Raw genomic sequence first — 57671 nt, 5'->3', positions numbered from 1 at the left:
TTGGTCAACGACAAATTGAATGCAACGGTGCCGCTTTGCACCATCGTGCCAGCCTCAATAGCTCTTGTGAGCACAATGCCGTCACTGACCGCCACCAGCACGGCATCGGCAACTGCCAGTTGGGCGCTAGCAAGACTCGCACGTGCCTGCGCCAATAAGGCATCCGACTCAGCAATTTCTTCTTTGCGATAGCCGCGCTGCATCTCCAGCGCCTGCTGTTGCGTCGCCTTCAACTGTGCGCTTGCCTGATCGCGCGCTGAACGGACATCATCCAGCAAATGCTGAGTGGTTGCCTGCTCTGCTACAAGGGCGGCTTGTCTGGTTAATTGTTTTTCGGCATTCGCCAAAGCAGCCTCAGCAGCGAGCACCTTGGCCTTTGCCTGCTCGATATCCTCCTGCCGAAAACCCTGATGCATCATGGTATTGCGCGCAACCAAGGCAGCCACATTGGCTGTAGCGCTCTGTAAATTATTGTTTAGTGGCTCTGTATCTAACCTAGCGAGGATATCGCCTTTTTTGACAATCGTGCCTTCATCTACCTTAACCTCCGCAACGCGGCCACCAGTACGAAACCCCAGCGTTGCCTCTCGAATATCGACATTGCCATAAATAGTGGTGTCGCTATCCGTTTTATTTTTTGCAAAAAAACCAAAATACACCACAGCAGCTGCACCCGCTACGACCACAACACCTATTAATTTTTTATTCATAGAGATCCTTTGTCACCCTGGAATTACTACTACGTTGAATACCGATCAGCGCCCACGCTAATCGTTGTTTTGCGGCAGCTGGGTCACGCATCAAATCGCGTATCTTTTGCACATCCATTGGTAACCATGTGCATCCTTGCATCACTTCCCCAGCTAATAGCATGGGCATACCCACCGCCGTCATGATAAAAATCATCAAATGCAGAACAGAACCTTCTACAATACTGTTTTCAGTCTGCGCGTCTTGCAGCAAATGATAAATAATTTGTGGATGGCGATACGGCAAATTGAGCAAAAATTGTTGGGCGGCAACTTCACCTGCAAAGGCGTCTGCAAATAAATGACTAATAAACGCAGCATTTACGCTGACAAAGTCGATCAGATTTCCTAGGGCCGCCTGCAGACGAATTAAAGCAGAGGCCTCACCGGTGGCTTCGCTTGTTTCGCGCAATTGGTCATAAATCGGCTGATACCAAATCTCGACCAGCTCTGCCAGAAACGCATCACGATTCCGGAAGTGATAAACAAAACTCCCTAAATTCACTTGCGCATGTGCTGCCAGCTCGCGTACCGTGAGCCCGCGCAAACCCTTTAACGCAACCAGCGCCAAACCACTTTGCAATAGCGTGTCACGGGTACTTATTGACGTATTTTGAACTTTCATAAAATGAGTTTATACACATGTATAAATGAGTGCAAGGCAAATTCCAAATTTAACCAACGTCGCGCCATATCATTATCAAAGACTGATGACTGAAATCTGCGCAGCGTTTCTTTTGCCTCCTTATCTTGTCGCACAAAATATAGAAGCGATATTGACCGGTTAAAAGCGGCAACGATTACCGCAAACAGTCACACCACAGTCATACATTAATTGCAAGTTTCAGTTAATATCTATCTTCGATTTGATCGAAAATTTTGGATAGACAGCTATCCTGCACTCCCCCGAAAGGACAGCATGACGTATCAAAATACAGTTCTTATTTTGCAAGGTGGCGGCGCTCTTGGCGCTTATCAGGCAGGTGTCTACCAAGAATTGCATGAACATCACACACCCATTGAATGGGTAATCGGCACCTCGATCGGCGCGATCAACGCCGCCCTGATTGCAGGCAATCCACCAGAAAAACGACTAACTCAACTCCGCGCCTTTTGGAATAGTTTGGCACCTAACGCCACACATCGGGCCAGTTTCTGGCCCTCTTTTACACCTTGGGTTGACGTCAGCAGTACGATGAACACCGTGGGAACCATGATCAATGGTGTTGAGGGTTTTTTCAAACCACGACCAGGTGCTGCGCTCAATATCAACGCCAAGGTTCCCTTAAATCAGGTTGGTTTTTATGACACATCACCGCTAAAAAACACACTTGAGAAATATGTCGATTTTGATTATCTCAATAAGGGCGACGTACGCTTAAGTGTGTGCGCTGTCGATTTGGATAACGGCCAAAGTACCGTATTCGATAGTAGTAAAGAGGTCATACGTCCCGAGCACATTATGGCTAGCGGCGCCTTACCACCAGGCTTTCCGCCGGTAGAAATTGATGGTCACGCGTATTGGGATGGTGGTGTCTATTCAAATTCGCCGCTAGAAATTTTCTTGGAAGAAGGAAACAAGAAGGACGCACTTTGTTTCATGATCGACCTCTGGGACCCTACAGAGACCAGACCTGAATCAATCTCCGAAGCCATGGCGCGCTACAAAAACATCCAGTACGCAAGTCGCTCCAGAGAGCAGTTATTGGCACACCAAAAAATTCACGATTTGCAAAGAGCGATCAGAACTTTATCTGAACAACTACCTGCAGCCAAACGCAACGACAAAACCTTAACACCTCTGCTCGCTCTCGGTTGTGATCACACCATCAATGTCGTCAATCTGATCATGAAAGCATTACCAGGCGATCACTACTTTAAAGACGTCGATTTTAGTGCAAGTACGATACAGACACGCTGGGAATCGGGGGTCCACGACTGTAAGCGCGCGCTGCGGCATAAATCCTGGTTACAGCCATTGCCGCCCCACGCCGGCCTCATCATTCACGAACTACCACAGGAGTAGAGTGACCATGACTGAAGAAGAAATTCGTGCCAACGCATTTGCCATGCCTTACCACAACCCAGCATTTCCGCCGGGCCCCTATCGTTTTACTGACCGCGAATATCTCATTATTAGCTACCGCACTGATCCAGAATTGCTGGAAAAAATTATCCCAGCACCACTAAAACTCGCAGAGCCTATCGTTAAATATGAGTTCATTAACATGCCTGACTCAACGGGTTTTGGGCATTATTGTGAATCAGGTCAAGTGATTCCAGTCACACTTGATGGTGTACATGGATCATATGTTCATAGCATGTACCTCAACGACCATCCACCAATCGCCGGTGGACGTGAAATATGGGGTTTTCCTAAGAAATTAGGCGAGCCTGAATTGCGAGTGCATAAAGACACATTGATCGGCACGCTCGATTACAGCGATACCAGAGTAGCAACGGGGACTATGGGATTCAAACATACCCAACTCGATCACGCCGCTATCAAAGCATCGATGGAAGCGCCGAATTTCTTACTCAAAGTAATCCCACATGTTGATGGTACGCCGCGCATCTGCGAATTAGTACAAGTCAATCTGACAGACATTGAGATCAAAGGTGCATGGGGTGGCCCTGGTGCTTTACAACTCTATGCGCACGCGCTAGCGCCGGTAGCACAATTACCGGTCTTGGAAATACTTTCTGCAGTCCACATTTTAGCCGATCTGACCCTGCCTTATGGTAGGGTTGTACACGATTACCTCGTCCCAACCAAGTAAAGGAATGCTTATGTTACTCAAAGATAAAGTCGCTCTGATCACTGGTGCAGCCAGTGGCATTGGCAAAGAAATTGCGATTGAATATGCAAAACAAGGCGCAAAGATTGTTATTGCTGATATGGCATTGGAGGCTGCGCAAGCCACAGCCAAAGAAATTGAACAGTCAGGCGGCACCGCAATGGCGGTTGCGATGAATGTCACTGACGAGACACAGGTTGACAAGGGCGTTGCTGACGCCGTTGCTGCTTATGGCACTATTGATATTTTAATTAGTAACGCGGGCATCCAAATCATCAGTCCTATCGTCGAACTGAGCTTGGATAATTGGAAAAAAATGCTCGCGATCCACCTCGATGGTGCATTCCTGACGACGCGGGCCTGCATGCGGGCAATGATCGCTAGCGGCAAAGGCGGCACCGTCATTTATATGGGCTCAGTGCACTCCCACGAAGCTTCCCCACTGAAAGCGCCGTATGTCGCAGCCAAGCATGGATTAATTGGACTCGCAAAAGTCGTTGCCAAAGAAGGTGCAAAAAACAATATCCGTTCCAATGTCATTTGTCCTGGTTTTGTTCGCACACCGCTCGTGGACAAGCAAATCCCTGAACAAGCAAAAGAATTTGGCATCTCTGAAGCAGACGTCATCAAAAACATCATGCTCAAAGAAACCGTTGATGGTGAATTTACGACGGTGCAAGACGTGGCACAGACTGCATTGTTCTTGGCCGCTTTTGGCACCAACGCACTAACTGGTCAATCCATCACTGTCAGCCATGGATGGCACATGCAATAACTTTTGGCAAGATATTGCTTCTTTTTAAAAACCGCAGCAAATCAGGCTGCGGTTTTTTCAGCGTGTTTGATCAGAAACCTCACGCATACAGGTTGTATGCAATGACCGTGATATCCGGTGAGAAGCAACGTCTGAAGGTGCTACCTGAAGAGAACTGAGCTTACTTGCATCAGTACGCATCAAAAGACACTATCTTATTTTGCAAATTTCATGGCCAGCTGATTCAATTTTTCTGCCCGCTTCTTCGCGTTTTCAGCCTCTTCTGCCTCGGCCTTCTTTTGACGTTCAAACGCTGCTTGCTCCTTGATCCGTGCCGCATTTTTCTGCGCTCGCTCTTTGAGCATCGTCACTGCATAAGCGCGGTGTGTATCATTGAGTGGATCTGTGGCACCACCTTCGAGGTCGAAACGTGTCTCCGCTTTCGCCAGCTTTTGCAGATAACGCGACGATTTCGTGTGGTAAGAGAGCGTCATGCGCAACACTTTCCGGTCTACGTCTGGCATCTTGGCAATAATTTGCTTATCAATGCCGATAGACAAAGGTTCGCTATTCAAAAATACCGGGAACGATTCTTTTAAAGTTTTCAACAACGCTTGTGCTGCTGTGACCGGAATAGACTTACTTGTAGTTTGCATGAATATAAAAGTAAAATTTTACAAAGTCCTCTAGCATAACATACACGCCGCCAGGCACCTGTAAATCATGTGTGTCGCTTGTTGTAACGCTACGCCACTCTTCTCGTTAAAGAAATAAGAATACAACCTAGGCAAATAAGGCGAGTAAAAAATTTACTTTAAAGCAATTTAATTTCAAATATTACTCGCCTGCCTATTTTTTAACACCTGCGTGGAGAGTGATGCTGGCTCTCATTTTTACTAAAGTTATCCACAAAAACAGTGGATAATATTTAGGTTAAATTATCAACAAAACTTATCAAAAGAATACCCTCATGTGGCCAAGCAGAAAAATTCCGTACAAACAAGGAAATAAAAAGCAACCTTGACAATAACATCACGCGGTAACGTCAATCACATTACCCAACATTGAATTACGGGCCTTCGTCATCGTTGTATTAGTTACACTCTGCGCATCATTCGTGCTTGATACAGAAGCTGCCGATATAGAACTAGCGCCATTCGTCGCTCCAGCAACGGATGAATCAGACGAACCATGTGAGGAGTTACTTGAAGAAGAACCGGACGATGCGTTAGACGATGAGCTTGCATTATTCAATTGCGCTATCTGCGCCTCAATCGTCGCGATCTGCGAATTCAGCGTTTGGGTCGCACTAGTTGATGAACTTCCTGACGATTGTGCTTCTTGTTCTTTTAACTTTTTTTGATATTTCTCCAGTTGCGCTTCAAGTGACGCTATCTGCGCAGCAGAACTTGCCTTGCCAGAAGACGATGAATAGGGGGAAGAACTGACCGACCCAACAGACGTAACCATGTCGCACACCTTTCGATAGTGATTGTACGAAATTCACTATGTAAATAGTGGTGAATGAGCGACTAGGTCACGACTTAACTTAATTCAAATTGAGTCCTGCCTATCGATTGCCAAGATTGACAACATTCACCACCCTAAAACCAGATTCGCACATCTGGACACCTATGTAGATAACGGAACAACATCGCGAAACTAGACGTCGCTCCATGTAAATCCAGGTAAAGATCCGTTAAGATCGGCAGCCTTTTTTAACTCGAACAGCTAACAATCAATGCATAGGCGAGTTAGGGGCAGCACACTTTTCATGCTGACCCATTGCTGCCTTAGCCTGCGCACGCTGCTCAGGCGTCAGCACTGCAGATAACTGATGCCCTGTTGAGGTATGCACCACCATGATTTGTGCCACTGCGCGTGCATACGTGTCGGCCAGTGCTTTGATTTTGACTTCATCATACGGCGCTGTGCCATCAGACATGTCGCGGATGGCATCAGCACTTTTTTTAGCCAGCTTATGTTGTTCATGCAGAACAGGCTCATTCGCATGCCTGATCGCAAAAATCTTATCTTCCTGTGCTTCGCTGAGTTTTAGGTCATGAAAAAATGGTGGCATACCTACATTTCGCATCGGCATATCATGCATTGGTGGCGGACCATCCATTCGCATTGGCCCACCATGTTGACCATGCTCCATCCCGATCGGCGGCATGGGATGAGCACCGACACCACCTGGCCCACTGACCCCACATGGCATCTGACCATGTTCGAACGACTCGTTCACTTGCGCAACAGCTGGCAATCCAGCAGCAATACCGACAACGAATAAGGCATTGGTAAGGAAAAAATTGATTAATTTCATTTATTACTCCATTCGTTCATCATTAAGGTGTTAATACGGGCTAATGTTCAAACCTTGTAGCAAACCGTATAGACAGATTGTCAGCGAATGGCATGTTAATTGCAGTTAATCCAAGGTAAAGTTAAGTAAAAATGCCATCGATCAATGTATCGCAACACCAAAACTTGTTACAGTAGCGGCCAAGTTTAAGCTCTACCTTATATTCATCCTCAGTACAGACTTCAACGAACGATTGATGCAGACCAACAATGGAAACAAACAAACGAATGAATCAGATACTTCTCATTGATGACGATGCTGAATTACTGGGAATGCTAAAAGAATATCTGGAACAAGAAGGCTTTGGCGTAACAGGTGTCAACGATGGTGAGTCCGGCACCAGAGAAGCCTTAAGTGGTGCGTACGATATTGCCATACTTGATGTCATGATGCCGCGTCTCAACGGACTTGAAACATTGCGTCGTATCCGCACCAAGAGTCAGCTTCCAGTTTTACTACTGACGGCACGTGGCGACGATACTGACAGAATCATCGGCCTCGAATTGGGTGCTGATGATTACGTTCCTAAGCCCTGTACTCCACGCGAATTAACCGCCAGAATCCGTGCCATTCTGCGCCGCACCCGCAACACAACCACTGAAGCAAGTAGCAACTCTCCTATGGTGGTCAATTCGCTGAGTATCTGGCCAGAAAGGCGCTTAGCAACATGGGACGATGTGCCACTAGAGCTGACCAGCACCGAGTTTAATTTGCTCGAAGTGCTGGTAAGACATGCTGGCCAACCAGTGAGCAAAGCAGAGTTATCCTTACAAGGACTTGGCAGAAGTCTCAACAGATTCGATCGCAATATTGATGTTCATCTCAGTAGCCTGCGCCAAAAACTAGGCACCTTGGCCGATGGCCGTTCGTGCATCCAGACCGTATACCGGCTTGGCTATCAATATATTAAGGAGTAACACGTGAGTCGTCTGTTCTGGAAAATTTTTATCTTTACGATTCTCGTCCAGATCATCGCCACTCTTGGTATTGGTGGCACACTCTGGCTCAAGCATTTCAGCCATCACACAACATCTGCGCAACTAGATCAAAGCCCCCCTGCCGCTTTCAGAATCAAAGCAGCAGCAGCCACACTACAATTTGGCGGGAGTGCAGCACTACAAACACTACTCAGCGACGGCGAACCGCATCATCCTATTTTTGCCGTTAGTGATGATGACAAAGAAATTCTTCACCGCAACATCAGTAGCGAGGTATTGCATCAGGCTCGCCTTCTAACAACGTCAGATCAAGAAACAACAGCACGGGAAGTCATCTCAAAGGAAGGGGCGCATTATCTTTTATTTTCTGCTGTATTCGACGCCGATGCATCCCCTTTGCCGCGAGAAATCAATCTCCAAGGAGAGTCCCCATCTCATGCAGGGCAACATCCAGGGCCGCCCCCAAACGATTTTTTCCGTCCTTATCTTCCGATTGGTTCAGCAATATTTTGCAGCCTGCTTTCTGCCGCATTACTCGCATGGTATTTTTCAACACCAATCAACCAACTACGGAATGCGTTTGAAGAAGTGGCAAATGGCAACCTGACGACCAATCTTAGCTCTACCATGGGTACCCGTCGAGATGAACTCAATGACCTTGGGCGCGACTTTGATGCGATGGTAAAACGCTTAGAGATCTTACTAGATGGGCAGAGGCGGCTACTTCATGATGTATCACATGAATTACGCTCACCTCTTGCACGACTGCAGGTCGCGATCGGTTTGGTGCGCCAACAGCCAGAAAAAATTGACACTTCATTGACGCGCATAGAACAAGAATGCGCTCGCATGGACAAGCTCGTTGAAGAATTACTGACACTGTCCAAACTCGAAGCTGGCGCGCAGACCCCGCGTGAAGAAATCGTCGATATCGATGAATTAATGGCAGATGTGATCGAAGACGCACGCTTCGAAGCCCACGCCACCGATCAAACCATCACTTTTATAGGCAATTGTAATGGCGTCGTCACTGGCGACACCGAACTATTACACCGAGCACTCGAGAACGTGATCCGGAACGCGCTCAAACATAGCAAGAACAACCATCCGGTGAACATCACATCAGCAGAAGACACGCTGACACACTGCTGGCAAGTCACCGTGTGCGACCGCGGACCAGGCATCCCCGAGGCAGAACTGGAAACTATCTTCGAGCCTTTTTTCCGCTGCACACAAACAAATCAAAACACGGGTCACGGCCTAGGGCTAGCCATCACCCGTCGCATTATCGAGGCACATCACGGATCAATCACAGCCACCAACCGTCCAGATGGTGGCTTGATGGTTGAAATAAAGCTGCCACTCTCCCTAAAAAAATCAGACAAAAACATTGCATAACCTAGCAGCATTACTCCACATAGCTACATACCCGCTTCAACATCAATGATTATTAGCAGCAACACACGTTAAACTTCTCAACAACGTGTTGCAAACCACACGCGCAGATCACAACAACCTTGATCTGCTTCAATCAAAATCCGCTCTGCTCTTATACAATGAAACAATTGACGTAAGGCATTGATTCGCCTCGCAATACCATATCATTAGAGAATCACCTGTCAGCCACCACTCTGAAGGATGTCCATGTTACCAGCCTATATTTCTCACGATGACTGCACAAAACACGAAATGGGCACCCAACATCCAGAATGTCCCGAACGTATTGGCGCTGTCCGGGACCAGTTACTCGTGACTGGTTTGCTCAATTTCATGGAGACATTCGATGCGCCGCTGGCAACTGAAGAGCAATTAGCACGAGCACATGACTTAACATATATTCATCGACTAGCGTTACAGACACCGAGCGAGGGCTATGTACATGTTGATCCTGATACCCAAATGAACCCCTACACCTATCGCGCAGCCTTACGCGCGGCGGGTGCTGCTGTCATGGCGACGGATCTTGTCTTGAGCGAGAACGCCAAAGTTGCCTTTTGTAATATCCGGCCACCCGGTCATCATGCCGAACACAATGCGGCAGGTGGTTTTTGTTTTTTTAATAATGTTGCTGTTGCGATTCGTCATGCATTAGACATCTATGGATTGAAACGGGTTGCGCTGATTGACTTCGATGTCCACCACGGTAACGGCAGCGAGGATATTTTATGCAACGATCCGCGAGTCTTGATGTGTTCTAGTTTCGAAAAAAACATCTACCCATTTTCAGGCGATATTCCCAAAGGGCCCAATATGATCAATATTGGGCTACCGGCCAGAGTCGGCGGAAAAGAGTTTCGTTTAGCCATCGAACAGCATTGGCTACCAGCACTTGAGGATTTCAAACCCGAAATGATTTTTATCTCAGCAGGTTTCGATGGACATAGAGAAGATGACATGGGCAACCTAGGCCTCATCGAATCGGACTTTGCGTGGGTTACACAACAAATTGTCGCTGTGGCAAAGCGTCATGCACATGGACGGATTGTTTCTTGCCTCGAAGGAGGTTATGTTATGTCACCGCTGGCGCGGAGCGTCGCCGCCCACGTCAGAGTCCTCATTGGTGCAGATTAACCTTCATTGTTCGTCGGAGTTCTCATGGATAAGCACTACCTCAGCCCACTCTTCTCACCCCAATCCATCGTCATTTTTGCTGGCTGCGATGCCCATTCAGAACCAGCTACTGTGCACGCACAGCGATTGATTGAGAACTTTAAAAGTAGCGGATTTAGCGGACCACTGACCTATCTTGATATCAACACCAGCGGAACGCTCAGCGACTTGGTGAAATCACGCGTCGATCTGGCGATCATTGCCCTACCTAATGAGCAACTCAGTGCGGCGCTCGAAGTGGCGGGTAGCATCCATTGCAAAGCGGCGATTATTATCTCCAGCGGCGTGAACGCGGATGCAGCCAAACGATTGCATGAAATTGCCTCTGGCTATGGCATGTATCTCTTAGGCCCGAATTGTATGGGGTTCCAACGCCCTAACCAAAATCTCAATGCCAGCACACTCGGCAAGACAACCCAAAAAGGTGCGACCGCTTTAGTATCGCAGTCAGGGTCGGTCACCACGTCCATCCTCGATTGGGCAAGTTCTAATGGCGTAGGGTTTTCAGCAGTGATCTCCGTTGGGCCCCATACTGCGGTAGACATCGCGCAAGTGTTAGATTTTCTAGCCGAAGACAACACCACGCACAGTATCGTTGTCTATCTTGAGGGCGTCAAAAACGCGCGTAGCTTTATGAGCGCATTGCGCGCTGCGGCTGTCGCTAAACCCGTGATTATTCTCAAAGCCGGACGCCATCCTACTACCTCACATGCAACGGTAACACATAGCGGCGCACTGATTGCCAGTGACGACGTGTTTGATGTGGCATTAAAGCGTGCGGGTGCGGTACGGGTACAAACTTTTGTGCAGCTCTTTTCTGCCGTTAAATGCCTTTCTGCCCGTTATCTGCCCGTCGGTGGACGGTTGGCGATCATCTCCAACGGAGGCGGCCCCGCCATCATGGCAGCAGACTGGGTGAGTGAACTTAAGCTCGATGTAGGACAGTTATCAACCGAAGCGGCAGCCGCGCTATTACCGCAACTGTCTCCGCTTGCAAGTGTGGATAACATTCTGGACCTTGATGAGACTGCAAACGCAGACCACTACCGGCATGCCGTGAGCGCCTGCGCTGCCAGCCGTCAGATTGATGGCATTCTAGTGTTACTCTCACCGAAGCCACACTTAGACATCGACGGCATTTCTCAAGCGCTAGCTGACTTGCAGCCCACAATTAACAAGCCCTTGATTACGTGCTGGATGGGTGACGAACTGGTCGCATCGGGGCGAAGCATTCTCAATAGCGCCTCCATCCCGACTTATCGAACACCAGAAGCGGCTGTTGATGCTTTCAGCAACATCGCCTCTTTTTACCAGAACCAGCAACTTTTGCACCAGGTGCCCTCCTCCTTATCCGAGCTTGCCAAGCCAGATATCGAGGGCGCACATATCCTGATTGAAAATATCCTCACCGAGCGCCGCAACGTTTTAACTGAGATGGAGTCCAAAGCCTTACTGTCCTCATTCCACATCCCAGTCACTAAAACGATTCTGGCGCGTACTGCGAATGAAGCAATTCTGGTGGCTAATCAACTAGGCTATCCCGTTGCCCTGAAAATCGATTCATCAGATATCGTCCACAAATCCGAAGTCCGCGGTGTCGTTCTTAACATCAACAATGCGACAGGTGTGCGTGACACGTGGCTCGAGATGATGGCGACAGTCACTCGTTTAAAGCCAGAGGCTAAGATTAATGGTGTGACAGTACAGAATATGTCTGGCAAACCTGATGGACGCGAACTATATATTGGCGTCAGAACCGATGAGCAATTTGGCCCTGTCATTTCATTTGGTGCAGGCGGAACAATGATCGAAGTCATTGCAGATCGGGCACTCGAATTACCACCCTTGAATCAGTTTTTAGCCCATCGCCTGATTGATCGTGTGCGGTCTGCGGAAATGCTTGGCGCATGGCGTGGCGCGCCAGCGACCGACCGCGATGCACTGGAAAGAATCCTGCTACGTGTATCCGAAATGGTATGCGCGCTACCGCAATTGCGTGAGATGGATATCAATCCTTTAATACTAGATGAATCTGGTGCACTCGTCGTTGATGCACGCATTGTAATTGAGCCACATGCGCCAACAAGTCACTATGAGCATCTGGCGATTCTCCCCTACCCATCCGATCAGGAATCCGAATGGCCGATGCGTGATGGTAGTCGCTATACAGTCAGGCCGCTACACCCCCATGATGCGGAGATGCTACAAACATTGGTACGCAACCTGTCACCAGAAAGCCGTTATTTCCGTTTTATTTCAACCATGCGGGAATTACCTGAACGTATGTTAGCCCGGTTCACGCTGATCGACTACGACAGAGAAATGGCAATGGTCGCGATTTATCGTGAGCGCACATCGAATGCGGAAGGCAGCTTTGACGTCACAGAAAGAATCATTGCGGTGTCGCGTTACGTCACCAACCCCGACAAAAGCAGCTGCGAATTTTCATTGCTGGTTGCCGATGAATTTAATGGTCAGGGTCTCGGTTCACGCATGATGCTCTCCATCATTGAGGTCGCGCGGAGCAAAGGACTAGCAACGATGGAAGGACTGGTCCTAGCAAAAAATACCGGCATGCTCAAACTCATGCGCAGCCTTGACTTCAAAATTCATATCTATGAAGAAGACCCTGATTTGAAATTGTGCGTGCGGCAGTTATAGCAGATAACCAAAAAAATAACGCATCCTTGCTCATAATGCGTTATTTTCTTAGTTGAAAACAATAGCTCACCGATTAGTGACCCACGCACGATAACGCTTTGATTTCACCAGATCACCTATTTGCTGCACAATAAATGCGCACAAAGGTGAGACATCGGGCTTCGTTAACTGACCACGACTCAGGCGGTTCAACTGAAACTTCACCACAGCCATCGTCGCCAGTGAAGCGAGCGGTTTATTTTTCCAGGTAATCGGTGGCAAGGCCGGAACCCCTTGCTCACCTCGCATCCACTGCGCAGGCAACTGCGGATCGATCGCCAAGGCAGTCGCAATTCCCACCATGGCGACACCTGAGGCGATCACCTGCTCTGCAACGTGGGGGCTACGAATTCCACCAGTGACCATCAATGGCATGCGTGCGGTGGACAACATCTCTTTGGCAAACTCTAAGAAATACGCTTCACGCGCTAAGGTTCGGCCATCTCTGGCAGCACCCTGCATAGCAGGTGCCTCATAACTACCACCCGAAAGTTCAACCAAATCAACCTGGCAATCATTGAGCCATTGAATTACTTGTCGCGCATCTTCAGTGGCAAAGCCACCCCGCTGAAAATCAGCAGAGTTCAGTTTCACCGCAACCACAAATCCCGCCGACACGTTGGCCCGAACTTCGCGCACGATATCGAGCAATAAGTGGGCGCGATTTTCTAAAGCACCGCCCCACTGATCTTGTCGTTGATTACTGAGTGGCGATAAAAATTGACTCAACAAATATCCATGTGCCGCATGTATCTGCACACCATTAAAACCTGACAACTCCGCCAGTTTTGCCGCCGCCACAAAACGACGCCGCACATCAGCAATATCCGCCTCAGTCATCTCGCGTGGTACAGAAAAATGCTTTGAAAGCTGACCTAAATCTAAAGCCACTGCTGATGGCGCGATAGTCGTTTGGTGTAATGCACCTGGCATCTGTCGACCCGGGTGATTAATCTGCATCCACACTTGCGCCCCGTGCGCTCGAGCTGTTTGCGACCACGATTTGAACCGATCCAGATGACGAGCATCTTCCAACACAACCCCACCAGGACCCGTCATCGCCCGAGCATCGATCATGACATTGCCGGTAATGATCAGCCCCACTTTGCCAGCGGCCCACTGTCCGTACAAGCGAATCAACGCTGCTGAGGGTGCATGATCTGCATCGGCCATATTTTCCTCCATCGCCGCTTTGGCAATCCGGTTAGGAATCGACGCTCCATTGGGCAATACTAAGGGTTCAGCAAAGTTCATCAGACACTCCATCGTTGACATTACCCGTAGCTTAAGCTTAAAGTTAAGTTGAATGTCAACAACTAACATTGCCCATGAAAATCAGTGATCTTGCCAAATTAGCAGGTGTCGCCTCGTCGCGTATCCGCTTTTATGAAGCCGAGGGACTACTCACGACTGTCTCACGAACGGCAAATGGCTATCGCGATTATCCTCCTGAAGCACTGACGATTCTGAACGTCATCACTTGTGCCCAGCAGACTGGTTTTTCACTCAAAGAAATCAAATCCATGCTACCGCAAGAATTTTCAAGCTGGAGACATGACGAATTACTACTGATATTGCGTAAAAAAATCGATGATATCGACGAAATGCAAATCCGACTCACCCAAAATAAAAGTGACCTTGCATCACTCATTCAATTCATTGAATCCAAACCGGATCATGTCAGTTGCACAGAGAATGCCGAAGGTGCGTTGGCCTCATTGGCAGAAAAAAAACGTGTCTGATAAATCTGGACATGAAAAATGCGTTTAAAAAATAAAACCATGCACGCTTTTTTCTCATAGTTAAATTTCTCTCCCGCCGTCGTATGTCGCGCACATTAATTTCCAAGCGTGATTTTGTTTTGCCAATGTGATATTAAATTGCAATGGCCAATGCCTCTTCATGCCGTTCATCATGGCAAAGAAAAACCCGCCCTTTGATTGTCGCAGAGTCCGGCTTTACATCTAACGTCAGGAACGGTTCACCAATCCGTATTTGTTTATCGTCAAATTCGCCTGAGCGAGCAACATTTTGTTACTCATTGTTTATTAAATCGATCTTCATTTTCACGCATCCATTTGCACGTCAACAATTGAGCGGCTGATTCGCACCCTGCGGAATTTGAGCTCGTTTATGCCATTTGCTGTCTGTGGGGCATTCCAATAAGACAACGATAGGATCACAGAAAATTAAGTTTTCAATATATTAAGACGCGCCAAGTCAACAACCTAAAAACAACAAAATAAAAGTAATTCAATCTTTTTTGTAATCATTTGTAAGTATTTTTACTTGCGATGCTGATTTTTAAAGGAAATTATTTATACTTTTCTCACCTTAATAGCGATGTTAAGGTGGTTTGATTGCAGCTTGTTTTCTTTTCCGAAATGGTCGGGTGAAATTCTTCACCTCACATAATAGATCGAGCCCCTCAGCGATCCTGAGTGGTCACCTACGTCAGATAATGGAGAGTAACAGATGAAAGTAGCAAATTTAAAGTATGTCGCACTCAGTTTAGTCATTGCCTCAGCCTTTGCGCATGCAGGGGAAATTAAAAAGGACGAAGACACTGTGTACAAACCTTCCGGTAAAGGGTTTGGCGTCGTCGACAGCGAAGCAACAGAAAAAGCAAAGCGCTTCGCGACGAAGCAAGCACGGGTTTCAGCATCGAAAATCGTGTATCACGGTGGTCCGGTAATGACAAACCCGACGAAGCTGTATTACATCTGGTACGGCAATTGGGCTTCCTATACGAAGGCGCAACAAATTTTGGTTGCTTTTGGTAGCGGCATCGGTGGAACACCTGCATATAACGTCAACACCAGTTACACCAGCAGCACGGGCGCTAAAGTGGTTAACAATGTGCAATTGGCTGGGCAATATTCAGACAACTACAGTAAAGGCAAAGCCCTGTCTGATCAAAACATCTTGGATGTCGTCACCGCTGCAATTACCAGCAACAGCTTACCAAACGACCCCAATGCACTTTATTTTGTATTAACATCACCTGATGTGTCGGAGACGTCTGGCTTCGGTACTCAGTATTGCGGCTGGCATTCCAACGCCAATATCGGTGCCAATAACGTGAAATATTCCTTTGTGGGTAACGCGACAACCATTGCTCCAAGTGGTTGCGGGGTGAATAATCCATCCCCTAACGGTGACGGTGGCGCAGACGGTATGGCAAGCGTGATGTATCACGAACTGTCGGAAACCGTATCTGATCCCGACGGCAATGCTTGGTACGACGGCAGCGGTAATGAAAATGGCGATAAATGTGCCTGGAATTTTGGGACAACATTTAAGGCAACGAATGGCGCAACAGCCAATCAAACCTTCGCCTCTCGCCAATGGCTATTGCAACAAATGTGGCTCAATGTTGGCACTGGCTCTTGCGTTCAAAAGTATTGATTAGTCGAGGTATCGAGTGAAAAAAATAGCGTTATTTTTATCTACTGTTGCGTTACTGATGTCGGTGCCAATGACATCAATAGCACAGGCAGCAACACATGGAACAGGAGTGCTAACTCAGACTCGTTATGTGCGGTTATTCGGTGAGTTGGAAGCTGAATTACTGAAAATAGCTGAGGCGCATGATGGCGTTCGCGTGGATCAGATGCTAGCTTCAACATTTGAGGTGCGCAAAGCAAATGGTGACGTCATTCCTCGTGCTGACTGGATTAAGCAAATGATGGAAAATCCGCACCCTGAACACAATCGTACAATCTCAAAGTTGATCGTGTATGAAATTGGCGCGCATGCTGTTGCTAATTTCAACATCAGTTCAACTGACAAAAAAAGAGGTTTATTTGTTGTGGACGTGTGGGCACCCGAAATTGGACAGTGGGTACTTAGAGCGCGAATAGAATCCGATTTGCCGCGATAATTTTTATTCGTTACGGCTTATAGAAACAAGTTTATTTTTTGCCGGTACGATGTAAGATTTATTTGACGTCAAACAATTCACCCTCCGAAACGCAGCACTGTTTCGGAGGGCGTTTTTTTGAGGAATTTTTTCTAGAACGGATAAGAGACTCCCGATCATGGTCAATGAATAAATATCAAAGACACAACAGAATATTACGGTAACTGGATGATTAATCCAACCTATCATCGGCACACTGTGAAGTAACCCCGCAGCACCGAAAAGCGCGCAATTTTTTAAAAAATCTTTCGGAAAAACAAAAAGGTTACAAGCCTAAGCATGTAACCCTTTGATTTACAACGTATTCGGTGGGGTGGACGATGGGGCTCGAACCCACGACAACAGGAATCACAATCCTGGACTCTACCAACTGAGCTACGACCACCACTGAAACTTTTAGTGAAATACTGCACCAAGAGAGCTACGCATTATACAAGGCTTTCTTACTTTTAGCAATAGTCCGCCTTCATTGCAAATTTCAATCAGAATTGTACGTTACCGCCATTCGCACCCATGCTGCCGGTGGCACCTGCCCCCATACCACTACCGCCACGCGAATGAGAACCACTGCTAGCACCTTGGCGACGACCGGCATTGTCAGGCACCTCTCTCTTGCTATCGCCTTGCATCAACAACTGCTCCGACACGAATGCCTGCACTTGCTGACGCTGATTATCATCAAGGGCATCATTCAACGTCAGACACAACTCTCGGATTTGCTTATTCTCTTGAATTGAGATGTGCTCCTCCTGTTCAATTTGTTTATCCAGATCACGCAACTCTAGCGTTGGCTGTTTGAGATTTTTTTGAATATCAAACTGTAGGTGCTCGCGCCGCACACCGCGTTGATGTGCGAGGACACGCAACTTTGCCTCAGTCTGCTGCCACAACATCTCCTGATTTTTTGTCATATTGAGCGCCGTCTTCATTTGCATTGAATTAAGCAGCAAAATATCAAGACTAAATTCCATCACGGACATAGCATGTGCGGCACCAGCGGATAAGGCCATCACTACACCAACAGTAAGAACAATTTTTTTGAAGTAACGAAAGCGCATAGAAGACCTATTTACAGGATTAACATACTCAGAATAAGTAATAGATATTTGCTGTAAGCAAAAATAAGCGATATTGGATAGCAAGATACTAAACCAATCACATCTTCTGCACGTAACGAAGCGAACAAAAACAAGTCGCAACGTAGGCTTTGGACGATACATCCTCCCGATGCAAAGAAAAAAACCCGCACTATCAGATAGTGTGGGTTTAAACTCACCATTCAGTGAGGAGAGGAGTGTGCAGTGAAGCGGAAAGAACTATACCTGCTGACACCACACCAACGGACGGTATTTACATTTTTTTACTCAAGAAACTAACCTGTCACAAGTAGTCATTCAAACTTACATTTCACCACTGATTCAACCACCCAAAGTCACTGTCTGCGGAAACCATTCCTTTTTAATTTTCTCAAGCATTTGAATTAAATTATTGAAAAAATCAGATTCTTCTGTCGCCTTAAAAACATCGTCATACTGATACTTCTTGCGCACTTCTGTCGTAAGCAGTGATGGTTTGCATACGCTCAAATGCTTCAAGTAAAATCGCTGGATCACCGAGCGCCAGTTTTTTACTATCAGAGAGTGTCTGCCGAAAAGCCCGCGCACCGATCACCCCCATCATCAGGCCCAACATGTGACGTATAACGCTGTTGATACGCAAGCCTTTACCACCGTTGCCGTAAAGCGCTAACTGACGGTGGATATACGGAATCATGGCATGCAAAATTTCTTCGCGTGTTTTGACAAGACGATCATCACCATAAAAGCGGGCGTCAAACGTCGCCATAAAATACGGATTATGGTAGGCCTCGCGCCCGATCATCACGCCATCGACATGTTCTAAATGGAGCGCCATTTCATCCGCCGTTTTAATGCCACCGTTCAGAATAATTTCTAATTCTGGAAATTCTTTTTTCAGACGATAGGCATAGTCATACTTCAATGGCGGAATCTCACGGTTTTCTCGTGGACTCAAGCCCTTAAGAATCGCATTGCGGGCATGAACAATAAACGTCTTACTACCTGCCTCAGCAACCTGTCCAACAAAATCGCGCATGAACTCATAGGAATCAACATCATTGATACCAATACGGTGTTTCACCGTCACATCAATACTGACAGCATCCTTCATCGCCTTGACACAATCGGCAACCAATTGCGGCTCAGCCATCAAACAGGCACCAAACGCGCCTTTCTGAACCCGCTCAGACGGACAGCCACAATTCAGATTAATTTCATCATAGCCCCACTGCTCTCCCAGTTTGGCACATTGCGCCAGATCAGCAGGTTCGCTACCGCCCAATTGCAAAGCAACCGGATGCTCTCCAGGATTAAATTCCAGATGGCGTTGAACATCGCCATGCAACAATGAACCCGTCGTCACCATCTCGGTATACAACCAAGTATGGCGAGTAATATGACGGTGGAATTCGCGACAATGGCGATCTGACCAATCGAGCATGGGAGCCACTGAGACGCGGCGCGGGGGTAAAGCAGAAGTAGTCACAATAGAAACAACGATAATTCAATAATGCGCTATTGTACCCTGTGTGCTCTTTACGGAAAAATTCTAACGTGAAGCACCTTATTGACTACATCGAATAGCATAGCTTTTAAGACAACGCCATCCGCGCGCTCATGGCGCTTTTCCAGATCCACACCCTAACTCAGCTCATTCAACAAAATAATCGACGGATGCATCGCGCAGCGTGCGCAGGATTGTTCTCCAATGCCACTTCACCGATCAAACTTAGGTATTCTCATGGAGAACAGCGACATCAACCTATATTTTAATTCACTGATATCACTGTTTTTCCTCACAAATAATTAGACACTCTCTTTTAACAAGCGCAGCAATGCCGAGGTATCCAAACGCGCCGACGCATCACCACCATCAAGCAAACTATCTGCCAGATCGCGTTTTTCGGCATGCAAAGCGATGATTTTTTCCTCTATCGTGTTTTGTGTTACGAGACGGTAAATCGTGACAGGCCTTTGCTGCCCCATCCGGTGTGCACGGTCTGACGCTTGATCTTCAACCGCAGGATTCCACCACGGATCAAGGTGAAGCACGTAATCAGCCGCCGTTAAATTTAAGCCTGTGCCACCTGCTTTGAGACTGATCAGAAAGACATCGCCCTCACCCGCCTGAAACGCATCAACACGCCGCTTACGTTCTGCTGCAGGCGTACTACCATCCAGATATTGATAGTGAATGCCACGCTGCTCCAAACTCGCGCGCACAATCGCTAGGTGATCGACAAACTGACTAAAAACTAAGGCTTTATGACGATTTTCTAAGAGCTCTTCGATAGTATCCTCAACGACAGCGAGCTTACTACCACTGATCGTCGAATTTTTTAAGACCAATTGCGGATGACAACAGAAGCGGCGTAGCTTCGTAATTTCCGCCAAGACTTTTAATGACTGTCCTTCTTCAGCACTCAGCGCAGCAATCTTATCTAACGCTTCCTGACGCAAGGCTTCATACAAATGGCGCTCTTCATCACTGAGCTCGACTTGTAACGTAATTTCTGTCCGCGATGGCAACTCGGTCAGCACCTGCGCTTTGGTCCGGCGCAAAATGAATGGCTGAATCAGCTTCTTGAGATGCTGACGCGCATCTTTATCTCCTCGCTCAATCGGCGTACTAAATCGTTCTGCAAAGCGGTCTTTTGAACCAAGCAAACCAGGATTAACAAAACGGAATAAGTTCCATAACTCACCGAGATGATTCTCAACAGGCGTGCCACTGGCAATCATTTTAAAATCCGCATTCAGCGCCATCGCCGCCTGACTTCGCTTAGTGGCAGAGTTTTTAATCACTTGCGCTTCATCCAGCACGATACTGTGCCAGTGCTGTGCAGCAAAGATATCTGCATCCGACTGCAACATGCCATAACTGGCGATGACGAGATCAAAGGGACCCAGATCTGCTAGCGAGCGATTGCTGTTATACGCACGGACTTTTAAAGTCGGCGCAAAACGCATAGCTTCTGCCTCCCAGTTCATCGCCACCGAAATCGGCGCAACCACGAGCGCCGGCCCGCGTGGTGCCCGATCAAGCAACAGCGCAAGCGTCTGCACGGTTTTACCCAGTCCCATATCATCAGCAAGACAGGCGCCAACGCCCCACTGCGCAAGGCGTGCAAGCCACTGATAACCCGCTAATTGGTAGTCCCGGAGTTCGGCCTTTAGCGTAGAAGGAACCCGCGGCAAAAAGTCGACCAAGGCGTCAAGCTTCTCTACCTGCTCGCGCCATGCGGCATCCGTTTTTAACTCACCCACCTCATCAGCCAAAGCTGCCAATGCGGGCGCGGCGAGAGCATTGACGCGTACGCCATCTTTACCAGTCAGCTCACCAAGCGCGCGCAGTTCGTCTAACCGCTGACGGAAACTCTCTGTTAAAGCAAGATAATCATTATCTCCGAGCTTTAGGAAGCGGCCGCGCGTCGATTCAGCCATTTGCAATAACTCGCGCAACGCCAGAACACGTCCATCATCAAGCGAAATCTCGCCCCCAGCAACAAACCACTCACCTTGCTTCTTAATTGTTAAGCGTAGATTTTGCAATGAACGGCTTCCCTTTATACGGAAACGTTCGCCTTCAGGCCAGATTAATTGCACCCTTGATTCTGACAGTCCTTTCAGCTCACCCAGCAGCTCCAGACATTGTTCTGGATGCTGCAATTGCCATTCCTGACCAGTATCATCAGCGCTAGCAAGTGATGGACAAGCCTGCAACACTTCCTGCAGATGCTGCGCTTCCGTTTTAAGATCACGACTCGCCTGTACAGGAACGCCACCCTGCTCACCGAGAACATTGGCAGCACCTTTTCCGGGCGTAAACCAGCCGCCATCAGCCAGTGGGCGTACTAGCAACTGCAAGCGCAATCCTTCTTGTAATGGCAAGAGATGCGCGTAGAGTATCTGATCAGCGTCGACCGTTTTCAGATGTGCCGCCAGCTCAGGTAAATCAGAATGAATTGCCAGATGTGGTGCAATGGCAGCAATGACATCCACCAGTTGCGCTTTGGCGGTACTCGGCACCGTTAAGCCACGACCTAGAATGCCTGTGATTTGCTTAATTTCCGGACTCGATGTATAGACAGCAAGGCGGGTTGGCGTTTCTTTTTTCCAGATAACGCTGGCATCCGGACTAACGAAGGGATCGAGCTGCAGAGTAATCTGATCGCCACTCTCTTTGAGTTGCAGAGCGATGTCAGCTTTAACGACATCAATTCGTACATCCGGCGCATCATCCCAATACACTGCCGGATGACCAACCATCAACGACAATGCTTTGTCGATATTGAGTTCAAATTCACTGCCACCATAATAACTATCCGAGAACTTACGAATACACCCAGCAATCTGCAAATCCTGCTCAGACAAAAACAACATGCTGTCTTGCTCTTGCGCCAGTCGTCTTAATGCGACCGGACGCCCTTTGCTCCAGACGCCTTTGGCACTCCGTTTTTGTTCACGTGGTTCGGCTTTCAGTTGTTGAAAATGGTATTCCAGCAGCCAGGCAAGCCGTGTGTCATCGCCGGCTTTCGCACTTTTTACTTCAGACATGGGTTTGAGTTGGGTTAAGGCGGTTAAGGCACGCTGCCACGCCTCTTCACGATGTAAAACATCAATCAATGGCCGGCATTTTTTTTGCGCATGCCAGTCTGGCAAAAGACGTGGCTCGTTGAATTGTCTCAGCAATAAAACATCGAGTTCAGCAGCAACCCATTGATAACCCAGACGCATCATTGCTGCCCGCATATCGAGCAGCTTTGGAAGCAATTTAGGATGAGGTGGCGCATCCTGCCAATGTGCAGCTAGCGCCTCAAAGAGCACGTCGACATCATGTGGAATCCGCGAACTAAAATGCGAGACAGGCAATACCACACCGAGTGCCATATGATTAACTAAAGGCTGCAGCACATAATAGCTGTACGCATGTTTTTGTTTGACGCCGTCATCAACTTGCGCTTTAGCGAGCTTCAGACTCGCCGTATCATTTTTTGCTATTAAAGCGACTGTGCTGAACAACCCCAGCAATTCAGGAATAAATACCTTACGCTTACCGGTGACAGCTTTTTGGATTTCAATATAGGTCTGAATGACGCCTACTGCCGCATTCATATGATGCTGCATCACGCCAGAGGCAATCAGAAACTCCGCCTGCGCTTGTGGTGGCAAACGCAACTTAAATTGTTCTAAACGCTCAAAATCGCCGCGCAACAATGCCTGCCAGGCCAAGAGCCCCATCAATTGTGGCCAACTATTGGCCTGCTGCTCGACCTGCTCACACGCATAGTCATAAGCCAGCTGAGAATCGTTTAAATGCCAATTTGCCTTACTGAAAACGTCGGTCAGCACCATGCCCTGATCAATCGGTTTGAGCGCAGTAAATAAATCCACGCCGTCCTGATCATTAAAAAATTCAGCACCCAGCGCCGGCATGTGGTCAGTCGCAACACTGATAAATTTTTCACGCCATAGCAATGTCTCGTCGGTTCGACCAAGCAACAACGAAAAAAACACCTCACGCCGGTAAAAATTGGCATCGTAAGACTTCCAGTGATGGTATTCGCCATGGCGCTTCAGGAGATCACGGAGATAAGTGATCCAGTTTTTCAAACCACCACTTTGATGCAAGTGAAGTAACACTGGCATACGCAAGTCTTCACGCAACACAAGACCGAGGCCAATCTCTTGTCGCAGAATCATACGATGCGTTAATTCTTGACCTACTTCCTTGAGCACTTTGGCTTCATAAGGATTGCCTTTCATATCTGTTTGACCGCTTAATTGCATCAACTCCAGCAGCTTAGTTTGGCTAAAAGGAGCCTGATATAACGCAGCTGCGTACAGCAAAGGGAAGTGATACGGAGACAAATCAGAAAGCAATGGCATAGAACAATCTAAAAAATATCAGTCAAAATAAAATGCATCAGTAAAAGCAGCTTGAACATCGTATCAAGCTCAAGAATAACGTTTAACGTTCGATCAAATAGCGTGCCACATAACCACCTGCCAGACAAACAATCGCACTCACGGTCAAAAAACGATGCAACGCAGCTGAACCTACGGTCGCCTGCATTTTACGTTCGATAAATTCAGGTGTCGGTTTGGCAAACACTATTGGCTTTAAAAATGACTCGATACACCAAAAGACAAACGAAATTCCGATCAGAATTTCACTCAGCGTATTAGTAGAAATTCCTCGCACCAAGCCTGACAATGCCGCCCAGGAAAACAATGTTAGCGTCATGATGCGAGCCAAGGGAAATAATTTTAATTTATCGACGGTTTTCATTATCGCTTCAGAGTTCTAAATACGTCACAACACCCTCCTGTTACTCAACGCAACATGTCTATGCCCGGTGAGTCAGGAATGATTGAGAGCTTGTTGGGGAAAATATGGTGGCAACGGTGTCCTGATCGTCACATTAATGACTAACCGTTTTTGAAAACAAATTGAGTACAATCACGCCAGCCACAATCATTCCCATCCCCAGCATCGCTGGAAGGTCAAGCTCCTGCCCATACAACATCCACGCGACTAAAGAGATCAGCACAACGCCAACACCAGACCAGACCGCATACGCAATACCAACGGGGATACTGCGCAACGTCAGTGATAGGAAATAGAAAGCAGCAGTGTACCCGATTGCCAGAATGACTGTCGGCAATAACCGGGTAAAGCCCACTGACGCTTTTAATGCAGAAGTTGCAATGACTTCACAAATAATTGCCAGACCAAGATAAACCCAATTCATATATTTTTTCCTGAAATACTGCCACATTGCACGTAATGTGATCCAGATATGCAAGCACTCATTATCCCAGAAATGGTCTGATGAAACACGCGAAACACTCAGAACACGATGTTAGCGCTTGAACGCGAGCAACAAGACGCCACCTGCCACCATGGAAATACCGGTCCACTCACGCAAACTAGGACGCTCCCCCAAAAAAGCAAATGCAAATACTGCCACTAGAACAAGGCTTAACTTATCAATCGGCGCCACCTGCGATGCCGGACCCGCTTGTAAAGCGCGAAAGTAGCAAACCCATGAGACACCTGTCGCAATGCCTGACAGAGCTAAAAAAAACCATGTTTTACCAGAAAGTTCTAATGGATTCTGCCACTTTCCTGTCATCACAACAAAACACACTAGCACGATCATAATGATCGCCGTTCTGAGCAAGGTTGCCAGATCCGAATCAACACCACGGATCCCAATTTTTGCAAAAATAGCGGTCATTGCTGCAAAAACTGCTGATAGCAGCGCCCATAGCATCCATTGATTTACGAAAGGCATAGTAGCTCCTGAAGCGCAGCAATTAAAGCGTTAACAGCGATGAACAATAACAACGAAACACAAGAATGACAATCATCCACACGATAGATAAAGTGTCGTGGCGCATGTTGATGCGATGATTGATGGCGTTATACCATTACCAATAGCAATGTGCGACTTTAACACGCCCCTGAGACGACGTTTACTAACGGCATTTACTTGATCAATGGAGCTAAGGGGGAATGAAGATTCGGGGAAAACCTACCTCTGTAGATAGTCACCACTAACGATAAAATGCCAGAGGACGCCCAAAAGTAAGAGAATGCAAAGATGCAAAAAGCCCATCAACCAAAATAAGCGTAAATAACTTAGCTTAACTGACTTGTGGCGCACATAACGATGGGCCAGCATCGCTCCCGGCCAACCACCAACCAGACTAACGAGTAACAAACGGCGCTCTGGAATGCGCCGCAGATGATGTCGGGCGGCGTGCTTATCGGTCAGATAGAGAATGTAAGTAACTGTACTCATTAAGGCATAAAAGCCTACGATGACGCAGCAAGTCAGCAAAAAATCTGACAAAGAAAAATCCCTCGCGCTTAGTTACAAGCAATCTGATATGTCACTGAAATCAGAAGGCGGTGAAGAAAATAGAAAAGTACAGATGAAACCTCTCCTCCGACGTCGCCAGAGGATGAAATTGTTCAACAATCTTAGAGCATTTTAGCAATAAGTGCTTTCTCGTATTTTGCAGCGAGCGGAATTCGCACTTTATGACCAGCGCCACCGATAATATTGATAGATTGGTTATCGGTGTTTTTCATTTCAGACAAGGTGACAATTTCGTTGCCGACTGGGGAAATAATTTCAATTTGGTCGCCAACAGCAAAACGGTTTTTCACTTCAACCTCTGCCCAACCTTCAGCCACGTTAATGACCTGGCCTACGTACTGACTGCGATGCGCTTGCGATACGCCTTCCATATAATTCTGATGGTCTTGTGTATGATGACGTTGATAAAACCCGTCTGTATAGCCACGATTGGCAAGACCATTTAATTCCCCCAACAATTGCGGATCAAATGGACGTCCCGCAACCGCATCATCAATGGCTCGACGATATACTTGCGCTGTACGAGCAACGTAATACAGGGACTTAGTACGCCCTTCGACTTTTAAGGAATCAATTCCAATTTTAGCCAACCGCTCGACGTGTTCAACAGCACGTAAATCCTTAGAATTCATGATGTACGTTCCATGCTCATCCTCCAGAATCGGCATCAACTGCCCTGGCTTGGTCGATTCCTCGATCAGATATGGGCGATCTGCTAGAGGATGTCGGGGCATATCACCCATCGCTGAAAACGACTGATTCGCCTCTTCTAACGCTTTCTGATAATTAAACTCAATCGTCTCAACTGGAATACGCGCCAAGTCACCGGTCTCGTTTTCAGCTGCATTTTCCACTTTGTAATCCCAGCGACAAGAGTTGGTGCAAGTGCCTTGATTCGGATCGCGATGATTAAAATACCCCGACAATAAACAACGCCCCGAATACGCAATACACAAAGCGCCGTGCACAAATACTTCCAATTCCATATCTGGACATTCCTGGCGAATTTCTTCGATTTCATCGAGTGACAATTCACGAGAAAGAATCACGCGAGTCAACCCCATCTTTTTCCAGAATTTAACGTCTGCCCAATTCACGGCATTTGCCTGCACTGATAAATGCACTGGCACCTCTGGCCACTTCTCACGCACCATCATGATTAATCCTGGATCGGCCATAATCAGCGCATCTGGTTTCATGGCAATAACTGGCTCCATATCCCGCAAGTAGGTTTTGAGCTTGGAATTGTGCGGAAAAATATTGCTGGCAACAAAAAACAATTTCCCGCGAGCATGAGCCCCGTCAATACCCTGCTGCAATACATCGAGCGTTGAGAATTCATTGTTACGTGCGCGCAAGCTATAACGCGGTTGACCTGCATAGACCGCATCCGCACCGAAGTCGAACGCAGCATGCATTTTTTCGAGGGAGCCGGCTGGCAAGAGAAGTTCTGGCGCTTTTAACATAATGGAGCAATCGAAAAATAAAATGTTCGCGATCTTAAATCTGGACATTGTTTTTTACAAATTTTTCGGAACAAGATTTAATGTAGCGCAAACTATTTCACCCCAAGCAAACAAGCCCCCCCCCTCTGACGCGGATCAACATAATTCGTTACGGATTTGTTGTTACGAAACCTATGACAAAATGAAACTTTAAGCAACTCTTTGTTACTTTTTGGCTTATGGCAACTATTCCTTCTATAATTTTTCGGCTTAATCCCCAACCATCTAAGCAGATTACTTGAAATGATTGTTCACTGAAACACGGGATTACGCATCGCCTTTAACAACGGAATAATTAAGGAAGAAGGAATTATGCTTACCCACACAACGATTACCAAAGAACATAAAAACAATTTTCTTGTCAATCAGGATGCCAAAAACGTTGCACAATCTCAAACAGAACAATTGAGAAGTGAAATCATCTTAGCCAAAGTACTCGAAAGCGCAAATCTTTTTCATACAGAAAAAAAAGAAGATGCATATCACAAAGCCAGCGAGGTTCTCGCACTCACCGATCCAAGTGGCGCGCCATTGCATAGACTGAGCAGAATTTTAATGAATGGCATTCAACGACGCTGCTATTCACAAGCGGAGTTTTTAGGCAATCTATACAGTGACGAAACGAATCCGATCGCCATGATTAAAGCCTATGATGTACTGGTGAAACATACACCGTTTATTCGCTTTGCCTACAATGCCATCAATCTGGCAATTCTTGCCAAAGCCTCGAACACGAACAGGCTGCACATCATTGATATCGGCATCGGTTTCGGCAACCAATGGTCTGCACTTTTTGCACTCCTTCAGGGAACAAGCTTTTATCCCAAAAAAATTCACATCACCGGCATCGATATTCCCGGCACCGAATCAACATTAAATGAAGTGCGCAACAAATTAATCAATGAAGCAAAAGAGGTAGGAATCGAATTTTCATTCACACCGCTTGTCGGTAAAGCAGAACAAATGTCATTTGCTGACATTGAGCGAGTTCCTGGCGAATTTCTCGTCATCAATGCAGCATTGGCTCTGCACCACACACCGTCCGGTGACGCCATTAAAAACAGTCAGCAGTCGCGCGCTTCGTTACTTCTGCAACTGAGAGGGCTAGAACCGCAATTATTAACCATGGTGGAACCCGACTCCAACCACAATCTCGCTTCCTTTGAAGAGCGTTGCTACGAGGCATTTCAACACTACATGCATATTTTCAATGCATTTGAATACCTGTTCCCACGTCACTTAAAAGAGAGGGCAATTTTAGAAAATGATTTCTTTGGTAGAGAGATTATTAATATCGTGACGGCGAATGGATCGGACCGCGTGGAACGACACGAGCGCAAAGAGATATGGGCCAAACATATGCAAGACGCAGGCTTTGCCTATGTCGAAAACATCTTCGAAAGAACCAGCCGTACCTTACGCAATATTGTACCTACATCTCCCCCATTTCAGATTTTTCAGAGCAATCATGCGCTATGTCTCGGTTTTAATAGCAACCCCTTGCTTGCAGCATCTTGCTGGCGAACCGTTAATTAGGTCGCGAAAAAAATTACGCCTCCTCAGCGAAAATCTCATTACATACCAGTGAGACTAACACTACTGCTCCACCCACCATCGTCGCCTGCGCTGGCACCTCTCCGGCTCCCAGCCAGGCCCAGATCGGGGCGAGCAACACTTCCAACAAAGATAACAGGGCAATTTCTGGCGCGCTCAAACTTGCCGAAGCACGCACCATCAGCATACAAGGAAACCCTAACTGAAAGAATCCCAAGATAGCCAGAATCAGGATGTCATGGAGAGATGCCTGAAAGGGAAATACCATCGGCAACATCACCAGTGCAGAAATCGAACCTCCCATAAACACAGCAGGAATCAAATCGACGGTATGTCCACCTTTTTTCATCGTGATCATATTAACCGAAGAAGCAAGTGGAACACCTAGCCCAATAAGCATCCCCAACATCCCCCGATGATCAATCTCGGATAAGCTACCAACAAACATCCATGCCATTCCTGCGACAGCAGCAACGATTGCCCACCAAGTACGCACAGGGATTTTTTCACGCAGTACCAACCACGCCAGAAACGCAGTAAAAAGAGGCGCAAGGCTCTCCATAATTGACGTGTTAGCGACAGTCGTCATCGTGATGGCAATCATGAAGCAGCTATACATCATTGCCCACATACAGCCGGAAATAAATCCGAGTTTGCCAGACATCTTCAAACGTGCAACAACACCTCGACCATACTGACGAAACATTGCGACGGCAACAAAAACTGCAGCAAAAAAACTACGCCAAAATGTAACCTCAACACCTCGCACTACCTCTAAATGACGAGTGAAAACACCAGCGATACTCCACAAACTAGCGGCACACATCATCAGGATCACAGCATGACGATGACTAATTATTTTTGACATAGCTTTTCCGTCGTGATTTTTTGAGCTGAGTTTTCTGACATCGGTGACCAACAGCAGAAAACAGGCAGGCAAATAAAAAACCCGTTTGGCCTCACCAAAGGTAAGAGCGAAACGGGTTGATCTCCATGCGCCGTAGCGCATGTTAAAGCGAGCTATTATGCTTCGCGGGATGCTTTCTTACGCTCGTGCTCTTTCAAATAACGTTTGCGCAGACGAATACTCTTCGGTGTAATTTCTACCAATTCGTCATCTTCAATGAATTCAACAGCGTATTCCAGAGACATCTGAATTGGTGGTACCAAACGTACCGCTTCATCTGTACCAGAAGAACGAACGTTAGTTAATTGCTTACCTTTGATCGGGTTCACAACCAAGTCATTATCACGGGAATGGATACCGATAATCATGCCTTCATACACTGGGTCGTTATGAACCACGAACATACGGCCACGATCTTGCAGTTTCCAGATAGCGTAAGCAACCGCCGCGCCATCATCCTGAGAAATCAACACGCCGTTACGACGGCCAGCCATTTCACCACGTGTATTATCCACTGGTGCGTATTCATCAAACACGTGACTCATCAAGCCAGTACCGCGTGTCAATGTCATGAATTCGCCTTGGAAGCCAATCAGGCCACGCGCTGGAATACGGTATTCCAGACGAACACGGCCTTTACCATCCGGTTCCATGTTTTGCAGATCACCACGACGACGACCCAACTCTTCCATCACACCGCCTTGGTTCGCTTCTTCAACGTCAACGGTCAAGTTTTCGTATGGCTCATGACGTACACCGTCAACCATTTTGAATACAACGCGTGGACGGGAAACTGCCAATTCGAAACCTTCGCGACGCATGTTTTCGATCAGAATTGTCAGATGCAACTCACCACGACCAGAAACTTCGTATGTGGAGTCATCACCTTCAGCCTGAACAACACGCAATGCCATATTGGATTTTAATTCGCGTTCGAGGCGGTCACGGATTTGACGTGTCGTAACGAATTTACCTTCGCGACCAGCCAATGGGGAGCTGTTAACCATGAAGTTCATGGTCAATGTTGGCTCATCCACTTTCAACATCGGCAAACCTTCTGGCGCATCTGGCGCACAGATCGTTGTACCGATACTGATTTCTTCAATACCATTGATCAATACAATATCACCAGCCAATGCTTCATCAACTTGGACGCGATCCAGACCTTTGAACGTCAATACTTGATTAATACGTGCTCGCGTTGGCTTGTCATCCGGACCATTCATCCATACGACGTCTTGCAAGGCTTTTACACGACCACGCAGGATACGGCCAACACCGATCTTACCAACGTAAGAGGAGTATTCCAGGGAAGTAATTTGCAATTGCAAAGGACCGTCTGGGTCATCTTCACGCGCAGGAACGTGCTTCAGAATCGCATCAAACAGCGGCTCCATTGTACCGTCGCGCACTGTGTCTTCCAGACCTGCGTAGCCTTTGAAGCCAGATGCGTAAATAATAGGAAAATCTAATTGTTCATCGGTTGCGCCGAGTTTGTCGAACAATTCAAATGTCGCGTTAACTGCTTTCTGTGGATCAGCATTTTCACGGTCAATTTTATTTACAACAACGATAGGCTTGAGGCCAAGCGCCAATGCTTTACGTGTCACAAAACGTGTTTGTGGCATTGGGCCTTCTTGCGCATCAACCAGCAACAAAACGCTATCAACCATGGACAATACGCGCTCTACCTCGCCACCGAAGTCGGCATGGCCTGGGGTATCAACGATATTGATGTGTGTGCCTTTGTATTCAACTGCACAGTTTTTAGAAAGAATGGTAATACCGCGTTCTTTTTCAATATCGTTGGAATCCATCACGCGGGAATCAACCTGTTGGTTGTCACGGAAAGTGCCGGATTGACGCAATAATTGATCAACCAAGGTGGTTTTGCCGTGATCGACGTGAGCGATAATGGCGATGTTGCGAATAGCGCGTTTTGTAGTGGACATGATAACGTTCGTTTGGGGTAAATCGGATAGCCTGAGATTATAACATGTTGCAACGCAAAAGCAGAAAACAACGGCGAATTAGCGTCACAGCAAGCTTTTATGACAACGCTTGTACAAACCGGCAACTTGATACTTTTGCAAAAAAATCAGTCCTAGTAAGACTTAGCAACATAGGCCGTACATAAGGCACGTCCGGAAGAATAAAGTATCACCAGGGCAGTTTTGCGTAAGCCCTATTATTTCAAGGAGTTACTACAAAGCGATGACACAACAAATTATTGTCAGTCAGATCATTAAAAATCACCGCCAATCTTCTTGCCATACAAATAAAGCGAGATCAGGTCAGCGGAGTAAAAAGACCACTAGGCATGGCACATGCATCACCCAGTGTAATTAATTTAATTCAAAAAACAACGGCAAAGCGTGACAGCGCCGCATGCGGCATTTATGACGATACCGCTCTGAGCCAGATGACAAGAATAACTACACTTGAGTATTAATCAGACGCTCTGGCGCTAGTATCTGGAATTCTTGTAATTGCGCGGAACCAAGTAATTGTCCGTCAGACTCACGGTACACGCGGACGCGACCAATTTCAGCAGGCAAAACAATACCCTCCTCCTTACCAATCGCGAGACGCTGACCATGCAAAAAGCGCGTCGCCAGGACATCATTGAGGCGCAGAACAGGAAAGCTCGACAACAACGCATCGACTGGATCAAGCAAGGCCAGACGCTCTTCCTCTGACAATTCCTCCAATGACGTTAAGGTGATCGACTTTTCCAACACCAGATGCCCGACCTGAATCCGGCGCAACTCTTTTAAGTGCGCACCACAACCAAGTGCAGCACCAATATCCTCGCCAAGCACACGCACATAGGTACCTTTACTGCATTTGACACGCAACGTCAGGAATGGCGCCTCATAGGCGAGCAGTTCCAACTCATAAATAACGACGTCCCGCGCATCACGCTCGAGCGTCACTCCGGCACGCGCATATTCGTACAACGGCTTACCGTCCCGCTTAAGCGCCGAATACATTGGCGGCACTTGCTGAATCGGTCCAGTAAATTGTTTTAAAACAGTTTCAATCTGCGACACACTGACATCAACGGGTGTTTGCACCAAAACATCACCTTCGGTATCTCCCGTGGTCGTAGTCACACCGAGATGAACCACCGTGACATAAGTCTTATCAGCTTCTAGCAGATCCTGAGAAAACTTTGTTGCCTCGCCAAAACACAGAGGAAGCAATCCAGTCGCAAAGGGATCCAGCGTGCCGGTATGACCCGCTTTTAACGCATTTAAAAAGCGCTTCGCTTTAATCAGTGCATCATTACTGGAAAATCCAACTGGCTTATCCAATAGCAACACACCGTGTACAGGTACACGGGGACGTTTTTTTATCTGGGTAGTCATTAGTCATGCCAATCTTGCGACTGGCCAGAAAACAGTATCAGGCGTCACCGCCGGTGTCGGCACTTTTGTTGGCACTTTTATCAGCGGACCCATCAGCATCATCTTTGGCGCGTGTCGCATTCGCTTCATCGATCAGCTTGGACATCGCAATACCACGAATCGTCGACATATCGTGAATGAAGTGTAATTGCGGCAATGTGTGAATACGCAAGCGCAATCCAAGCTGAGCACGCAAAAAGCCTGCTGCCTTGGTCAGGGCGTCATTCGTTGCTTTGACAGCGACAGGATCATCGACCAATGTTGTAAAGTAAATCTTAGCATGGGCGTAATCCGGCGTTAACTGCACTTCAGTCAACGTAATCATACCAACGCGCGGATCCTTTAATTCGGACCAGATAATCTCTGCGACATCCTTCTGAATCTGATCTGCAACACGCAAACCACGACCAGGAATATTTTTACTATGTTTTGCCATAAATTCTTTTCAACGCCTTCATCATTGCCATAAAGCAGAACCCCGGAACAAGTCCGGGGTTGAAGTGATTAGAGCGTACGTGCTATCTCTTGAACTTCAAATATTTCGAGCGAATCGCCCACTTGGATATCGTTGTAGCCCTTCAGTGACAGGCCGCATTCCATACCGGCTTTCACTTCTTTGGCGTCGTCTTTGTAACGCTTCAGAGAATCCAGTTCACCTGTCCACGTCACCACGTTGTTACGCAGCAAACGAACAGAAGATGTACGCTTGACTGTACCGTCGGTAACCAGACAGCCGGCAATCGCGCCCACTTTACTGACCAAGAATACCTGACGAACTTCGACCATACCAATGATCTGTTCGCGCTTTTCTGGTGCCAACATGCCTGACAGAGCCGCTTTAACTTCATCTACTGCATCGTAAATGATGTTGTAGTAGCGAATATCCACGCCGTTAGACTCAGCCAACTTACGTGCAGATGCATCTGCACGTGTGTTAAAGCCGATAATAACTGCTTTAGAAGCAACCGCCAGGTTGACGTCATTTTCAGAAATACCACCAACCGCTGCGTGAACAACTTGTACGCGGACTTCGCTGTTGGACAGTTTCTGCAAGGATTGAACCAATGCTTCTTGTGAACCCTGAACGTCGGTCTTGACGATAATAGGCAGATTTTTAACTTCGCCTTCACCCATGTTTTCAAACATGTTTTCAAGTTTAGCAGCCTGCTGTTTCGCCAATTTCACGTCACGGAATTTACCTTGACGGAACAGAGCGATTTCACGTGCCTTACGCTCATCAACCATGACCATCACTTCTTCGCCAGCTGCTGGCACTTCAGTCAAACCTTGAATTTCAACTGGAATCGATGGACCAGCCTGGGCAATATTCTGACCGTTCTCATCGAGCATCGCACGAACACGACCATAGGAAGAACCAGCCAGTACAACGTCACCACGCTTCAACGTACCGGACTGAACCAGTATCGTTGCTACAGTACCACGACCTTTATCCAGACGCGCTTCAACAACGAGGCCTTTAGCTGGTGCATCTTTTGGTGCGCGCAATTCCAGAACTTCGGCTTGCAACAAAACGTTTTCCAGCAAGGAGTCAATACCCTGACCAGTTTTTGCAGATACTTGTACGAATGGAGAATCACCACCGTATTCTTCAGGAACGACGCTTTCAGCGATCAATTCTTGCGTAACGCGATCAGCATTACCACCTGGTTTATCGATCTTATTGATCGCAACAACCAGTGGCACGCCAGCGGCTTTCGCATGAGCAATCGCCTCTTTGGTTTGCGGCATCACGCCGTCGTCAGCTGCCACTACCAGAATAACTATATCCGTCGCCTTCGCACCACGCGCACGCATTGCCGTAAAGGCTTCGTGACCTGGTGTATCGAGGAAGGTAATCATACCGCGTGGTGTTTCTACGTGATAGGCACCGATATGCTGTGTAATACCACCAGCTTCGCCAGAGGCCACTTTGGCACGACGAATATAATCGAGTAACGATGTTTTACCGTGATCAACGTGTCCCATAACCGTTACTACCGGTGCACGTGGGAAAGTTTCGTATTCAGCGTGCTCAGCAACGTCAGTCAATGCAGCTTCTGGATCATCGAGTTTTGCGGCAAACGCTTTATGCCCCATCTCTTCGACCAGAATCATGGCAGTTTCCTGATCCAACACCTGATTGATCGTGCACATCTGACCTAACTTCATCAAATGCTTAATCACTTCCGATGCTTTCACTGACATTTTGTGCGCCAACTCAGCGACAGTGAGTGTTTCAGGAACGAATACATCCTTCACGATAGCCTCAACTGGCACCTGGAAGTTGGATTCGCGGTCATCATGATGGTTATTACGACGACCTTTAGGACCGCCCTTCCAACCATCTCGACCACCAGACGTATCGCCGCGGGTTTTCAAACCACCGCTACGCTTTTTAGAGTCATCTGACCATGTGGAAGAGACATTCGCAGACTTGATCGCTTTTTTGTCAGCGGTCGCTGGTTTCTTCTCATCTTTTTTGTCAGTTGATGCAGCAGGCGCAGGCTTCTTATCACCAGCTTTTTTATCAGCAGGTTTATGCAAGGTGCCTTCAGCCACTTTTGGCGCAGCTGGCGCAGGGGCAACAGGTGCCGGTGCTTTTGCTGGCCTACGCGCCGCATTCATCATTTCTTTAATCTGTGCAACTTCATCTGCAACTGCTTTTCTTGCCTTCTCAGTTGCCGCTGCGCGGTCTGCTGCCTCTTTTGCATCTAAGGCGACTTTTTTCTTTGCTTCTTCTGCGTCCAAACGTTTCTTCTCTTCATCTGACTGAGAAGGTTTTACTTCTACAGTTTTTGCTGCAGCAGCGGCTGCTGCAGCTTGTTCCGCTTTCAAGCGCTCTGCTTCGGCTTTGACCGCCTCAGCTTCAGCCGCTTCACGCATTGCTTTTGCCTGGGCTTCTTTTTCAGCTTCCAGTTTAGCAAGGCGCTCTTGTTTTTCGCGTAATTCTGCTTCTTGACGAGCGATCAGCTCTGCCTCACGGCGCGCTTCTTCCTCGTTGACTTCAACTTCTTCTGATTCTGCAACCGATGTACGAGCTGCAGCATCATCAGCAACGACTTCATCACGTTTCACGAAAGTACGTTTCTTACGAACTTCGACCTGAATGGTGCGAGATTTGCCCGTAGCATCGGCCTGTTTGATTTCCGTCGTCTCTTTACGAGTCAGCGTGATTTTCTTTTTTTCATTGTCAACAGCAGATCCATGGGAACGACGCAGGTGTTCCAGCAGTCTATCCTTGTCTTCTTTTGTCAATGAATCTGAGGTCGAATTTTTATCGACTCCTGCTGCACGCAATTGCGTGAGCAACAAATCCGCTGACATTTTCAGCTCGGTGGCAAATTGGGCAACGTTGTTACTCGCCATTCAGTCCTCTTTTTCTATGTGCACGTTATGAATTTGAAACCCGTGAATTACTTAGCTTCTACGAGTTTCCAGGCGGTAGCTAACAAAGCCTTGGCCTGATCATCATATTTAGCGTCGATGAGTTTCATCTCATCATCGGTCACATCTTCAAATGCTTCTTTAATCAAATGGCGTGAACGGTCGGCAGACAATGCCAAAATCGCGCCAAATTCGTCGTAAGCCAGACCAGCGAAAGCTGCCAGTGTTTTAATACCAGCCAAGCCCAGTTTACCGGCGGTAACGCGGGTCATACCTTCGAGGTTCAACAAATTATCATCCATGCCTTCTAAACCTTCTTCAGAAGCAATCGCCTCCGTCAAAAGCGCGTCGCGTGCACGGTTACGCAACTCTGTTACTGTATCTTCATCGAACGCTTCGATTTCAAGCATTTCGCTGATAGGCACATAAGCAATTTCTTCGAGACTAGAGAAACCTTCATCAACCAGAATTTCAGCAACTTCCTGATCAACGTCGAGTTTTTCCATAAACAAAGCGCGAATACCAGCAGTTTCCTGCTCCGCTTTGTTCGCAGATTCTTCTGCTGTCATGATGTTGATTTGCCAGCCAGTCAATTCTGCTGCCAGACGAACGTTCTGTCCGCTACGGCCAATCGCGATCGCCAAGTTTTCTTCATCAACAACAACGTCCATACCATGCTTTTCTTCATCAACCATGATGGAAGAAACATTAGCTGGAGCCAAAGCGCCGATAACGAACTGCGCAGGATCTTCAGACCAAAGAACGATGTCAACACGTTCGCCGCCGAGCTCACCAGTGACTGCTTGGACGCGTGAACCACGCATACCGACGCAAGTACCGATAGGATCAATGCGCTTGTCGCTAGTATGAACTGCGATTTTCGCACGGACACCAGCATCACGCGCTGCGGATTTGATGACCAGTGTACCTTGTTCGATTTCTGGCACTTCCAGCTCAAACAATTTCATAATGAATTCTGGTGCTGTGCGGGACAAGATCACTTGTGGGCCACGTGCATTGCGATCAATACGCAAAATGTAAGCACGAACACGGTCACCAACACGCAAGTTTTCTTTTGGAATCATCTGGTCGCGTGGCAAACGTGCCTCGATCTTACCGGATTCAACGACCGCATCACCGCGTTCCATACGTTTGATCGTGCCTGTTACCAGTGAATCGCCACGCTCAAGGAAGTCAGCCAGAATCTGCTCACGTTCCGCATCACGAATACGCTGCAATACAACCTGCTTTGTATCCTGCGCAAAACGGCGACCAAAATCAACGGATTCAATTTCTTCTTCGATGTAATCATCGATCTGAATTTCCGGATCATCTTCTACCGCTTCAAAATGCAGAATTTCTTGATCTGGCAATTGCAAACCGGCCTCATCAGGCACAACATGCCAACGACGGAAAGAGCGGAACTCACCAGTATCACGATCAATTTCTACGCGGATATCTACTTCACCTGGGAAGCGTTTTTTTGTCGCTTGCGCCAAAGCATGTTCCAGCGCACCGAAGACCACTTCTTCATCGACGTTTTTTTCGCGTGCCAGCACATCCACCAATAACAACAAATCACGACTCATGCTTTGCGACTCCTAAAATCCACTTGTGGCACCAGACGTGCCTTATCCACATCGGCGAGCGTAAACTCCAGCATGGCCGACCCATCTTTTACTTCAAATTCCAGCTTCAGATTTTCACCTTCAGGCTCGTGCACAACACCGGTAAACGTTTTACGGTTTGGTGTCCCTGGCATCGACATACGCAATTTCACGGTCACTTCGCAACCAACAAAACGCGCATAATCCGACACTTTCTTCAGAGGCCGATCAAGACCCGGCGAGGAAACTTCGAGACGTTCGTAATTAACATTCTCTACCGTCAGCACATGTGATAACTGATGACTAACCTTCTCGCAATCCTCAACAGCGATATTGCCTTTCTCAAGGCCATCTGGCAAAAAGTCGATATAGACCCTAAACAAACCACGTTCGGCCTGCTCAAAATCAACCAGATCATATCCGGTACCATTGACGGTTTTCTCTATCAAATCCAACAAAACCAAACTATTCTCCGATCAACACAAACCGAGACAAAATTGATATTTCATGCGCGCAAACGGTAAAACCAAAAAAAAATGGGCTAAGCCCATCTTTTATTTGCGCCCAGATTTTAAATTCATCAGGCATAAACTACTAACTACCAGATTATAAACGATTTTCTACCCTGTCGCAATCAAAAACAGGGCAAAACAACCACATCCAAGCAGTCAGATCAAGCACCACGAGAACGGCGGCGAGCAGCAATACCTTGCCCGATAGCCTGCCCACTCCCGCGAGCAGTCGGACCGCGGCGCTGCTGACCAGCGTCAGGGAACCCTAGTGCGGTTTGCAACGGATCCGGTTGGCGAGGGCGCTTCTTTGCAGCATTGCCGCCATTATTACTTGCACCACCAGCATAACCGCTCGACTTATTACCATTCGCGTTGCCGCCTCGGCCAGCACCAAACTCACCACGAGACTCACCACGTCCACTGGACATCGGGAATGTCGGCTGCTTTTGCGCATACGGAGTGGTTGCCGCAGCTTTATTACCGAATGGCTTACCACCTTTAGTGGCAGGCTTGTCGCCAGCAACTTTTTCCAGGCCACTTAATTTCAGCAGGCTGCGAACCGCATCCTCCTCCAACTCTTCCCAACGGCCGCGCTTCAAGTTCGCTGGCAAGGTCATTGCGCCGTAACGCGTACGAATCAGACGCGACACAGTCAGTCCAACCGCCTCAAACATACGACGCACTTCGCGATTACGGCCTTCGCCAATAATCACGCGATACCACTTATTCACACCTTCACCACCGCCATCGGAGATTTTCGAGAATTGCGCCAGACCATCTTCCAACTCCACGCCGGCCAACAAGCGCTGACGCATACCTTCTTCCAGTTCGCCAAGTGTACGGACAGCATATTCACGCTCGATACCATAACGCGGATGCATCAGGCGATTAGCCAAATCACCGGAGGTCGTAAACATCAACAAACCTTCAGTGTTATAGTCGAGACGCCCAACCGCCAGCCATTTGCCTAATTTCATGGTGGGCAAGCTATCAAATACCGAGGTACGACCCTCAGGGTCACTGGTACTGACGATTTCACCAGCGGGCTTATGATAAATCAGGACGCGAGGTGGTTTTTTACTGATTTTGCGCACAATCGGCTTGCCATTGATGCGCACCTGATCTGTAGGCAGAATGCGCTGCCCGATGTGCGCTGGCTCGCCATTCACAGACACGCGACCGGCAACAATCAAATCTTCCATGTCACGACGTGAGCCCAAACCAGCCTCAGCCAACACTTTGTGCAACTTTGGCGCATCGTCGTCTGCCGTCAGATCACGACGCACTGGTTTTGCATTGCGACCACGACCTTTAGCATCATCCGCATCCGCAAAACTGGCATCATAAGCATCCGAAGTAACGAATGAGAATACGTCATCGGGATTATTGGTATCACGACGATTTACATTGGCTTGCGAGGAACGCTTACCATTACTACGATTTGGTCCGCGACCAGCCTGAACACCTTCACGCGGAGGACGTGGGCTACGCTCAGTCCGCTCAGTCCGTTCAGCACCTTCAACGCGCGGCGCTCGCTCACCGCGAGGAGTGCGCTCAGCACGCTCGGCACGTGGCGTAGCTTGCTCACCATCAACGCGAGGCTTGCGAGTGCGACTCGGATTTGCACCACGTGGCGCGCGCTCTGGGCGCGCACCGTCAGAAGATGGATTTCCAACAACATCACCAGCTTCTGATGCGAGAACCTGCTCAGTCACTTCTGCCCTCGGTCGTGGGGAGCGGCGCATATTGCGCGGCCCACGCACGCCACGTGGCACACGACCACTTGGCTTACCATCTTCAGCACCAGAGGCAGTCGCATCGCCACCAGTATTCTTATCAACTATTGCATCTTCAGGATTCATGGGATTCATTCTTCAATTCATTTGATTCTATTTGCGGCTGCTGCTCAGCATCCAGTTCACTATCTGGCACCAACACATCGGCAGCCTGATCACTTAAATTTTCATTCTCTGGGAATGTCGTATCAACAACATCCAGTTTTACGACTGCTTCTAGGGGGAGACTCTCCCCTTCTCCATCTGTTTCAACAAGGATATCTGCGACCGGAACATCTTTAGGCGCATCAACAACCAAATCCTCACTCAGCTCGACAGCAACCGAGACCATCCCAGCAAAATTAGGCTCTTCGGTGCCAAATCCCGCCAATTGGGCATCAAGGTCAGGAACAGAAGCCAACTCCTGCTCATCATCCTTACGCACCTGCTGCAATGGGGGCAGTTGATCAAGCGAAGCCAGACCCATATCACTCAAAAATTGCTTGGTAGTAGCAAAAAGAGCAGGACGCCCAGGCACATCGCGATGACCAATCGTCTCAATCCAACCTCGCTCCTCCAATGTCTTTACCATCTGCGTCGAGACAGTAACACCACGTATCTCCTCAATGTCGCCACGCGTGACTGGCTGACGATAAGCAATAATAGCTAGCGTCTCCAGTGTCGCTCGCGAATATTTCGGCGGCTTTTCAGGATTCAGTCTATCGATGTAAGCGCGCATTTCTGGCCGACTCTGGAAGCGCCAGCCAGTGGACAATCCCACCAACTCGATTCCTTTGTCCGACCAATCGCGACGCAAATCTTCCAACAACATTTTGATCGTATCAGCGCCGACCACATCTCCTTGATCGTCAGCCTCCTGAAACAGTTTTTTCATGTTGTTGACGGTCAGCGGCTCTGGCGCGCATAACAAGGCTGTTTCGAGGACTCGCTTTGCCTCAGCAGTATTCATGCAAGTAATAGATTACACGGGTTTAATTAATGCTATACACTGGGTTAAACCGGAAAGCTCAACGGCTAACACCCACACTTTTTTTATGTATTTAATTTTGTTGCAAGTGCACTTACTTGCAACGCCCGTCTAGCGGGCAGATCAGGGAGTTTAGGAAGCACAAACCATTCATTGTGCTCTGCCTGTCAAATTAGCAGACACTAGATTGTAGTCCAGAATATCCGCTGCAATGAAAAATAAATTGCAAGTCGATATAAAAGCCACGCTTTGAACACATTGCCTACGCCCTTTTTGAGGGTTTTTATGTATTTTCCAAGAAAAGTCAGAAAAGGCACACAATCGCATCGGCGTTTCATCCCACACTTCATTAAAATCGGTGGATCTCTTAGTCACTTCAAACATCGACAAAAGTTCATTTTAATCAATGTTTTTTGTACCTAAGCTGATTAAATTATACCGGATTTCTTACTTTACTGGTGAATTAGCATTTACTGGGCATAAGCCAGCATCCTTCTAATCGATTAAACACCCTATAATTACGCTACCGCTACATTCATGATTGCTGATTAGGCTAAGTTTTTTGTATTTTGACAACAAGACAAGAGGTTAACACTCTGCTTACTATCCAAACTGCCGATGCATTTACACTGAAAAACAAAAACAATCTAGCTTGACAGCGCATAGAGCGGACCAGCTTGGCATTCGTCATCAGATGCCTGGTAAAAGATAAGATGCTAGACAATCGCCATGTGACCACAAAGGTTCGTCAATATTCCAGCGTCGCAGTAAGCATACGAAGAGTAAAACCGTAGATTGACCGAATCCAAAACAAACCCATGAAACAGAATAAAACAGTGCCCTTCCAAATCAGCAGCCTCTTAGTAAGCCTCAGTTTAGTCAGCAGTCTCATGGCAAGCAAGTATGTCTGCGCTTCCGAGAACACCAGTCCAAACTCAGAATCAACAGCGAATGCGACAAAGACAATAGAAAACAAAGTCGATGATGCGACAACGTTGACTGAGGAATGGGCAATTCATGGTCAAATTACCAATGTCACACAAAAACATGCCAGCTTTACCTCCCCCTACCGTGGCCAACAAAGTCTAAGTCCCTCAGGCCGCATGGAAGAAACAACGGATATCACGCTCTTTCTTGGTAGACGCCTGTGGAAAGATGCTGAAATCTGGATTAACCCTGAAATCGATCAAGGGCACGGCTTCAATGACACGCTTGGCGTAGCCGGGTTTCCAAATGGAGGCGCTTATAAAGTTGGCGCCAACCTGCCCTACCTCCGTTTTCCCCGTTTGTTCATCCGCCAAACCTCCTCCCTTGGCGGGGAAGAAACAACGGTGGAATCCAGCGCCAATCAATTAGCAAACACCAACACAGCCAACAATCTGGCAATCACTGTTGGAAAATTTGCAGTGACGGATATCTTTGACACCAATAGCTACGCGCACGATCCGCGGGCAGATTTTCTAAATTGGTCAGTTTTGGATGGTGGAACATATGATTACGCGGCCGACGCATGGGGCTTTACATGGGGTGGTGCAGTCGAATGGACGCAAGATTGGTGGACCTTACGTGCTGGTTTTTTTCAGCTATCCCCCATACCCAATGGCAAAATCACACGTATTCATTTTAGCGGCAATTCATCCAACATCGAATTTGAAGCAAGGCATACCGTGGTGGGCTACCCTGGAAAAATAAAACTTCTGGCATGGCTCAATCAGGGCAATATGGGAAGTTATGCAGATGCCATCACCCTTGCCCGCCAAACCAATACCACACCCGATGTCTCACAAATACGTCAATTCAGTTCGCGACCAGGGGCTGTTCTCAACATCGAACAAGAATTATCTGAAGCCATGGGCGCTTTTGTACGCCTGAGCGCAAATCGCGGCAACAAAGAGACTTACGAGTTCACCGACATCAACCAATCTGTCGCAGCCGGACTCTCAATTAAAGGGGATGCGTGGCGCAGGCGTGAAGACATCATCGGCGTCGCCATTGTCGAGAACCGCATTTCAAGTGACGCGCGCGCCTATTTTGCGGCAGGTGGACTCGGGGTATTAATTGGCGATGGGCGGTTAACTTATGCCCCCGAAAAAATTGCTGAACTCTATTACGCGTGTCAACTACGACCAAATATCACGCTAACCTTTGACTATCAGCGCATTACTAATCCAGCCTACAACCAAGATCGCGGCCCGGTCTCGGTCTACGGAACGCGTGTTCATGCCAGTTTTTGATTGAAGCGTCATCCCACAACACAAGACCACAAATCAAGGATTGCAGTAATCGCAATATTGTGCAGCCACTTCGGAACGAAGTGGCTTCTCAGAAGTAAAACAACAACGAACACACTTCAAAAGAACCGCTCGTGGCTGCTTTGTTGGTCGGCGACATGCAATACAGAGCGCTCCAGACAAGGGCGCATGTTCGCCAAAGCCAGGTGAGGCGCATTGTGGACAATGCAGCACTAACCGAGCAGCCAAGTCTTGCGCACATCGGGCTATCATCTTCATCCGGGTAGGATTTCGATGCGCACGCATGTCCGTAGACAAATTAACCTCACCATACTCGAGAGCGAGCTCAACACTGGCCTCAAAAGAATCTCTATCCAGACAAGACTTATCATAAACAGCTTGCGCGGGATCACCGACAATCACACCGTGCTGCGGAAAACCAATCGCCTCTGCAAAATTGATTGCGTCATTGAGTTGAGTGACACACTTACTTGCGAAGTTCGTCTCCGAACCCTGAACAAAAGCACTGATCTCCACATCCTCTACCGCATCGTACCAGACCAGTACTTCGCGCCCCCAACCTGTTATACCGAACCAAGGATCCCCACCAAAACTACCTTCACTGCCAATACCAAAACGCGCCCCACTAAGCTCACAGGCGAGTTTCGCTTTACGTCGTGCCGCTTCAAGCATCGTCCCTTCTCTGGGGATTTCAACAGTGAAGGTGCCAAGTGTGTCGGTATCAAAATGATTGATCGTAAAGACGGTATAACCAGCTTGCGCTAAGGGGTCAGACAAAGCAGACTTCTTACCATGACAGGTCAATAATGCAATCGAATGTACCTCGGCCATATCCGTCACGCTGCCTCTTGCTCCAATATCCAATGGTAAGTTACGTTTTCATGAGGGACACATCGGACGATATTACTCGTGTCAGGCTCGATACAGAACAGATGCAACCAGCCCCCGTCAACGAGTTGCTGAAGCTTTTCATGTCTTTGCACAATCCCCGACACAGCGTGTGGAGGTGCCTCCACCCATACAGACAATCGTAAAGGAGAATGAATCCAGTCATCGCCATCATGCAACGATTGTAAAGACAAACCAATGCGCAAATCACCGCCATTTCCTTCAAATACGCCGATATTGCCGCCAACCACATTATGCAAGACCTTGTTACCACTCCCCCAGCGCCGATTATCTACCGTAGAGGCAAAATATTGCATATTAATCCAATGTGCAACAATCACCGGCGCGGTCAGAATTTGCTCAAGTACCGCAAAATCTGGGTCAACTGCGTAGTTATAATCATGCAAAAAACTCCTACCTTCTAGATTCATGTGATGGGTCCGCTCACGCGGCGCCGCAATGAACCCCGCATTATTTGACAACCCCCATTCAGGACGCACCTGGGACCAATCACCTGCTCTTTGCACCAATAGCTTTTCCAATGCTTCAGAATGATGCGCTTGCAGCCCTAAACTTGGTGCACGTTCTGCGCGGATACGCTCACTGGCAGCGCAGAGCCACTGTTTCGCTTGCACTAGCGCGGTATCGCCGGATACATTTTTACTAACATCAAAAAGGTGGATGGCATCCGTCGTCGTATTATGCAAACCAGCGATAAAGCGCGTATCTTCCGGCACCTTGATACCCTGCTCAAACAACCCCGCGCGCACATCAAGACGATTGAGCATGTTTGCTAAAACACGGGCATTGATCTCTCCCGTCTGACCACAACAGGCGCCACAATCCAATCCCGCCGCATGCGGATTATTGGCTGATTGACTTCCATGCCCAATCAACAATACCAACGATGCAAAATCTGACGTCATCGACATCGCACGTAGTACGCTTGCCGCAAGGTTGATCGACTCATCCAGACTGACACCTTGCATCACTGGAATCAACTGATCACGTTCCTCATGGGACAATCCGACCGCATCGACATTTTTTTCTTTGCTGCTTTGAAGACTGGATTTCAATAATTTCCAACCATAACTCAAGCCCGTCGTCTCAACAAAACCAAAACCGCTACTCGCTGACGTCCTGACGCGCTCCCATGCTTGAGCAAGGCTTAACCTGAAACGGCGCTGAGCAAACAATCTGTTGTTGGATTCCAGATTTCTAGCAACAGAAACAACCCTGATCTGAGGTGCCAACAACCCGGGCAATTGTGGTCGCGCTTTGTGACCCGCGAACGGCAAATACTCAATAGGCAAGCCAAAAAATCCAGCAAAACCATGCGTCCGAATCGACGGGTCACTTTTTTCCAGTGCACGACGCATACGCTCGGAGCGAACATCAATACAAAAAACTGCCTCTAACGCGGGACGAGAAATTGGCACCACAGCCGCCGGATTGAATTGAGAGACTGGTGTTTTCTGGCGCGATAGGCCTTGATGCACTTGAGTTTGCCAAGAAATTTCCAACGCATCCTGCCACACCCAATCAATGACGTCCTCGCCAGCGCTCACTTTCGTACCACGTTCCGCATGCCACACTGCTACCACGGACTCATGGGTTGGGGTGTCGACCAAGATCCACTCCCATGCGAGACGAATAGCCAATAATTGTGCCAAATGATTATCGCTACCGCCATTCAAATGAGCTTGCCACGCCAGATAGGCGCACCAAGCAGCCCATCCATTGACACTCAATAGCAGCGCGGTGAAATACGCTTCACACTCCTCTTCTTTTAGCTTAAGTTTCCGACAAACGAGGGCCATTAACTCTTCATGCGTATCAGGCAATGCTGCAATACGATCTGCAATACCATCAATACCCGTCAGTAACGAGGGACCATTATCGCAAGAAGCGATTTCGCGCCATGCTGCATACAACGAGGTCGCCGGTGTCAACGTCCACCTTGCTTGTCCTTGATCAAACCACGATGCGCAGTGCTGACCCATCGCGTGCGTGACAACATCACGACAAGATGGCTGATGCACCAAATCACGTTGCGCATCCAATGCATCAGTAAATAACGTCAAACGCGGCAACACTGCTGCATCTACCTTGCTCGCTTCAAGCCAACGATCGACTGACATATCGATAGCACGACGTTTTAGTGCCTGGCGTAATCCGACCTCTGAAATCTGACCACGTTGATATTCTGCGACATACCATTGTCTAGGCATCGTCAGACGCGAACCACAAAGATAGGCTATTTTTTCAGAGACCAGATCGACAGGTTGCTCAACAAAACCCCACAACGGATTAACAGCAATCGATCGATCTAAGGGCCATGTTGGCGCAATCCGTCGACAAGCCTGTACGATGGCCCGTTGAACATGTTCATCGCTTGCCATTGAAGGAGGTGAAAAGGAAGATGTTTTCGCTTTAGGCAAAGGTACTGCATTAACTTGAGACGACATCATTTTTCCTTTTTTTCAGAGCTGCGTGTGGTGCTGATAACTGACTACCCCTAGCAACAACCAGCAATCGGGTGGGCCAGATTTTCAACGTCAGATGCGTTACAAACTCGTCCAGATGAAAACCAGCAAAGGCACGCGGATGCAACCAGCGGGATAAATCACCCTGTGGCCGATTGAGAACAATATATTGAATCAACAACAGTCCAATCAGACATGCGCAGGCAAAGCCAATTCCAAAGAGAGAGGGTGGCATCGATGATGAAGCCAGCAGATGGCCGAACACCAGATGCCAGATGCCATAAAGCAGTGACAAACCAAATCCATACCCTACCAACAACATTACCTGAGACCAACCACGGCTTTCAAAAGGAGAATTTACCATCGGTAACAGGCTGCAGATAAGCACAAGACCAAACACCCAGAGCACAGGGTCTTGGCGAGGATCAAGTCCAATCAACATGCTCGTCAACACAAGAGAGAGCGCCACCCCAACAAGAGAAAAACCGATTTGAATTGGACTCAGTAAGTGTGTTGCTGGGGCAATGCCCAGCATACGCTGCCGAGACACCGTTTCACCGGCATTCAAAAATGCATGCGCCTTGTAGAGGGAATGTGCCAGCAAGTGAAGTAAAGCCATCGAATATGCGCCCAACCCGATCTCTAGCAACATGAGCCCCATCTGCGCACATGTCGACCAAGCCAACATCACCTTGACACTGATCCGCGTCATCATTACTAACGCAGCTAGCATCGCCGTGATACTTCCTACCACCACCAACATCAACTGAGCTATCGGAGCTAACTCTAGCAAACCGGATAATCTCAGTAAAATGAAGCCGCCAATATTCACAATACCGGCGTGCAATAAGGCTGAGACTGGTGTGGGCGCTTCCATCACTTGCAATAACCAACCATGTAGCGGCAATTGAGCACATTTTAAGATCGCACTAAATACAAACAACAATGCCGCAATTTGGACGGGCCAATCAGTCTGACGACTATGTGACAGCAAGGCCATGATGCGATCAATCTCAAGCGTACCCAGACTCAGGTACAACATCAGACATGCCGTCAGCGTAAACACATCGGCGGCGCGGCTGATCAGGAACTTTTTATGCGCTGCCAACTGTGCCGCCGGACGGTCTTTATAAAACACCAGTAATTGATGTAATGCCAGACTACTGGCAGTCCAGGCCAAGCAAACGAATAACAGATTATTCGATGTCACCAACAACCACACAGTGGCAACTGTCAGGCACAACCAGTGCAGATAACGGGCGATGGATTGATCACCAGCGAGGTAATTACGCGAATACCGCAGAATGACCCATGCTAAAAACCCTGTCAGTGCCAACATCAGTGAACTCAACGTATCTAACCTGATGTTTGGCAACCATGAACCGGCAACACCGATTGCGGCATCATTGCCCCACACATAGATCCAGGACAAGAGCGCTGTGGCGACCGCAAGCAGTGAACTTCCCTGCGCCAACCACCAAGCATACACCTGAGGTATCGCACGCCATGACGTAGCCAATGCAGCGAGTACAAGCATCAAGGGTAACGCGAGCGTCAGTTGTGCTAAAAAACAAGCTACGCCAAAGTCGGCGTAATTAAAAACTGAGAATAATGCGACGACGTTTCCGGGCATAAAAATACTCCTCTAGATGAACGGAATAGCTATTGTCCCAATTTTTAGGTATATTGAATAATAAATTATTTGAACCATACCTATAGATCATCATCTATGAATATCCGCCACTTGAGCTTTCGTTTGCTACAGGTTTATGTGCAAGTTGCGCGACTGGGCAATATTTCTGCCGCCGCCCGCGCACTCCATTTGACGCAACCAACAGTATCATTGCAGCTAAAAAAATTACGTGAGGCGGTCGAAGAACCTTTGTTCACCCCACGCGAAGGACGAATGGAAATGACGCACGTAGGACAGGAACTCTATCGTGCTGCATGTGATGTATTGGTCAGGTTTGATGACTTTAATGGCTTTCTCGAACAGGCGCGTGGTGGCAGCTCGGGGCACATCAACCTTGGTATTGTGACAACAGCAAAATATGTCCTGCCGCGGATTTTAGGTGCTTTTTACCGGCAATTTCCTAAAGTAGGCGTGACCTTAAATATCGGTAACCGGGCGCATATTCTGGAACGTTTTTCCAAGCAAGAAGATGATTTATATGTCTTCAGCCATCCACCAAGTGGCACAGAAGCACAAGCCACCCGCATTCTTAAAAATCCTTTGCAAATCATTGCCCCCCTCGATCATTGGGCAGCAGATCATCAGCAACTTGAATTTGCAGAACTCAGAAATGAACGTTTTCTGATCCGAGAACCAGGCTCAGCAACTCGTATGATGTTTGAGTCATGGCTCAGCAGCCAGGGCATTGAGCTCGCTGATACGATGCAGATTGAAAGCAACGAAGCGATTCGGCTCGGCACAGCCTCAGGGTTAGGCTTATCCGTTATATCGGCCCACACACTTCATGAAGGACAAGAAAAATTAACCATTCTTCCAGTGCGTCACTTTCCACTAGAAAGTCATTGGTATCTGGTCAGCAGAAAGGACCGCCGTCTGCCCTACGCAGCAATGCAACTCGTACGATTCATGGCAGAACATCTGCAGGAATGTGTTGAGCCACAATGGGTTGCTCCGGACATCGCCAATTTAGCCAACAATTTCACGTAACAAGGGGGGGGGCGGCCGTAATACATCTTTGGCCCCAGCCCCCCCCTTAGACCTCTATCTAAGAGCAATCAAATTCTAAATTGATTAACCAGACTATTTAATTTATCAGTCTGCTCGCGCAAACTTTCCGCTGCAGCCGCCGCCTGCTCAACCAAAGCGGCATTTTGTTGCGTCATGTTGTCCATCTCAGTCACAGCCAGGTTGACCTGACCAATACCAGCACTTTGCTCCGCGCCTGCCTGACTGATACTGTTGACGGTAGAGGATGTTTGCTCAAGGTTGACGACGATATCATCCATCGTTTTGCCTGCCATGTTCACCAAGACGGCACCTTTATTCACTTTTTCTACGGACTCACCAATGAGCAACTTAATTTCTTTGGCAGATGCGGCAGCACGCTGCGCAAGATTTCTGACTTCAGAGGCGACAACAGCAAACCCCCTGCCTTGCTCTCCTGCTCGTGCCGCCTCTACGGCTGCATTCAATGCAAGGATGTTCGTCTGAAAGGCGATACCATCAATGACAGCAGTAATATCAACAATACGATTTGAGCTTTCTTTAATTCCAGCCATCGTATCGACAACATCCTTCACAACCGCTCCGCCTTCAATAGCGACTGAATAAGCCTTCTCAGCGAATTTGGCCGCGTTTTTGGAATTTTCGGCATTCTTCTCTACGGTTGCCGTCAACTCTTCCATAGAACTAGCAGTTTCCTCTAATGAACTCGCTTGCGATTCTGTTCGTGCCGATAGGTCGGCATTTCCAGAGGCGATTTCACCAGCAGCACGCTGAATTGACGCGGAGCTGGTACGCACCTCCTGAATCACCGTGGTCAATCCTGTACCAATATTATTAATCGAATCAAGTAACTCGCCGATTTCATCAGTACGTTCATGGTGAGTCCTATCGGTTAAATCACCAGTGGCTAATTTCTTAGCAAGAGCAATCGCCTGGTTCAACGGAATAATGACATTTTTCTTCACCAGATAGAGCAATGCAAATGCAGTGACGATGATCAATCCCAACGCAAATAACCCATATTTAAACAAGGTTGCCAGCGTATCTTCTGTAATTTCAGATACTGGACTAGTTCCAACAACCATCCAGTTCAAGACGTCGATTTTTCTAAAAACAGCGAGCCTTTTTTGTTCACCGCCCTTATCTGAACTAGCACTGTAATATAAGGTTCCATGACCGCGCTCGATCATTTCTTTAACATAATCAAGCTCTCCCGGCGGCTTATCTTTGAATAAATTCTTCCCTTCCGACTCTTGGTGGATCGTGATATCGCCCAAGCTGTCGCCCTTCTTTAAATTAAATGCGAAATAGGTTCCGGTCTTACCAATTTCCATGGCAAGAATTTTTTCCTTCAAAAACCGCAAACTAGATGAAATATCAATACCAACAAATAAAACACCCACCATTTGCGATTGTTGATCCTTGATCGGCATATAACTCGTCATGTAATCTTTACCGAAGAGTTTAGCAGCACCGATATAGCCTTTTTCTGTCTGCAAAAGTGCATAGGCAGGATGCGTATGGTCAAGCGCAGTTCCAACGGCTCTTTCACCATTTTCTTTTTTCAGAGAAGTCGTAATCCGTACAAAATCGCTGCCGTCTTTAACAAAAACTGTCGCGATAGCACCCGTTTGTTGCGTAAATTGATCAACAAACGCTTCATTTGCATTAACAACGGTATTGCCATAAGTCAGCGTTGCGACACTACGGTCGCCTATTTTCAATTTCTCTGATGCATTGAGCGTAAAAGCCTGCGTTAATTGCCGCTGAAAAGTCGTTCCGGTACGCTGCGCATCGGTGCGGACCGCCTTATCAAAAACATCAAACATGTCGTTAATGTTCTCTACAGTATGGGAGACGTCTTGCAATGCAGATGCCTGCATTGAGCGATAGATGCTGTAACCTAATGCACCAATGAAGATCGTAAAAACCAGAAAAACGAGAGAGAAAACGATGAAACTGAGACGAGTTCCGAGACTTAAACCTTGACGATGGGATCGATCCATGACGCGCATTCTTATTCTCCGGTTAAAGGAACTGTTTTCATTGAGGACGAATTTTAAATTCTTTTAAGCAACACTTCTACCTATAACTTGCTTTTTAGCAAAATTTTTCAAAATGGAATTTTTTTGGAAGCCTACATTCACCGAGCAGCTACAAATCGATGAAACTTGTTACATATTACCAAAAATAAAAGTAATGAAAGCAAATAGGAAGATTTATTCTCAACCGATTAACCGAAAGACAAAAGCGGTGCTGTAAGAATACAGAGCAATGCGGCGTACCAGCAACAAGCCGCGTAATCATCACTGGACATCCACGTACCAACAACCAAACCCGGCATAGCAACTAAATTAATACGCAAGATTTACTTAGGCAACCACAACCACACGTTATCACTGACCTTAACTGACTTGGGAATCAATTTTTGCCGATAAAAAGATCCGCAATTTCTTGTTGACGACTAATCAGTTCCAATGTGACAGGCGTAACGCCGTAACGAACGCGCTGCTGCCAGCTCAACAGTGTCGCTTCTGGCATACGCAGTTGAACAGAAAGAATTACTGCAACCTGCTGCGGATGCTGCGTAGCCCACGCCCCGGTACGTGCAAGTTCACTCAAAATAGCTGACAGTACCGCAGGATGTTGCTGACTAGTCAGAAGTTACTGACTTCGTTGGCCCAAGGTGAGAATCTGAGTATTCGTGAACTGTATCTGCGTATTGCTGGTGGACGCGGCCACTTTACGCTGGTTGGCACGCCAGAACATATCGCTGATCAGATGCAACTCTGGTTTGAAAACGGCGCTGCAGACGGCTTCAATATCATGCCGCCCTATCTGTCTGGCGGACTAACGGATTTTGCCGAGCTGGTTGTGCCTGAACTGCAACGACGTGGATTGGTCCGCACAAAGTACGAGGGATCAACTCTGCGGGACAATTTAGGGCTATCTTTCCCAACCCGCCAACGATAGACGTTATTGAATGCACCCCATGATGCTCAAACAGCATTCATGGGGCATCGTGGGCACTTCAAGAAAATGACTGATTTGCGTCTATCGAGCAATCCATGCTCAACGAATTCATACCAACAGATTCACCAACAACGACGCATCGTCTTCAGGGTCGCGACCATTTCAATATTCGCTATTCAAATATCCAAACATTTTTTAATTCGTTTTCCAACTTATGAGGATTTCGTATTCTAACCACACAGAAATCATACAGAAGTCAGTTCGGGCAGTGCCATCAATTGCCCGACCATTTATAAGGAGATTATGAGATGGGAGCATCATTTCAACATGCGAACGCCACGCAATCACAAGAGGTAATCCGCACCACCTTGTTAGCCAACGAAGACACCAGCGACAGCGTCTCTCCACAGACTGCCTGGGAACTGTTCTCCACAGGTCAGGCAGTCTTGGTCGACGTGAGGACAACCGAAGAACGCACGTTTGTCGGCTATGTCCCAGACACAATCCACGTCGCATGGGCAACAAGCACGAGCCTGACACGCAATCCACGTTTTGTGCGGGAACTCGAATCCAAAGTAGGCAAAGATAAAAAGATATTACTGCTTTGTCGCAGTGGAAAACGATCAGCCCTCGCCGTTGAGGCGGCAAAAAAAGCAGGCTTCACCGACATCCATAACGTCAAAGAAGGATTTGAAGGCGAGATCGACGATCGCCAGCATCGCGGCACTGCGGACGGTTGGCGCTTCCATCAACTGCCATGGGTACAGAGTTAGTTTTTACGCTTGAGTATTACGATATTGGAGTCACAAGGTATGAGCAGTAAAGCATCAGGCAGTATAGAAGTAAGGAAGCCTTCTTTTGATATTGATCGTGTCGTCAGTGAACTCGCCGCAGTCAGGCTAAATTGGCGAGAAAGCCGGCAACGCTCAAACGAACCCGGTGGACGTGAATTACCATCACGCGACGCCATTGCAGAAATATTGGCAGGCTTACGCGGCGCACTTTTTCCAATGCGGCTGGGTCCAGTAGAACTTCGACAGGAAAGTGAAGACTTCTATGTGGGTCACACACTCGATCTGGCACTGCATTCGTTATTTAATCAGGTGCGCCTTGAGCTGCAATATGTTGCACGCTATCAGGGCTCAACCGATAGCGATGTCGAGCAACTAGCACTCGACATTGTCCGCAGTTTCTCTCGTACGCTGCCAGAAATCCGTGTATTGCTCGACAGCGATGTCATCGCTGCTTATCAAGGTGATCCGGCAGCACGTAGCGTTGATGAAGTTTTACTCTGCTACCCCGGCATTCTCGCATTAATCCACCACCGTATTGCCCATTGCCTGTATCGCCTTGGCGTGCCGCTAATTGCACGTATCGCAGCAGAACTTGCCCATGCACAAACAGGTATCGACATCCATCCTGGCGCCACCATTGGGACGGGATTTTTCATTGATCACGGCACTGGTGTCGTGATCGGCGAAACCGCGATTATTGGCGCAAATGTGCGAATTTATCAAGCTGTCACCCTGGGTGCAAAACGTTTTCCTACGGACGCCAACGGCACATTACAAAAGGGATTGCCACGCCACCCTGTTGTTGAAGATGAAGTCGTTATCTATGCGGGCGCCACTGTATTGGGCCGTATCACGATCGGGCGCGGTGCGGTGATTGGCGGCAACGTCTGGATTACACAAGACGTCGCAGCAGGAAGCCATGTCACGCAGGCTGGCTCATTACAGCACGGAGACAGCGCGCGATCAGATCAATAAGAGACCTGCTGTAGATAGAAAAGTTTCGTCAACGCTACCAACGTCGACAGCTAAAGTCAGCAGTAAAGCAACACAGTACCAGGACTGTTACTTCTGCTCACGCGATCGCCATTATTTACTATGTATCCCATGGGGTCTTGGCATTTTTAAATTTTGATTTTTTACGTTTCATTTTTATTTCATTTTAGGGAGCAACCATGGCAGAATCAGCAATTCCACAATTAGCATTGAGCGATGACGCAGCACGACAACTAGCGAATGCAACCAAGACAGTACCTAAACTGTCAACCGTCAGCCCACGTTGGCTCACCCATCTACTGGAATGGCTGCCAGTCGAAGCAGGCATATATCGTTTAAACAAAGTAAAAAACCCACGTGATGTACGCGTGGCCTGCTCACAACGTGATGAATCTGAATTACCTCAGACCTTTGTTGACTATGACGAAAAACCGCGTGAATACTTCCTCAATGCTGTATCAACCGTCTTGGATGTTCATACACGCGTTTCTGATCTGCACAGCAGCCCGCATGATCAAATCAAAGAACAATTACGTCTGACCGTTGAAACAATCAAAGAACGTCAGGAAAGCGAACTGATCAATAATCCTGACTACGGTTTATTAGCCAATGTGGCGGACGAACAGCGCATTTTCCCATTGACTGGCGCACCAACACCGGATGATCTGGATGAACTATTGACGAAAGTCTGGAAAGAACCGGCGTTCTTCCTGACGCATCCATTAGCCATCGCCGCCTTTGGTCGCGAATGCACACGTCGTGGCGTACCACCACCAACAGTGAGTTTGTTTGGCTCCCAATTCCTGACATGGCGCGGCATTCCATTAGTGCCATCCGATAAAGTACCTGTTGCTGACGGCAAAACAAAAATTATCTTGCTGCGCGTTGGTGACAAGCGTCAGGGCGTGGTTGGCTTGTTCCAACCTGGTCTCGCGGGTGAACAAAGTCCAGGCTTGTCTGTGCGTTTCATGGGTATCAGCCGTAACGCGATTTCGTCCTACCTGATTTCTTTGTATTGCTCATTAGCGATTCAGTCTGATGATGCATTGGCGGTGCTTGACGATGTTGAAGTCGGTAAGTTCCATGAATATCCAGACACCTACAAATAATTAAATGAGCACCCATCCCTTACATCAGAGCGGTGGATTGCCGGACCCGGCAGAACTGGCGCAGCTAGCGAGTGAGTTCTTCGCAACGCTGCCCAATGGGGAACGTGATCCGAACCAAGCCGTACCAGTACCGACTGCCCCTGCTGCGCTACAATCTCAGGGTCCACAACACGAGATTGGGCAGTTTGCAGGATTACATCCGGCACCAGCGACGGTACCAACAACACCTCCTGCCACACCGCGGGCAGGCCTTGCAGACAATGCGCCGACTGGTTATGCGGCAGCATTACCGGTGATTGACAAAGTCAAACAGCACTCGCCTTCCCCTACAAATCCGTTTTATTTCCTGGGTGATGTCAGTGGCTATCCCGCTGGGAATAACGCCGGAACGAGTTTGCCGGGGCTACAACCGTTTGGCACACCAACAGACCACGATTTGCGAGATTTGCTGGACACAGAAGAACCAGCGCTACGCTCTGGTGGCATTCCTTCTGCACACTCATCGGGCCTCGCAGATCATGCCGGATCATTTTATTTTCTCGATACGGTACGCTTTCCGGGGCCACAAGGCAGCCATGCAGGTGCTGTTCCTAATCTGGCCTCCAGTGCTCGCCCGCCATTTGATGTCAACGCAGTTCGCAGAGATTTTCCGATTTTGCAGGAGCGTGTCAACGGTAAGCAACTGGTCTGGTTTGATAATGCAGCGACGACACAAAAGCCACAATCGGTGATTGATCGTATTTCGTATTTTTACGAACACGAAAATTCAAACATTCACCGCGCGGCGCATGAACTCGCTGCACGTGCTACTGATGCCTACGAAAGTGCGCGTAAAAAGGTGACTCATTTTTTGGGTGCCAGCTCACCAGATGAAATTATTTTTGTACGTGGCACCACAGAAGGCATCAACCTTGTTGCTAAAACCTGGGGTGTGCAAAATATTGGCGAAGGTGATGAAATCATCGTCTCTAATCTCGAGCACCACGCCAACATCATCCCTTGGCAACAGTTAGCAGCACAGACTGGCGCGAGGATACGGGTGATTCCGGTCGATGACACTGGACAGGTGATATTGAGTGAGTACACCCGCTTACTAAATAGCCGCACCAAAATTGTGTCAGTAACGCAGGTCTCCAACGCCTTAGGCACCGTCGTTCCAGTCAAAGAGATTATTGATCTCGCGCATCGTACTGGTGCAAAAGTGTTGATTGATGGCGCACAGTCGGTCTCGCACATGTCGGTGAACGTACAGGCATTGGACGCGGATTTTTTTGTATTTTCTGGCCATAAATTGTTCGGCCCTACCGGTATCGGCGTTGTCTATGGCAAACGCGATCTCCTCGAAAAAATGCCGCCGTGGCAAGGTGGTGGAAATATGATCGCGGACGTCACGTTTGAGCGCACGATTTATCAACCACCACCAAATAAGTTCGAAGCCGGTACAGGCAACATTGCCGATGCCGTCGGTTTAGGTGCTGCGATTGATTATATCGACCGACTCGGCATCGACAATATCGCCCGTTACGAACATGATTTATTAGCGTATGCGACCTACGGTATGCAATCGATTCGTGGTGTACGGTTAATCGGTACTGCAAAAGACAAAGCAAGCGTCTTATCGTTTGTCCTCAATGGCTATCAGACTGAAGAAGTCGGCAAAGCACTCAATGAAGAAGGCATTGCCGTCCGTTCAGGTCACCATTGCGCACAACCGATTTTACGTCGGTTCGGCGTTGAAGCAACGGTACGACCATCACTGGCGTTCTATAACACGTGCGAAGAAGTTGATCGTCTTGTCTCTGTGGTCGCCAGACTGGCTGCACAAAGAAAATAGATTGACAGATTATCGGCACATATAATTTTATTTTCTTTTATTTTCTTTTATTAAAAATGCCCAAATTATTTAGGGCGTGTTGACATATAAAAAGCTGTTAACTTTTCCCGAAGTGTGTTTACATTCTAGATTTTAAAGAATGAAACGATGCTGCGACTGATGTTGAGAGATGATCAATGGGAACGAATTGCGCCT

At 47.8% G+C, this 57671-nt stretch carries 45 protein-coding genes, 1 tRNA gene and 1 pseudogene (1 of these 47 running past the window's edge); 18 read left to right on the top strand and 29 right to left on the bottom strand.

Going from position 1 to position 57671, the window contains the following annotated elements; genetic code table 11:
- Positions 1–710: the 5' portion of a secretion protein HlyD gene (gene hlyD, locus ACO0KV_RS05815; RefSeq protein ID WP_423040820.1), read on the bottom strand. It extends 268 nt beyond the left edge of the window; only the first 710 of its 978 coding nucleotides appear in the window; the start codon lies at positions 708–710; its stop codon lies off the left edge, out of view.
- A complete protein-coding gene (locus ACO0KV_RS05810) occupies positions 703–1374 on the bottom strand; it encodes a TetR/AcrR family transcriptional regulator (RefSeq protein WP_423040818.1) in 672 nt (223 codons plus the stop codon). The genes hlyD and ACO0KV_RS05810 overlap by 8 nt, the downstream gene beginning before the upstream one ends.
- A 294-nt stretch (positions 1375–1668) precedes the next feature.
- On the opposite strand from ACO0KV_RS05810, the gene ACO0KV_RS05805 reads away from it, so the two are divergent.
- Genes ACO0KV_RS05805 through ACO0KV_RS05795 form a run of 3 tightly spaced genes read left to right on the top strand, consistent with a single transcriptional unit; the run spans position 1669 to position 4322 of the window.
- A complete protein-coding gene (locus ACO0KV_RS05805) occupies positions 1669–2775 on the top strand; it encodes a patatin-like phospholipase family protein (protein ID WP_423040816.1) in 1107 nt (368 codons plus the stop codon).
- A gap of 7 nt (positions 2776–2782) precedes the next feature.
- Positions 2783–3529 (top strand): acetoacetate decarboxylase, encoded by a 747-nt coding sequence (locus ACO0KV_RS05800; RefSeq protein ID WP_423040814.1) that lies wholly within the window; start codon positions 2783–2785, stop codon positions 3527–3529.
- A gap of 10 nt (positions 3530–3539) precedes the next feature.
- Positions 3540–4322 (top strand): 3-hydroxybutyrate dehydrogenase, encoded by a 783-nt coding sequence (locus ACO0KV_RS05795; protein WP_423040812.1) that lies wholly within the window; start codon positions 3540–3542, stop codon positions 4320–4322.
- Positions 4323–4516: 194 nt separating this feature from the next.
- Here ACO0KV_RS05795 and ACO0KV_RS05790 read toward each other — a convergent pair whose 3' ends face one another.
- The 3 genes from ACO0KV_RS05790 to ACO0KV_RS05780 form a co-directional block, all read right to left on the bottom strand.
- A complete protein-coding gene (locus tag ACO0KV_RS05790; protein ID WP_423040810.1) occupies positions 4517–4957 on the bottom strand; it encodes a ProQ/FINO family protein in 441 nt (146 codons plus the stop codon).
- A 376-nt stretch (positions 4958–5333) separates the two neighbouring features.
- Positions 5334–5771, bottom strand: coding sequence for a hypothetical protein (locus tag ACO0KV_RS05785; protein ID WP_423040808.1), 438 nt, complete (start codon positions 5769–5771; stop codon positions 5334–5336).
- Positions 5772–6039: 268 nt separating this feature from the next.
- The gene (locus tag ACO0KV_RS05780; RefSeq protein WP_423040806.1) at positions 6040–6627 is read right to left on the bottom strand and encodes a Spy/CpxP family protein refolding chaperone; all 588 of its coding nucleotides are present in this window, start codon (positions 6625–6627) and stop codon (positions 6040–6042) included.
- A gap of 266 nt (positions 6628–6893) precedes the next feature.
- Here ACO0KV_RS05780 and ACO0KV_RS05775 point away from each other — a divergent pair, with 266 nt between their 5' ends.
- The 4 genes from ACO0KV_RS05775 to ACO0KV_RS05760 all read left to right on the top strand — a co-directional run bounded on the left by ACO0KV_RS05775 (position 6894) and on the right by ACO0KV_RS05760 (position 12875).
- The gene (locus tag ACO0KV_RS05775) at positions 6894–7583 is read left to right on the top strand and encodes a response regulator (RefSeq protein ID WP_423040804.1); all 690 of its coding nucleotides are present in this window, start codon (positions 6894–6896) and stop codon (positions 7581–7583) included.
- A gap of 3 nt (positions 7584–7586) precedes the next feature.
- Positions 7587–9002 (top strand): ATP-binding protein, encoded by a 1416-nt coding sequence (locus tag ACO0KV_RS05770; protein ID WP_423040802.1) that lies wholly within the window; start codon positions 7587–7589, stop codon positions 9000–9002.
- 246 nt (positions 9003–9248) lie between these two features.
- Entirely contained in the window at positions 9249–10175 is a 927-nt protein-coding gene (locus ACO0KV_RS05765) for a histone deacetylase family protein (protein ID WP_423040800.1), read from the top strand.
- Between the two features lie 24 nt (positions 10176–10199).
- The gene (locus ACO0KV_RS05760) at positions 10200–12875 is read left to right on the top strand and encodes a GNAT family N-acetyltransferase (RefSeq protein WP_423040799.1); all 2676 of its coding nucleotides are present in this window, start codon (positions 10200–10202) and stop codon (positions 12873–12875) included.
- A gap of 66 nt (positions 12876–12941) precedes the next feature.
- Here ACO0KV_RS05760 and ACO0KV_RS05755 read toward each other — a convergent pair whose 3' ends face one another.
- On the bottom strand, positions 12942–14168 hold the full coding sequence (locus tag ACO0KV_RS05755) for an NADH:flavin oxidoreductase/NADH oxidase family protein (protein ID WP_423040797.1): 1227 nt from the start codon (positions 14166–14168) through the stop codon (positions 12942–12944).
- A 74-nt stretch (positions 14169–14242) separates the two neighbouring features.
- On the opposite strand from ACO0KV_RS05755, the gene ACO0KV_RS05750 reads away from it, so the two are divergent.
- The 3 genes from ACO0KV_RS05750 (at position 14243) to ACO0KV_RS05740 (ending at position 16797) form a co-directional block, all read left to right on the top strand.
- Positions 14243–14656: a MerR family transcriptional regulator gene (locus ACO0KV_RS05750; RefSeq protein ID WP_423040795.1), complete on the top strand. Its 414-nt coding sequence runs from the start codon at positions 14243–14245 to the stop codon at positions 14654–14656.
- A gap of 733 nt (positions 14657–15389) precedes the next feature.
- Positions 15390–16322: a hypothetical protein gene (locus ACO0KV_RS05745; RefSeq protein ID WP_423040793.1), complete on the top strand. Its 933-nt coding sequence runs from the start codon at positions 15390–15392 to the stop codon at positions 16320–16322.
- Positions 16323–16338: 16 nt separating this feature from the next.
- The gene (locus ACO0KV_RS05740; RefSeq protein WP_423040791.1) at positions 16339–16797 is read left to right on the top strand and encodes a nuclear transport factor 2 family protein; all 459 of its coding nucleotides are present in this window, start codon (positions 16339–16341) and stop codon (positions 16795–16797) included.
- A 348-nt stretch (positions 16798–17145) separates the two neighbouring features.
- Here the strand turns inward: ACO0KV_RS05740 and ACO0KV_RS05735 are convergent.
- The 9 genes from ACO0KV_RS05735 to yegQ all read right to left on the bottom strand — a co-directional run bounded on the left by ACO0KV_RS05735 (position 17146) and on the right by yegQ (position 27273).
- Positions 17146–17221, bottom strand: a tRNA-His gene (locus ACO0KV_RS05735).
- Positions 17222–17318: 97 nt separating this feature from the next.
- Positions 17319–17894, bottom strand: coding sequence for a hypothetical protein (locus tag ACO0KV_RS05730; protein WP_423040789.1), 576 nt, complete (start codon positions 17892–17894; stop codon positions 17319–17321).
- Between the two features lie 469 nt (positions 17895–18363).
- Positions 18364–19401 (bottom strand): tRNA dihydrouridine(20/20a) synthase DusA, encoded by a 1038-nt coding sequence (gene dusA / locus ACO0KV_RS05725; protein ID WP_423040787.1) that lies wholly within the window; start codon positions 19399–19401, stop codon positions 18364–18366.
- 320 nt (positions 19402–19721) lie between these two features.
- Positions 19722–23804 (bottom strand): DEAD/DEAH box helicase, encoded by a 4083-nt coding sequence (locus ACO0KV_RS05720; RefSeq protein ID WP_423040785.1) that lies wholly within the window; start codon positions 23802–23804, stop codon positions 19722–19724.
- Positions 23805–23886: 82 nt separating this feature from the next.
- Positions 23887–24207, bottom strand: coding sequence for a hypothetical protein (locus tag ACO0KV_RS05715; protein WP_423040783.1), 321 nt, complete (start codon positions 24205–24207; stop codon positions 23887–23889).
- 133 nt (positions 24208–24340) lie between these two features.
- Positions 24341–24670, bottom strand: a complete 330-nt coding sequence (locus ACO0KV_RS05710; protein WP_423040781.1) for a DMT family transporter — start codon at positions 24668–24670, stop codon at positions 24341–24343.
- Positions 24671–24781: 111 nt separating this feature from the next.
- On the bottom strand, positions 24782–25216 hold the full coding sequence (locus tag ACO0KV_RS05705; RefSeq protein WP_423040779.1) for an EamA family transporter: 435 nt from the start codon (positions 25214–25216) through the stop codon (positions 24782–24784).
- A 240-nt stretch (positions 25217–25456) separates the two neighbouring features.
- On the bottom strand, positions 25457–25726 hold the full coding sequence (locus ACO0KV_RS05700; protein ID WP_423040777.1) for a DUF1294 domain-containing protein: 270 nt from the start codon (positions 25724–25726) through the stop codon (positions 25457–25459).
- Between the two features lie 182 nt (positions 25727–25908).
- The gene (gene yegQ / locus ACO0KV_RS05695) at positions 25909–27273 is read right to left on the bottom strand and encodes a tRNA 5-hydroxyuridine modification protein YegQ (protein ID WP_423040910.1); all 1365 of its coding nucleotides are present in this window, start codon (positions 27271–27273) and stop codon (positions 25909–25911) included.
- A gap of 351 nt (positions 27274–27624) precedes the next feature.
- Here yegQ and ACO0KV_RS05690 point away from each other — a divergent pair, with 351 nt between their 5' ends.
- On the top strand, positions 27625–28848 hold the full coding sequence (locus ACO0KV_RS05690; RefSeq protein WP_423040775.1) for a GRAS family protein: 1224 nt from the start codon (positions 27625–27627) through the stop codon (positions 28846–28848).
- A 13-nt stretch (positions 28849–28861) separates the two neighbouring features.
- Here the strand turns inward: ACO0KV_RS05690 and ACO0KV_RS05685 are convergent, their stop codons facing one another.
- The 9 genes from ACO0KV_RS05685 to scpB all read right to left on the bottom strand — a co-directional run bounded on the left by ACO0KV_RS05685 (position 28862) and on the right by scpB (position 41431).
- Complete coding sequence (locus tag ACO0KV_RS05685) at positions 28862–29734, bottom strand: DMT family transporter (RefSeq protein WP_423040773.1); 873 nt, start codon at positions 29732–29734, stop codon at positions 28862–28864.
- Between the two features lie 155 nt (positions 29735–29889).
- Positions 29890–31725 carry a translational GTPase TypA gene (typA, locus tag ACO0KV_RS05680; protein ID WP_423040771.1) on the bottom strand — a complete coding sequence of 612 codons (1836 nt, stop codon included), beginning with the start codon at positions 31723–31725 and terminating at the stop codon, positions 29890–29892.
- A 483-nt stretch (positions 31726–32208) separates the two neighbouring features.
- Positions 32209–33144, bottom strand: coding sequence for a tRNA pseudouridine(55) synthase TruB (truB, locus tag ACO0KV_RS05675; protein WP_423040769.1), 936 nt, complete (start codon positions 33142–33144; stop codon positions 32209–32211).
- 37 nt (positions 33145–33181) lie between these two features.
- A complete protein-coding gene (gene rbfA / locus ACO0KV_RS05670) occupies positions 33182–33619 on the bottom strand; it encodes a 30S ribosome-binding factor RbfA (RefSeq protein WP_423040767.1) in 438 nt (145 codons plus the stop codon).
- Positions 33620–33687: 68 nt separating this feature from the next.
- Complete coding sequence (infB, locus tag ACO0KV_RS05665; RefSeq protein WP_423040765.1) at positions 33688–36549, bottom strand: translation initiation factor IF-2; 2862 nt, start codon at positions 36547–36549, stop codon at positions 33688–33690.
- A gap of 47 nt (positions 36550–36596) precedes the next feature.
- On the bottom strand, positions 36597–38156 hold the full coding sequence (gene nusA / locus ACO0KV_RS05660) for a transcription termination factor NusA (RefSeq protein WP_423040763.1): 1560 nt from the start codon (positions 38154–38156) through the stop codon (positions 36597–36599).
- A complete protein-coding gene (gene rimP, locus ACO0KV_RS05655) occupies positions 38153–38638 on the bottom strand; it encodes a ribosome maturation factor RimP (protein ID WP_423040761.1) in 486 nt (161 codons plus the stop codon). The genes nusA and rimP overlap by 4 nt, the downstream gene beginning before the upstream one ends.
- 209 nt (positions 38639–38847) lie before the next feature.
- Positions 38848–40557 carry a pseudouridine synthase gene (locus ACO0KV_RS05650; RefSeq protein ID WP_423040759.1) on the bottom strand — a complete coding sequence of 570 codons (1710 nt, stop codon included), beginning with the start codon at positions 40555–40557 and terminating at the stop codon, positions 38848–38850.
- The gene (scpB, locus tag ACO0KV_RS05645) at positions 40538–41431 is read right to left on the bottom strand and encodes an SMC-Scp complex subunit ScpB (RefSeq protein WP_423040757.1); all 894 of its coding nucleotides are present in this window, start codon (positions 41429–41431) and stop codon (positions 40538–40540) included. Before scpB ends, ACO0KV_RS05650 begins: the two co-directional genes overlap by 20 nt.
- Positions 41432–42339: 908 nt before the next feature.
- Here scpB and ACO0KV_RS05640 point away from each other — a divergent pair.
- Entirely contained in the window at positions 42340–43683 is a 1344-nt protein-coding gene (locus tag ACO0KV_RS05640) for a carbohydrate porin (protein WP_423040755.1), read from the top strand.
- A 33-nt stretch (positions 43684–43716) separates the two neighbouring features.
- Here the strand turns inward: ACO0KV_RS05640 and ACO0KV_RS05635 are convergent, their stop codons facing one another.
- The 3 genes from ACO0KV_RS05635 to ACO0KV_RS05625 are packed head-to-tail and all read right to left on the bottom strand — an operon-like array spanning position 43717 to position 48708.
- Entirely contained in the window at positions 43717–44532 is an 816-nt protein-coding gene (locus tag ACO0KV_RS05635) for a DUF6671 family protein (RefSeq protein ID WP_423040908.1), read from the bottom strand.
- A gap of 5 nt (positions 44533–44537) precedes the next feature.
- Positions 44538–47060: a YbcC family protein gene (locus ACO0KV_RS05630; RefSeq protein ID WP_423040753.1), complete on the bottom strand. Its 2523-nt coding sequence runs from the start codon at positions 47058–47060 to the stop codon at positions 44538–44540.
- The gene (locus ACO0KV_RS05625; RefSeq protein WP_423040751.1) at positions 47041–48708 is read right to left on the bottom strand and encodes an NADH-quinone oxidoreductase subunit L; all 1668 of its coding nucleotides are present in this window, start codon (positions 48706–48708) and stop codon (positions 47041–47043) included. Before ACO0KV_RS05625 ends, ACO0KV_RS05630 begins: the two co-directional genes overlap by 20 nt.
- Before the next feature lie 96 nt (positions 48709–48804).
- Between ACO0KV_RS05625 and ACO0KV_RS05620 the strand changes: the two genes are divergently transcribed.
- Positions 48805–49755 (top strand): LysR family transcriptional regulator, encoded by a 951-nt coding sequence (locus ACO0KV_RS05620; protein WP_423040749.1) that lies wholly within the window; start codon positions 48805–48807, stop codon positions 49753–49755.
- 68 nt (positions 49756–49823) lie between these two features.
- Here ACO0KV_RS05620 and ACO0KV_RS05615 read toward each other — a convergent pair whose 3' ends face one another.
- Both ACO0KV_RS05615 and ACO0KV_RS05610 read right to left on the bottom strand, forming a co-directional pair.
- Complete coding sequence (locus ACO0KV_RS05615; RefSeq protein WP_423040747.1) at positions 49824–51779, bottom strand: methyl-accepting chemotaxis protein; 1956 nt, start codon at positions 51777–51779, stop codon at positions 49824–49826.
- Between the two features lie 415 nt (positions 51780–52194).
- On the bottom strand, positions 52195–52395 hold the full coding sequence (locus ACO0KV_RS05610; RefSeq protein ID WP_423040745.1) for a hypothetical protein: 201 nt from the start codon (positions 52393–52395) through the stop codon (positions 52195–52197).
- Between the two features lie 36 nt (positions 52396–52431).
- Between ACO0KV_RS05610 and ACO0KV_RS05605 the strand changes: the two are divergent.
- The 5 genes and pseudogenes from ACO0KV_RS05605 to ACO0KV_RS05585 form a co-directional block, all read left to right on the top strand.
- Positions 52432–52746 (top strand): annotated as a pseudogene (locus ACO0KV_RS05605) (nitrilotriacetate monooxygenase); the annotation flags it as partial.
- A gap of 308 nt (positions 52747–53054) precedes the next feature.
- The gene (locus ACO0KV_RS05600; protein ID WP_423040743.1) at positions 53055–53519 is read left to right on the top strand and encodes a rhodanese-like domain-containing protein; all 465 of its coding nucleotides are present in this window, start codon (positions 53055–53057) and stop codon (positions 53517–53519) included.
- A 39-nt stretch (positions 53520–53558) separates the two neighbouring features.
- Complete coding sequence (gene epsC / locus ACO0KV_RS05595) at positions 53559–54515, top strand: serine O-acetyltransferase EpsC (protein ID WP_423040741.1); 957 nt, start codon at positions 53559–53561, stop codon at positions 54513–54515.
- A gap of 197 nt (positions 54516–54712) precedes the next feature.
- Entirely contained in the window at positions 54713–55642 is a 930-nt protein-coding gene (locus tag ACO0KV_RS05590; protein WP_423040739.1) for a family 2A encapsulin nanocompartment shell protein, read from the top strand.
- 4 nt (positions 55643–55646) lie between these two features.
- Positions 55647–57476: a family 2A encapsulin nanocompartment cargo protein cysteine desulfurase gene (locus tag ACO0KV_RS05585; RefSeq protein ID WP_423040737.1), complete on the top strand. Its 1830-nt coding sequence runs from the start codon at positions 55647–55649 to the stop codon at positions 57474–57476.
- The last annotated feature ends 195 nt before the right edge of the window (positions 57477–57671 follow it).

Origin of the sequence: Undibacterium sp. RuRC25W, assembly GCF_049339825.1 — a bacterium.
Classification (GTDB): Bacteria; Pseudomonadota; Gammaproteobacteria; order Burkholderiales; family Burkholderiaceae_D; genus Undibacterium.
Note: the sequence above shows the minus strand (reverse complement) of the source record. Positions and strands in the feature narration are given on the sequence as shown.

Coding starts and splice junctions, on each gene's coding strand:
- ACO0KV_RS05795 (WP_423040812.1), top strand. CDS start 3,540: ATGTTACTCAAAGATAAAGTCGCTCTGATCACTGGTGCAGCCAGTGGC.
- ACO0KV_RS05730 (WP_423040789.1), bottom strand. CDS start 17,894: ATGCGCTTTCGTTACTTCAAAAAAATTGTTCTTACTGTTGGTGTAGTG.
- ACO0KV_RS05810 (WP_423040818.1), bottom strand. CDS start 1,374: ATGAAAGTTCAAAATACGTCAATAAGTACCCGTGACACGCTATTGCAA.
- ACO0KV_RS05755 (WP_423040797.1), bottom strand. CDS start 14,168: ATGAACTTTGCTGAACCCTTAGTATTGCCCAATGGAGCGTCGATTCCT.
- ACO0KV_RS05710 (WP_423040781.1), bottom strand. CDS start 24,670: ATGAATTGGGTTTATCTTGGTCTGGCAATTATTTGTGAAGTCATTGCA.
- scpB (WP_423040757.1), bottom strand. CDS start 41,431: ATGAATACTGCTGAGGCAAAGCGAGTCCTCGAAACAGCCTTGTTATGC.
- ACO0KV_RS05690 (WP_423040775.1), top strand. CDS start 27,625: ATGCTTACCCACACAACGATTACCAAAGAACATAAAAACAATTTTCTT.
- yegQ (WP_423040910.1), bottom strand. CDS start 27,273: ATGTTAAAAGCGCCAGAACTTCTCTTGCCAGCCGGCTCCCTCGAAAAA.
- ACO0KV_RS05590 (WP_423040739.1), top strand. CDS start 54,713: ATGGCAGAATCAGCAATTCCACAATTAGCATTGAGCGATGACGCAGCA.
- ACO0KV_RS05635 (WP_423040908.1), bottom strand. CDS start 44,532: ATGGCCGAGGTACATTCGATTGCATTATTGACCTGTCATGGTAAGAAG.
- ACO0KV_RS05705 (WP_423040779.1), bottom strand. CDS start 25,216: ATGCCTTTCGTAAATCAATGGATGCTATGGGCGCTGCTATCAGCAGTT.
- ACO0KV_RS05800 (WP_423040814.1), top strand. CDS start 2,783: ATGACTGAAGAAGAAATTCGTGCCAACGCATTTGCCATGCCTTACCAC.
- ACO0KV_RS05650 (WP_423040759.1), bottom strand. CDS start 40,557: ATGAATCCCATGAATCCTGAAGATGCAATAGTTGATAAGAATACTGGT.
- ACO0KV_RS05640 (WP_423040755.1), top strand. CDS start 42,340: ATGGCAAGCAAGTATGTCTGCGCTTCCGAGAACACCAGTCCAAACTCA.
- ACO0KV_RS05785 (WP_423040808.1), bottom strand. CDS start 5,771: ATGGTTACGTCTGTTGGGTCGGTCAGTTCTTCCCCCTATTCATCGTCT.
- ACO0KV_RS05760 (WP_423040799.1), top strand. CDS start 10,200: ATGGATAAGCACTACCTCAGCCCACTCTTCTCACCCCAATCCATCGTC.
- ACO0KV_RS05805 (WP_423040816.1), top strand. CDS start 1,669: ATGACGTATCAAAATACAGTTCTTATTTTGCAAGGTGGCGGCGCTCTT.
- ACO0KV_RS05765 (WP_423040800.1), top strand. CDS start 9,249: ATGTTACCAGCCTATATTTCTCACGATGACTGCACAAAACACGAAATG.
- ACO0KV_RS05750 (WP_423040795.1), top strand. CDS start 14,243: ATGAAAATCAGTGATCTTGCCAAATTAGCAGGTGTCGCCTCGTCGCGT.
- typA (WP_423040771.1), bottom strand. CDS start 31,725: ATGTCCACTACAAAACGCGCTATTCGCAACATCGCCATTATCGCTCAC.
- ACO0KV_RS05630 (WP_423040753.1), bottom strand. CDS start 47,060: ATGATGTCGTCTCAAGTTAATGCAGTACCTTTGCCTAAAGCGAAAACA.
- truB (WP_423040769.1), bottom strand. CDS start 33,144: ATGACTACCCAGATAAAAAAACGTCCCCGTGTACCTGTACACGGTGTG.
- ACO0KV_RS05615 (WP_423040747.1), bottom strand. CDS start 51,779: ATGGATCGATCCCATCGTCAAGGTTTAAGTCTCGGAACTCGTCTCAGT.
- ACO0KV_RS05790 (WP_423040810.1), bottom strand. CDS start 4,957: ATGCAAACTACAAGTAAGTCTATTCCGGTCACAGCAGCACAAGCGTTG.
- ACO0KV_RS05715 (WP_423040783.1), bottom strand. CDS start 24,207: ATGAAAACCGTCGATAAATTAAAATTATTTCCCTTGGCTCGCATCATG.
- ACO0KV_RS05780 (WP_423040806.1), bottom strand. CDS start 6,627: ATGAAATTAATCAATTTTTTCCTTACCAATGCCTTATTCGTTGTCGGT.
- ACO0KV_RS05745 (WP_423040793.1), top strand. CDS start 15,390: ATGAAAGTAGCAAATTTAAAGTATGTCGCACTCAGTTTAGTCATTGCC.
- rbfA (WP_423040767.1), bottom strand. CDS start 33,619: ATGGCAAAACATAGTAAAAATATTCCTGGTCGTGGTTTGCGTGTTGCA.
- ACO0KV_RS05585 (WP_423040737.1), top strand. CDS start 55,647: ATGAGCACCCATCCCTTACATCAGAGCGGTGGATTGCCGGACCCGGCA.
- ACO0KV_RS05600 (WP_423040743.1), top strand. CDS start 53,055: ATGGGAGCATCATTTCAACATGCGAACGCCACGCAATCACAAGAGGTA.
- ACO0KV_RS05620 (WP_423040749.1), top strand. CDS start 48,805: ATGAATATCCGCCACTTGAGCTTTCGTTTGCTACAGGTTTATGTGCAA.
- ACO0KV_RS05775 (WP_423040804.1), top strand. CDS start 6,894: ATGAATCAGATACTTCTCATTGATGACGATGCTGAATTACTGGGAATG.
- ACO0KV_RS05685 (WP_423040773.1), bottom strand. CDS start 29,734: ATGTCAAAAATAATTAGTCATCGTCATGCTGTGATCCTGATGATGTGT.
- infB (WP_423040765.1), bottom strand. CDS start 36,549: ATGGCGAGTAACAACGTTGCCCAATTTGCCACCGAGCTGAAAATGTCA.
- ACO0KV_RS05700 (WP_423040777.1), bottom strand. CDS start 25,726: ATGAGTACAGTTACTTACATTCTCTATCTGACCGATAAGCACGCCGCC.
- ACO0KV_RS05720 (WP_423040785.1), bottom strand. CDS start 23,804: ATGCCATTGCTTTCTGATTTGTCTCCGTATCACTTCCCTTTGCTGTAC.
- nusA (WP_423040763.1), bottom strand. CDS start 38,156: ATGAGTCGTGATTTGTTGTTATTGGTGGATGTGCTGGCACGCGAAAAA.
- epsC (WP_423040741.1), top strand. CDS start 53,559: ATGAGCAGTAAAGCATCAGGCAGTATAGAAGTAAGGAAGCCTTCTTTT.
- ACO0KV_RS05625 (WP_423040751.1), bottom strand. CDS start 48,708: ATGCCCGGAAACGTCGTCGCATTATTCTCAGTTTTTAATTACGCCGAC.